Source organism: Methylobacterium sp. UNC300MFChir4.1 (assembly GCF_900110155.1).
In the GTDB taxonomy this organism is placed as follows: domain Bacteria; phylum Pseudomonadota; class Alphaproteobacteria; order Rhizobiales; family Beijerinckiaceae; genus Methylobacterium.
Genome location: NZ_FOCS01000013.1, coordinates 113,679 through 170,241, shown reverse-complemented (window position 1 = coordinate 170,241; position 56,563 = coordinate 113,679). Strand labels below are relative to the sequence as shown.

General features: G+C 72.3%; 50 protein-coding genes (1 of these 50 running past the window's edge). 20 read left to right on the top strand and 30 right to left on the bottom strand.

The annotated features are described in order from the left end of the window. Positions 1 to 67: 67 nt before the first annotated feature. Positions 68 to 1,024, top strand: a complete 957-nt coding sequence (locus BMY19_RS18530; protein WP_026605047.1) for a LysR family transcriptional regulator — start codon at positions 68 to 70, stop codon at positions 1,022 to 1,024. A gap of 176 nt (positions 1,025 to 1,200) precedes the next feature. Then, positions 1,201 to 1,563: a cupredoxin domain-containing protein gene (locus BMY19_RS18525; protein WP_100252532.1), complete on the top strand. Its 363-nt coding sequence runs from the start codon at positions 1,201 to 1,203 to the stop codon at positions 1,561 to 1,563. Between the two features lie 15 nt (positions 1,564 to 1,578). On the opposite strand, the gene BMY19_RS18520 is transcribed toward BMY19_RS18525, so the two are convergent. The 3 genes from BMY19_RS18520 to BMY19_RS18510 form a co-directional block, all read right to left on the bottom strand. Then, on the bottom strand, positions 1,579 to 1,998 hold the full coding sequence (locus BMY19_RS18520; protein WP_244534950.1) for a hypothetical protein: 420 nt from the start codon (positions 1,996 to 1,998) through the stop codon (positions 1,579 to 1,581). A 483-nt stretch (positions 1,999 to 2,481) separates the two neighbouring features. After that, positions 2,482 to 2,688 carry a hypothetical protein gene (locus tag BMY19_RS18515; protein WP_042670101.1) on the bottom strand — a complete coding sequence of 69 codons (207 nt, stop codon included), beginning with the start codon at positions 2,686 to 2,688 and terminating at the stop codon, positions 2,482 to 2,484. A 98-nt stretch (positions 2,689 to 2,786) separates the two neighbouring features. After that, positions 2,787 to 3,572: a spermidine synthase gene (locus BMY19_RS18510; RefSeq protein ID WP_100252530.1), complete on the bottom strand. Its 786-nt coding sequence runs from the start codon at positions 3,570 to 3,572 to the stop codon at positions 2,787 to 2,789. A 152-nt stretch (positions 3,573 to 3,724) separates the two neighbouring features. On the opposite strand from BMY19_RS18510, the gene BMY19_RS18505 reads away from it, so the two are divergent. After that, entirely contained in the window at positions 3,725 to 3,976 is a 252-nt protein-coding gene (locus BMY19_RS18505) for a hypothetical protein (protein WP_020093955.1), read from the top strand. A 50-nt stretch (positions 3,977 to 4,026) separates the two neighbouring features. On the opposite strand, the gene BMY19_RS18500 is transcribed toward BMY19_RS18505, so the two are convergent. The 3 genes from BMY19_RS18500 to BMY19_RS18490 all read right to left on the bottom strand — a co-directional run bounded on the left by BMY19_RS18500 (position 4,027) and on the right by BMY19_RS18490 (position 6,233). Further along, positions 4,027 to 4,482, bottom strand: coding sequence for an SRPBCC domain-containing protein (locus BMY19_RS18500; protein ID WP_020093956.1), 456 nt, complete (start codon positions 4,480 to 4,482; stop codon positions 4,027 to 4,029). Between the two features lie 128 nt (positions 4,483 to 4,610). Further along, positions 4,611 to 4,904: a hypothetical protein gene (locus BMY19_RS18495; protein ID WP_020093957.1), complete on the bottom strand. Its 294-nt coding sequence runs from the start codon at positions 4,902 to 4,904 to the stop codon at positions 4,611 to 4,613. 42 nt (positions 4,905 to 4,946) lie between these two features. Further along, the gene (locus tag BMY19_RS18490; protein ID WP_100252529.1) at positions 4,947 to 6,233 is read right to left on the bottom strand and encodes an allantoate amidohydrolase; all 1,287 of its coding nucleotides are present in this window, start codon (positions 6,231 to 6,233) and stop codon (positions 4,947 to 4,949) included. Positions 6,234 to 6,694: 461 nt separating this feature from the next. Here BMY19_RS18490 and BMY19_RS18485 point away from each other — a divergent pair, with 461 nt between their 5' ends. Then, complete coding sequence (locus BMY19_RS18485; RefSeq protein WP_100252528.1) at positions 6,695 to 7,285, top strand: PAS domain-containing protein; 591 nt, start codon at positions 6,695 to 6,697, stop codon at positions 7,283 to 7,285. A 55-nt stretch (positions 7,286 to 7,340) separates the two neighbouring features. On the opposite strand, the gene BMY19_RS18480 is transcribed toward BMY19_RS18485, so the two are convergent. Then, positions 7,341 to 7,775 (bottom strand): GlcG/HbpS family heme-binding protein, encoded by a 435-nt coding sequence (locus tag BMY19_RS18480; RefSeq protein WP_020093960.1) that lies wholly within the window; start codon positions 7,773 to 7,775, stop codon positions 7,341 to 7,343. A gap of 112 nt (positions 7,776 to 7,887) precedes the next feature. Beyond that, positions 7,888 to 11,193 (bottom strand): DEAD/DEAH box helicase, encoded by a 3,306-nt coding sequence (locus BMY19_RS18475; RefSeq protein WP_100252527.1) that lies wholly within the window; start codon positions 11,191 to 11,193, stop codon positions 7,888 to 7,890. A gap of 321 nt (positions 11,194 to 11,514) precedes the next feature. Between BMY19_RS18475 and BMY19_RS18470 the strand changes: the two genes are divergently transcribed. Together BMY19_RS18470 and BMY19_RS18465 are read left to right on the top strand one after the other, a co-directional pair. Then, positions 11,515 to 14,373, top strand: a complete 2,859-nt coding sequence (locus BMY19_RS18470; RefSeq protein ID WP_100252526.1) for a PAS domain-containing protein — start codon at positions 11,515 to 11,517, stop codon at positions 14,371 to 14,373. Positions 14,374 to 14,473: 100 nt separating this feature from the next. After that, positions 14,474 to 14,779, top strand: coding sequence for a hypothetical protein (locus tag BMY19_RS18465; RefSeq protein ID WP_056533754.1), 306 nt, complete (start codon positions 14,474 to 14,476; stop codon positions 14,777 to 14,779). Between the two features lie 154 nt (positions 14,780 to 14,933). On the opposite strand, the gene BMY19_RS18460 is transcribed toward BMY19_RS18465, so the two are convergent. After that, the gene (locus tag BMY19_RS18460; RefSeq protein WP_244534949.1) at positions 14,934 to 16,019 is read right to left on the bottom strand and encodes a DUF2891 domain-containing protein; all 1,086 of its coding nucleotides are present in this window, start codon (positions 16,017 to 16,019) and stop codon (positions 14,934 to 14,936) included. A 159-nt stretch (positions 16,020 to 16,178) separates the two neighbouring features. On the opposite strand from BMY19_RS18460, the gene BMY19_RS18455 reads away from it, so the two are divergent. Next, positions 16,179 to 16,964: a CDP-diacylglycerol diphosphatase gene (locus BMY19_RS18455; protein ID WP_100252524.1), complete on the top strand. Its 786-nt coding sequence runs from the start codon at positions 16,179 to 16,181 to the stop codon at positions 16,962 to 16,964. A 27-nt stretch (positions 16,965 to 16,991) separates the two neighbouring features. Here BMY19_RS18455 and BMY19_RS18450 read toward each other — a convergent pair whose 3' ends face one another. Further along, positions 16,992 to 17,894 carry a LysR family transcriptional regulator gene (locus tag BMY19_RS18450; protein WP_091927007.1) on the bottom strand — a complete coding sequence of 301 codons (903 nt, stop codon included), beginning with the start codon at positions 17,892 to 17,894 and terminating at the stop codon, positions 16,992 to 16,994. Between the two features lie 170 nt (positions 17,895 to 18,064). Here BMY19_RS18450 and BMY19_RS18445 point away from each other — a divergent pair, with 170 nt between their 5' ends. From BMY19_RS18445 to BMY19_RS18420, 6 genes are all read left to right on the top strand, one after another. Then, entirely contained in the window at positions 18,065 to 19,609 is a 1,545-nt protein-coding gene (locus BMY19_RS18445) for an ABC transporter substrate-binding protein (protein ID WP_100252523.1), read from the top strand. Between the two features lie 224 nt (positions 19,610 to 19,833). Further along, the gene (locus BMY19_RS18440) at positions 19,834 to 20,751 is read left to right on the top strand and encodes an ABC transporter permease (RefSeq protein ID WP_042669601.1); all 918 of its coding nucleotides are present in this window, start codon (positions 19,834 to 19,836) and stop codon (positions 20,749 to 20,751) included. A gap of 10 nt (positions 20,752 to 20,761) precedes the next feature. Next, a complete protein-coding gene (locus BMY19_RS18435; RefSeq protein WP_100252522.1) occupies positions 20,762 to 21,697 on the top strand; it encodes an ABC transporter permease in 936 nt (311 codons plus the stop codon). A gap of 145 nt (positions 21,698 to 21,842) precedes the next feature. Further along, the gene (locus BMY19_RS18430; RefSeq protein ID WP_100252521.1) at positions 21,843 to 23,264 is read left to right on the top strand and encodes a M20 family metallopeptidase; all 1,422 of its coding nucleotides are present in this window, start codon (positions 21,843 to 21,845) and stop codon (positions 23,262 to 23,264) included. Between the two features lie 3 nt (positions 23,265 to 23,267). Further along, complete coding sequence (locus BMY19_RS18425) at positions 23,268 to 24,872, top strand: ABC transporter ATP-binding protein (RefSeq protein ID WP_100252520.1); 1,605 nt, start codon at positions 23,268 to 23,270, stop codon at positions 24,870 to 24,872. A gap of 188 nt (positions 24,873 to 25,060) precedes the next feature. Next, complete coding sequence (locus tag BMY19_RS18420) at positions 25,061 to 25,405, top strand: hypothetical protein (protein ID WP_091927002.1); 345 nt, start codon at positions 25,061 to 25,063, stop codon at positions 25,403 to 25,405. Here BMY19_RS18420 and BMY19_RS18415 read toward each other — a convergent pair. The 11 genes from BMY19_RS18415 to phaZ all read right to left on the bottom strand — a co-directional run bounded on the left by BMY19_RS18415 (position 25,378) and on the right by phaZ (position 37,991). Then, entirely contained in the window at positions 25,378 to 25,830 is a 453-nt protein-coding gene (locus BMY19_RS18415) for a Ros/MucR family transcriptional regulator (protein WP_026605051.1), read from the bottom strand. The two genes, BMY19_RS18420 and BMY19_RS18415, sit on opposite strands and share 28 nt — an antisense overlap. Before the next feature lie 227 nt (positions 25,831 to 26,057). Further along, positions 26,058 to 27,146: a YeiH family protein gene (locus tag BMY19_RS18410; protein WP_100252519.1), complete on the bottom strand. Its 1,089-nt coding sequence runs from the start codon at positions 27,144 to 27,146 to the stop codon at positions 26,058 to 26,060. Between the two features lie 177 nt (positions 27,147 to 27,323). Continuing rightward, entirely contained in the window at positions 27,324 to 28,256 is a 933-nt protein-coding gene (locus tag BMY19_RS18405; RefSeq protein ID WP_100252518.1) for an ABC transporter permease, read from the bottom strand. Next, positions 28,249 to 29,019 (bottom strand): ABC transporter ATP-binding protein, encoded by a 771-nt coding sequence (locus BMY19_RS18400; protein ID WP_056533735.1) that lies wholly within the window; start codon positions 29,017 to 29,019, stop codon positions 28,249 to 28,251. Before BMY19_RS18400 ends, BMY19_RS18405 begins: the two co-directional genes overlap by 8 nt. A gap of 155 nt (positions 29,020 to 29,174) precedes the next feature. Next, positions 29,175 to 30,314 (bottom strand): amidohydrolase/deacetylase family metallohydrolase, encoded by a 1,140-nt coding sequence (locus BMY19_RS18395; protein ID WP_100252517.1) that lies wholly within the window; start codon positions 30,312 to 30,314, stop codon positions 29,175 to 29,177. Between the two features lie 128 nt (positions 30,315 to 30,442). Then, positions 30,443 to 31,459: an ABC transporter ATP-binding protein gene (locus BMY19_RS18390; RefSeq protein WP_091681003.1), complete on the bottom strand. Its 1,017-nt coding sequence runs from the start codon at positions 31,457 to 31,459 to the stop codon at positions 30,443 to 30,445. Further along, on the bottom strand, positions 31,456 to 32,469 hold the full coding sequence (locus tag BMY19_RS18385) for an ABC transporter ATP-binding protein (protein ID WP_100252516.1): 1,014 nt from the start codon (positions 32,467 to 32,469) through the stop codon (positions 31,456 to 31,458). Before BMY19_RS18385 ends, BMY19_RS18390 begins: the two co-directional genes overlap by 4 nt. After that, on the bottom strand, positions 32,469 to 33,380 hold the full coding sequence (locus BMY19_RS18380; RefSeq protein WP_026605053.1) for an ABC transporter permease: 912 nt from the start codon (positions 33,378 to 33,380) through the stop codon (positions 32,469 to 32,471). The genes BMY19_RS18385 and BMY19_RS18380 overlap by 1 nt, the downstream gene beginning before the upstream one ends. 59 nt (positions 33,381 to 33,439) lie before the next feature. Then, positions 33,440 to 34,381, bottom strand: a complete 942-nt coding sequence (locus BMY19_RS18375; protein WP_020093982.1) for an ABC transporter permease — start codon at positions 34,379 to 34,381, stop codon at positions 33,440 to 33,442. Positions 34,382 to 34,647: 266 nt separating this feature from the next. Beyond that, the gene (locus BMY19_RS18370; protein WP_091681066.1) at positions 34,648 to 36,234 is read right to left on the bottom strand and encodes an ABC transporter substrate-binding protein; all 1,587 of its coding nucleotides are present in this window, start codon (positions 36,232 to 36,234) and stop codon (positions 34,648 to 34,650) included. A 479-nt stretch (positions 36,235 to 36,713) separates the two neighbouring features. Next, on the bottom strand, positions 36,714 to 37,991 hold the full coding sequence (gene phaZ / locus BMY19_RS18365; protein WP_020093984.1) for a polyhydroxyalkanoate depolymerase: 1,278 nt from the start codon (positions 37,989 to 37,991) through the stop codon (positions 36,714 to 36,716). Between the two features lie 282 nt (positions 37,992 to 38,273). Between phaZ and BMY19_RS18360 the strand changes: the two genes are divergently transcribed. The 5 genes from BMY19_RS18360 to purQ all read left to right on the top strand — a co-directional run bounded on the left by BMY19_RS18360 (position 38,274) and on the right by purQ (position 41,761). Next, positions 38,274 to 39,665 carry an ActS/PrrB/RegB family redox-sensitive histidine kinase gene (locus tag BMY19_RS18360; RefSeq protein WP_020093985.1) on the top strand — a complete coding sequence of 464 codons (1,392 nt, stop codon included), beginning with the start codon at positions 38,274 to 38,276 and terminating at the stop codon, positions 39,663 to 39,665. 46 nt (positions 39,666 to 39,711) lie between these two features. Beyond that, positions 39,712 to 40,311, top strand: a complete 600-nt coding sequence (locus BMY19_RS18355; protein WP_012321283.1) for an ActR/PrrA/RegA family redox response regulator transcription factor — start codon at positions 39,712 to 39,714, stop codon at positions 40,309 to 40,311. Between the two features lie 114 nt (positions 40,312 to 40,425). After that, positions 40,426 to 40,665: a hypothetical protein gene (locus tag BMY19_RS18350; RefSeq protein WP_012321282.1), complete on the top strand. Its 240-nt coding sequence runs from the start codon at positions 40,426 to 40,428 to the stop codon at positions 40,663 to 40,665. A 176-nt stretch (positions 40,666 to 40,841) separates the two neighbouring features. Then, entirely contained in the window at positions 40,842 to 41,081 is a 240-nt protein-coding gene (gene purS, locus BMY19_RS18345; RefSeq protein WP_020093986.1) for a phosphoribosylformylglycinamidine synthase subunit PurS, read from the top strand. Beyond that, complete coding sequence (gene purQ, locus BMY19_RS18340; protein ID WP_020093987.1) at positions 41,081 to 41,761, top strand: phosphoribosylformylglycinamidine synthase subunit PurQ; 681 nt, start codon at positions 41,081 to 41,083, stop codon at positions 41,759 to 41,761. Before purS ends, purQ begins: the two co-directional genes overlap by 1 nt. Positions 41,762 to 42,186: 425 nt before the next feature. Here the strand turns inward: purQ and BMY19_RS18335 are convergent, their stop codons facing one another. The 5 genes from BMY19_RS18335 to BMY19_RS18315 form a co-directional block, all read right to left on the bottom strand. Continuing rightward, the gene (locus BMY19_RS18335; protein WP_056533724.1) at positions 42,187 to 44,622 is read right to left on the bottom strand and encodes a penicillin-binding protein 1A; all 2,436 of its coding nucleotides are present in this window, start codon (positions 44,620 to 44,622) and stop codon (positions 42,187 to 42,189) included. A gap of 170 nt (positions 44,623 to 44,792) precedes the next feature. Beyond that, complete coding sequence (locus BMY19_RS18330) at positions 44,793 to 46,052, bottom strand: N-acetylmuramoyl-L-alanine amidase (RefSeq protein WP_100252515.1); 1,260 nt, start codon at positions 46,050 to 46,052, stop codon at positions 44,793 to 44,795. Between the two features lie 136 nt (positions 46,053 to 46,188). Beyond that, entirely contained in the window at positions 46,189 to 46,635 is a 447-nt protein-coding gene (locus BMY19_RS18325; protein ID WP_244534948.1) for a hypothetical protein, read from the bottom strand. Positions 46,636 to 47,044: 409 nt separating this feature from the next. Next, on the bottom strand, positions 47,045 to 47,401 hold the full coding sequence (locus BMY19_RS18320; RefSeq protein WP_091681064.1) for a phasin: 357 nt from the start codon (positions 47,399 to 47,401) through the stop codon (positions 47,045 to 47,047). Between the two features lie 330 nt (positions 47,402 to 47,731). Continuing rightward, positions 47,732 to 49,003, bottom strand: coding sequence for a glycosyltransferase (locus BMY19_RS18315; RefSeq protein WP_100252513.1), 1,272 nt, complete (start codon positions 49,001 to 49,003; stop codon positions 47,732 to 47,734). 124 nt (positions 49,004 to 49,127) lie between these two features. On the opposite strand from BMY19_RS18315, the gene BMY19_RS18310 reads away from it, so the two are divergent. Both BMY19_RS18310 and BMY19_RS30940 read left to right on the top strand, forming a co-directional pair. Next, the gene (locus tag BMY19_RS18310; RefSeq protein WP_100252512.1) at positions 49,128 to 50,393 is read left to right on the top strand and encodes a glycosyltransferase family 4 protein; all 1,266 of its coding nucleotides are present in this window, start codon (positions 49,128 to 49,130) and stop codon (positions 50,391 to 50,393) included. 211 nt (positions 50,394 to 50,604) lie between these two features. After that, positions 50,605 to 50,781: a hypothetical protein gene (locus BMY19_RS30940; protein WP_165923182.1), complete on the top strand. Its 177-nt coding sequence runs from the start codon at positions 50,605 to 50,607 to the stop codon at positions 50,779 to 50,781. A gap of 21 nt (positions 50,782 to 50,802) precedes the next feature. Here BMY19_RS30940 and BMY19_RS18305 read toward each other — a convergent pair whose 3' ends face one another. The 4 genes from BMY19_RS18305 to BMY19_RS18290 form a co-directional block, all read right to left on the bottom strand. After that, positions 50,803 to 53,322: a putative bifunctional diguanylate cyclase/phosphodiesterase gene (locus BMY19_RS18305; protein WP_100252511.1), complete on the bottom strand. Its 2,520-nt coding sequence runs from the start codon at positions 53,320 to 53,322 to the stop codon at positions 50,803 to 50,805. A gap of 94 nt (positions 53,323 to 53,416) precedes the next feature. Beyond that, positions 53,417 to 55,099 (bottom strand): acyl-CoA dehydrogenase family protein, encoded by a 1,683-nt coding sequence (locus BMY19_RS18300; protein ID WP_100252510.1) that lies wholly within the window; start codon positions 55,097 to 55,099, stop codon positions 53,417 to 53,419. Positions 55,100 to 55,331: 232 nt separating this feature from the next. Beyond that, positions 55,332 to 55,538: a hypothetical protein gene (locus tag BMY19_RS18295; RefSeq protein ID WP_012321270.1), complete on the bottom strand. Its 207-nt coding sequence runs from the start codon at positions 55,536 to 55,538 to the stop codon at positions 55,332 to 55,334. Between the two features lie 116 nt (positions 55,539 to 55,654). Beyond that, positions 55,655 to 56,563, bottom strand: the 3' portion of a protein-coding gene (locus BMY19_RS18290) for an FAD-dependent oxidoreductase (RefSeq protein WP_100252509.1). It continues 654 nt past the right edge of the window; only the last 909 of its 1,563 coding nucleotides appear in the window; the start codon falls outside the window, past its right edge — the gene reads right to left on this strand; the stop codon is at positions 55,655 to 55,657.

Here is a 56,563-nt window from a genome sequence, read left to right as displayed (position 1 = left end):
TTCGCTGCGCCGCAGCCGCCGTGTAGACCCGTTCACGGCACCGGTTGAGCCTGCTATCCGGAACCCCATGGTTGCGAGAACGGAAACCTTCCGGGGCGGGCTCGACGACGTGCGGGCCTTCTGCGCCGTCGTGGATCTCGGCACGGTGACGGCCGCGGCCGCGACGCTGCAGGAGACCAAGGGCAGCGTCAGCCGTCGGATCTCCCGCTTGGAGCGGGCTCTGGGCGTCCGGCTGATGGCCCGGACCTCCCGGGCGGTCTCGCCGACCGCCGAGGGCCTCGCCTTCTACGCCAAGGCCCAGGAGAGCCTGACGCTCCTCGACGAGGCGACCGAGACCGCTCGCGACGCCCGCACGGTGCCGGCCGGGCACCTGCGGATCACGACCTCGATCGATTTCGGGATCGAGGTGATGCCCGAGATCGTCGCGAGCTTCCGGGCCGCCTACCCGCAGATCACCGTGGAGATGCTCAACACCGACGCGCGCCTCGACCTCGCGGCCAACCGGATCGACCTCGCCCTGCGGCTGGGCGGCGCGGAGGAGACCGGCTACCGCGCGATGGTCCTCGCGACCCTGGCGCTCGCCCTCTACGCCGCCCCCGCCTACCTGGAGCGCCGCCCGGCCCCGACGGACCTCGCGGGCCTGCGCGACCACGACCTGATCCTCGCCCGGGAACGGATCGGCACGGCCGGGCTCACCCTCTCCGACGGGCAGGGCCGCACGGAGCCGCTCTCGCTGAGCCCGGCGATCCGGGTCAGCGACTTCGCGACCGCGCTCCGCCTCACCCTCGCGGGCGCCGGGATCGGCCATCTCCCGAGCCTCGTGGCCGCCCGGGCCGTGGAGGCCGGGCAGATCGTGCGCGTGCTCGGGCCCTGGGCGACCCGCAGCAGCACCTTGCGTGCCGTCACCCTGGCCGGGCGCGAGCTGCCGGCCCGCGTCCAGGTCTTCCGCGAGCATGTCCGGACCGTCCTGGCCTCGCGTGGATGCCCCCGCGACAGCGCGGGATCAGACGGCGAATACAGATAAATAGATTTCTTTATCTGTATATGCGCTCTACAGCGGCCCAACTCGATAAATTTTTACCGGATATCGTAGCGCCCGGTTGAGAGGCTGCGCGCATGCTGCGACGCGGCGGCAAGCTCGGCCGCACGGCCAGGGCCCCGAGGGTCCGGCCCGCAGCGCGTCATGTCTGGATCTCGGTCATGTCCCTCCGCAGCCGGTGCCTGCGCGCCCTCGTGTTCGCCGGGATCCTGGCGCTGATCGGGACAACCATCGGTCTCGGGACGGCCCGGGCCTCGCTGCCGGCCACGACGCGGATCGTGCTGCAGAAGGCGGGCCGGTACATGCCGACCGACCTGTACCTGCGCCGCGGCGACACCATCGCCCTGCGCAACGGCGACGCGCGCCTGACCCACCACGCCTTCATCGAGGCGGACCGGTTCTCGTTCGACGCCGGCACTCAGGAGCCCGGCACCGAGACGCGATTGACCCTGGCCGAGCCGGGCGATTTCGTCATCCAGTGCGGCATTCATCCGAAGATGAAGCTCACCCTCCACATCGAGTAGGCCTTCGGGAGCCCTTCAGCCGTCGCGGCCGAATCCGAGACCGCGGATGATGTCGCCGATGGGATCGATCTTCTGCGACGGTGCGGCCGCCGACGCGGGCTGCGGCGCCGCGGCGGTGACGGTCGGCCGGTCGGATTCGGCGGTGCGGACGAGGGCGGCGTGGCGGAGGCGGGCCGCCCGGTGGACGCCGCGCTCCGTCCCCTTCGCGCGGTGCGCCGCGGTCCTGCGCGGCGGCCCGGCCGGGCGCGCCATCTCGGCGGGGAGCGGGGCAGCCGGCATCGCGGTGTCCGGGACCGTCGCCGCGACCCGCGGCGCCGGGGCGGCTGCCAGGGCGCCCGTGGTCTCCGGCGCGGTGAGCTTGGCCGGCGGGTCGACCCAGGCGCTCCGCGTGACCGGTGCAGCGGCCGGCTTCGAGACCGGCGCGGCGTCCGTCACGGCAGGACGCGCGGGACGCGTCTGCACCTCGTAATTGCCCGGATGCAGAATATGCGCGGCCGCCACCAGCCCGAATACGGCAACGGCAGTCGTCCCAAGTGTGGAGCGATAGTGTTCCATGGCGGAAAAACGTACCGCCAAGCTCCGGGTTCCGCGCGGTCGAGACGTCGGGGCGCGGTCCGCGCGGCGGGTCGGCCGGCGGAAAGAAAAAAGGCCACTCCCGAAGGAGCGGCCCGAAGTCTAGGGAGGAAACGCCCAAGAAGGGCAGCGGGATCGCGACGCCATCGCCATCCCGCAGTGCAAAGATAGGATACCGCATTGCGGCATGCAACGGATCGGGCGCCGCGGAGGCATGCATATGTACCCGGGTCCGACCGCACATCCATGCGAGCTACGCATGGCGCCGCGCCGGCCCACGAGCGGGCCGGGATCACGAGACGCGATGCCCTTCGGGCGGACCTGAAATCGCCCCGCGCGGCGGGTCTAGGCGCCGCCGGACCGGCCGTCCTGGCCGATCAGGCGCTCGACCTCGGCTTCCGCGACGGCGCGCGCCGCGTGCTCGGAGGTGTGCGGGCGGTACGACCCCCGGACCAGCTTGCCGCGGTCGCGGATCGCCCAGGTGAAGTGACCGGGATCATGCCGGCTCGGCCTGACCTCGACCGTGTAGAGATGCCCGCCCGTCGCACCCATGCCGGGAATGTGCGGAGGCGTCCCGCGCCGGGACAGGGGGTGCGACCGTGCGCGGCAGCCCCGTCCTCCGGACCGCCGCAGCCCGCGCTGAAACCGCCCTAGCATCCCGGCCGGCGCCGGCCCTGGGCCGGTCCGCGCGGTCTCGGGCCGCCCGCCGCCCGGTCGTCGCCCGGCCTCCCGTCACTCTGCCCCGGGCCCTCGACCCGCCCCTCGGTCCGGGTCCCGAGCCAGACCACGTGCTTCGGGCCGCTGCCCCGGCCGCTCGCGTGGACGCGCTGCTCGTCGACCGCGAAGCCAGAGCGCTGCAGGCGGCTCTTGAACTTCCGGTCCGGGGCGCCCGACCAGACGCCCAGGATGCCGCCCGGCCGCAGGGCCCAGCGGGCGCGCTTCAGCCCCCAATTGTCGTAGAGCCGGTCGTTCGCCTTGCGCATCAGCCCCTCCGGGCCGTTGTCGACGTCGAGCAGGATCGCGTCGTAGCGCTCCGGTCCGGCCTGGATCAGGCGGTTGACGTCGGCCTCCTGCAGGTCGACCCGCGGATCGTCCAGGCAGCCGGCGAAGACGTGGGCGAGCGGCCCCCGGGCCCAGGCGACCACGGCGGGCACCAGCTCGGCGACCACCACCTGCGCCTGCGGCCCGAGGCCCTCGAGCGCCGCCCGCAGGGTGAAGCCCATGCCGAGGCCGCCGATCAGGACCCGGGCGCGGGGCCGGTCCTGGAGCCGCGCGCAGGTCATCGCCGCGAGCGCCACTTCCGAGCCGCTGCGCCGGTTGTTCATCAGCTCGATCGTGTCGGCCATGATGGCGAACTCGTCGCCGCGCCGCATCAGGCGCAGGTCGGTGCCGCCGCCGGGCACGGATCCGGTATCGAGATGAACCCAGGGTATCACGCGCGCGTCCTCGTTTGCCGGCGCCCTGTCATGCGGGCGGCGGAGGGATCGCGGCGGGAGCGGGGCGGCGCGCGGGCCCGTCCGTGCGCGCCGCGCACCCCCGCCCGGCACCGCGCCTTGCCGCGACCGATTCCGGCGGCGTATCAGCACCTATGGCCAAGCGCATCAAGTCGAGACCGCAGGAGCGGGGCTCCGTTCTGTTCGATATCGTCTTCGCGGACGGGTCCCGGGCCTCGAACCGGCGCGTGCCGGCCGAGATCCTCGGCGGCCTCGACGGCGACGAGCCTGCCCGGCAGCTCATCGCCGAGCAGGAGGAGGAGATCGCCCGCAAGGCCGGGCGGCCGGGGCGCGCGATCGAGAGCCTGACCCGCTCGCCGATCGTCAAGCCGAAGCCGGTCGCCTGACCGGCGGCCCGGTGCAGGCCGGAGCGGTCCGGAACGGCCGAGACCGGCCCTCAGGCGTTCTCGGCCAGCCGGCGCGCGACCTCCTCGCGCAGGGCCTCGTTCATCGCGGCGAACCGGGCCTGCATGCGCGTCCGCAGCCACGGGAACAGGCCGGGGGCGAGCAGGCCCGCGACGGTCTCGGCCTGGACGAGGCGGACGCCGTCGGCGGTCTCGGTGATCCGGATCTCGTGCTCGCCGATGAGCAGGGGCGGCGTCGGGATGCCGCCGCGCCACGTGAGCCGCCGGCCGGGCTCCCAGCAGGTCACCGTCACCTGGCGCGCCCGGTAGGCGCGGCCGTTTAGGGTCCGCTCCAGGCGCCAGCGCGCGCCCTCGCGCAGGCGGCCCTCGGCCTTGCGGATGTACGGGTTCCAGGCCGGGTAGGAATCGAGGTCCGTCAGCACGGACCAGACCAGTCCGGCCCGCGCGGGGATCGCGATCTCCGTGCTGCTGATCCGAGCGCCCGTCATCCGTCCCTCCCGGCGATCCGGCGACCGTTCGCGCCGGCCGCTCCCGCTTTCCGAGAACGCGCACCGCCCGCTCCGCGGTCCAGACCGCGGCGCAGACCGCGGTTCAGCCGGCGAATCCAGCGCGCGGCTCAGACCGCGCCCTCGACCACCTCCAGCGCCCGCAGGATGGCGAAGCCGATCCGCTCGGCCTCGGCCTCCGCGTCGGCGGGGAGCAGCGCCACGGTCTCGACCCCCGGCTCGTCCTCGGGCCCGACCACGATGCGGATGACGTCGCCCTCGACCGCCGACGGGTCGTGGATCAGGCCGACCCGGTGGCCGGCCCCCGTGCCGAAGACGCGCAGGGGCGCCTGGGCCGGATCGGGCTCCGGCGCCGGGTTGCGGGGAACGCCGAAGGCGGGGCGGATGACGTTGTCGTCGGACATGCGGGAACCCGGTCTCCGTTCGTGCGCGGCCGGCGGCGCGGCTCATTCCGGCCCGGTTCGGGGGCCGACGAGGCCCGCCGTCGCCAGCACGGCGTCGGCCAGAACCTCCAGGCCGGCCCCGGCCCAGGCCGGCGTGATGCTCTCGGCCTCGTTGTGGCTGATCCCGCCGTGGCAGGGGCAGAACACCAGGGCCGCCGGCACCGCGCGGGCGCAGTAGACGGCGTCGTGGTAGATCGCGGTCGGCATCCGCGTCCAGGCATGGCCCCGCGCCTCGGCCGCCGCCTGGACGCGGTCCACCAGGACCGGGTCGAACGGGGTCGGGGGCGCGCGCCAGAACTCGGCGACCTGGACGGTGACGCCGCGCGCCGCCGCCAGGGCATCGGCCCGGGCCCGGATCCGCGCCCCCATCGCCTCCAGCTGCGCGGTGTCGCCGTGGCGGGTGTCGAGGCTGAACCAGACCCGGCCGGGCGTGATGTTGCGGCTCGCCGGCTCCGCCCGCAGCACGCCGACGGTGGCGCGGCCGCGCTCCCCGCCGGCGCCGACCGCCGCCTGCGCGATGCCCTCGAGCGACGCGATCAGCGCCGCCGCGGCCATCATCGCGTCGCGCCGGCCCGCCATGGGGCTGCCGGCATGGGCCTCCTCGCCCAGCACGGTGATCTCGTACCAGATCTGGGCGAGGGCTCGGTCGACCACCCCGACGGTGAGCCCGGCCTCCTCCAGACGCTTGCCCTGCTCGATGTGAAGCTCGAAATAGGCGCCGATCTCCCGCAGGGCGGCCGGGTCCGCCGTCCCCTGCCAGCCGATGCGCCGCAGCTCGTCGCCGAAGGCGTGGCCCGCGAGGTCCCGGGTCGCCAGGATGTCGGCCTCCGGGACGATGCCCATGGCGACGCCGCTGCCGCTCATCGGCGGCGCGAAGCGCGCGCCCTCCTCGTTGCACCAGTTGATCAGCAGGAGCGGGGCCTCGGTCTCGATCCCGGCCTCCTGCAGGGCGCGCATGATCTCCAGCCCGGCGAGGACGCCCAGCGGCCCGTCGAACTTGCCCCCGGTGGGCTGGGTGTCGAGGTGGCTGCCGACGGCGACCGGCTTCCGGCCCGGATCGCGCCCGGGCCGGTGGAAGACCATGGTGCCGACCCGGTCCACGGTAAGCGTCAGCCCCGCCGCCTCGCCCCAGCGCTGGAACAGGGCGCGCCCCTCGGCGTCGCGGTCGGTCAGGGCCTGCCGGTCGTTGCCGCCGTTGGGCAGCGCGCCGATCCGGGCGAGCTCCATCAGGCTGTCCCAGAGCCGCTCCCGCGAGAGCGGGAGGTTGGTGCGGTTCACCGTGCGGTCCATGGCGTCTCTGCTGCTGGCCTCCCGGCGGGATGCCTACCGGAAGGTGCAAGTTACGGCGCAGCGGCAACCCGCACCAGGGCGGGCCCGGCGCGAGCCACGGGCTTCGCGGGCCGGCGGCGCCCGATGGCGCCCGACGGTGGAGCGATCCACGGGCCGAAGTGCGGATTTCCGCCGGATCGCGGCGTCTACCGATCATTTGTGATCGAACTGTCCGCGCGGCGGCGCTGTGAATCCGGTCTTTGCGCCGCACCGGAGCGGCCCTGCATTGTCGAGAACGGGATTGTCCGGAACCGAAGTCTTGATCATCCGCAATGCAACCCGGTGGCGGGGGGCCGCGACGCCGTGTCAAAAGCCGTTCGCGCAGCCGATACTGGACTTCGGGCTCGCGGACAGCATGTGTTGCGGATCAGTCTGTCCGCCATCGTACAATCGTCGATTGTAGCCAGTTCGGAGGGGATTCCATGGTGCTGGCTTCCACGACAGCCTCGGCCCTGCAGGCCGCCGGATTCATCGGGATCTGGGACACGGACGTCCGGGCCGGCCGGTCGATGCTGGATTCGGGCGCGGCCTCGCTGATGGCGGGGGATCCGGGGCTCGCCGGGACGCCGCTGCCGCTGGACGCGGCCCTCGGCCGGATCCACCCGGCCGACCGGGACTGGGTGTTCGGCCGGATCCGCCACGTCCGCCAGACCGGCGGCCCGGTCTCCCTCGAGTTCCGCGTCGTGACCGGGGCGGGCGAGATCCGCTGGATCCTCAACCGCGGCTGCCTGACGCCCGATTCGGACGGCCTGCTGCGCGGGCGCGGCGCCTACATCGACGTCACGGACCTCCACCGGCACGGGATCCAGTCCGGGGCCATGAACGGAGCCGTGAACAGCCCTATGAACGGCGTCACGCACGGCACCACCGACGGGGCGGACCTGAACACCGCGGCCGACCACGGCATCCAGATCCACGCGGCGCTGGAGCGCCACGGCGACCCCTATCTCCGCTCGGTCTCGGGGATGCTGCTCCACGGGATCGGCCGCGCGCTGGCGCGGCGCGACCCCTGACGCGCCCCCCCGGGAAGAGGCCCTGGGAAGAGCTCCCGGGAAGAGCCCCGGCGGCTCAGGTCCGCCAGGGATGGGCCGGCAGCTCGGTCCGGCCGATGGCCTTGGCGCCGGCCTCCGCGACGGTGTGGTCGTTCTCGACCGTCGAGCCGCTGACCCCGATGGCGCCCGACATGACGCCGTCGGCGTCGACGATCGGGATCCCGCCCGGGAAGGTGATCAGCCCGTCGTTGGAGTGCTCGATCCCGTAGAGCGGCCCGCCCGGCTGCGACAGCTGGCCGATCTGGCCGGTCATCATGCCGAAGAACACCGAGGTCTTGGCCTTCTTCTGGGCGATGTCGATCGACCCGACCCAGGCATCGTCCATGCGGTGGAACGCCTTGAGGTTCCCGCCGGAATCGACCACCGCGATGCACATCTGGGTGCCGAGCTCCACGGCCTTGGCGCGGGCGGCCGCGATCGCCTTCTCGGCCTGCTCGATCGTCACGTGCATGGGTCACTCCCCTTCGCGTTGTTGGCGCGACAGCCTGTGACGGTTTGAAGCGGTCGATGCAAGATCAACCGCAGATCGGCATCACGCTCGACTGGCGCGCTCAGGCCTTTGCTCAGGCCTCACGTTCCCGGGCGGCGCGGATCCGCTCCAAGAGGTCGGTCGCGAGCGCCGCGCAGGCGGCGGAATCCGGGCAGGGCCGCTTCCACACCACCCGCCCGTCGCGGAGCACGATCCCCGCCTCGGCGGCCATCGCGGTCAGCGGCCGGTCGGGCCGCAGGTCGGCCGCGACGCCCTGCGGCCCGCCCCGGAGCCGGGCGACGCCCAGCGCGCAGCAGGACGCGCGCAGCCGCGCGAGGTCGAACAGGGCGAGCACCGGCGCGGGGGCCGCGCCGAACCGGTCCTCGACCTCGCCGGCGAGTGCCTCGATCGCCTCGGGCTCGCGGAGGCGCAGCAGGCGCGTGTAGAGGCTGAGGCGGATCTCGGGCTCCGGAACGTAGTCCTCGGGGATCCGGCTCGGCAGGCCGAGCTCGATCTCGGGGCTCCAGTCCTCGGCGCGCTCGCCCTTGGCGGCGGTGAGCGCCAGCTGCAGCAGGTGCTGGTAGAGGCCGAGCCCGACGAGCTTGGCGTGCCCCGCCTGATCCTCGCCGACGAGGTCGCCGGCGCCGCGCAGGTCGAGGTCCCGGGCGCTGACCGCGAAGCCGGCGCCGAGGCGGTCGAGGGCCTCCAGGGCGCGCAGGCGCTGCAGCGCCGCCGCTGGCGGGGGCGCGGCCGGGTCGCTGAGCAGGTGGACGGTGCCGCGGCGCTGGCCGCGGCCGACGCGGCCCCGGAGCTGGTGGAGTTGCGCCAGCCCGAACCGGGCGGCCTCCCAGACCAGCATGGTGTTGGCCCGCGGCACGTCGAGGCCGCTCTCCACGATCGCGGTGGCGAGCAGGACGTCGCCGTCGCCCTCCGCGAACCGGACCATGACCTCGTCCATGGCGGAGGGCTTCAGGTCCCCGTGCGCCACCAGGATGTCGAGGCCCGGCACGAGGGCGCGCAGGCGCTCGGCCATGGGGCCGATGTCCTCGATCCGCGGGCAGACCACGAAGCTCTGGCCGCCCCGGCGGTGCTCGCGGACGAGGGCCTCGCGGACCGCCTCGGCGTCGAAGGGTGCCACCACGGTCCGGACCGGCTGGCGCAGAGCCGGCGGCGTGGCGAGCACGCTGAGGCTCTGGAGGCCGACGAGCGCCGCCTGGAGGGTGCGGGGGATCGGCGTCGCGGTGAGCGTGAGCACGTGGCCGCCATCCGCGAGGCGGCGCAGGTCGGCCTTCATCTTCGCGCCGAAGCGCTGCTCCTCGTCGATCACGGTCAGGCCGAGATCCGCGAACGCCACCCCGCTGCCGGCGAGCGCGTGGGTGCCGACCACCAGCCGGATCGAGCCGTCGGCGAGCCCCGCCTTGACGCGCCTGGCCTCGGCCGGCGCGACGAGGCGCGAGAGCTGCGCCACCTCGACGCCGAACCGGCCGAAGCGGCGGCGCAGCGTCTCGGCGTGCTGGCGCGCCAGCACGGTGGTCGGGGCGATCAGCGCCGCCTGACGCCCGGAGAAGATCGCGGCCGCGAGCGCCCGGAGCGCCACCTCGGTCTTGCCGAAGCCGACATCGCCGCAGACCAGACGGTCCATCGGCCGGCCCGAGGCGAGGTCGGCCATCAGCGCGTCGACCGCCGCCCCCTGGTCGGGGGTCGGGGCGAAGCCGAAGCCGGCGGCGAACCGCTCCATCTCGCGGGCCGGCGGCGCCAGAACCGGCGCCTCGGTCTCCCGGCGGGCCCGGGCGGCCTCCAGCATCAGGCGGGCGGTCCGCGCCATGGTGGCCTCGGCCTCCAGGCGGCGCCGGGGCCACGTGCCGCCGTCGAGCTTGTCCAGGGTGACGGCGTCGGGCTCCGACCCGTAGCGCCAGATCCGGTCGGCCTGGGTGACCGGCACCATCAGGATCGCGTCGCCGGCGAAGCGCAGGCGCAGGGCCTCGGAGGGCTCCCCGTCCTGCGCGGCACCCGGCGCGGAGACCGGCTCGAGCCCCTCGAACACGCACAGGCCGTGGTCCCGGTCGACCGCCACGTCGCCGGGGCGCAGGTCGACCTCGCCCATCGGCAGGATCGCACGGGCGGCCCCGGTCACGGCGGCCTCCGGGCCGAACAGGTCGGCGGCCGCGATCACGGTGGCGCCCTGCTCGGGCACCCGGAAACCGGCCGCCAGCGGGGCCTCCAGGGCGAGGACGTCGCCGGGCGCCGCCTCGGCGACGTCGGCCCAGGCATCGATCAGGCGGATCGGGCGCTCGGCGATCTTGCCCGCTTGGCGCACGAGGCGCCGGAGCGGCCGGACCGATCCGCCGAGCACGACGACGTCGCCGGCCTTCAGACGGGCGCGCAGGACCTTGGCGAAGGCCGTGCCGGGCCGGCGCTCCCCGGCGAAGCGCGGCATGGCGCGGGGTTCGCCGGCCGCCTCGGTGGCGGCGAGCCGGCCGCGATCCGCCACGACGGCGCGCCACGCCTCCGGCGTCAGGTAGAGGCCGGTGCCGGGCCCCGCCGGCGCGTCGCGGGTCTTCAGCCGGCCCCGGGCCTCGTCCATCTGCTCGAAGAAGGCGTCGATCCGGGCCTGCGTGCCGTCCTCGACCGCGAGGCGCGCTTCGGGCACGTAGTCGAGGAGCGTGACGAGGCGCGGGTAGTAGCGGTCCAGGCGGTGCTCCTGGCCGGTGAACGGCTCGAAGCTCTGGCCGGAGCCGGGCTCCAGGACGATCTCGGTGGCCGGGTCGATGACGAGCTCGTCGGCCTCCGCCACCGAGCGCTGCGAGATCGGGTCGTAGGAGCGGATCGCGGTGACGCGGCCCGCCGCGTGCTCGATCCGGCAGGGAAGCGGCGCGGCGGCGGGGAACACCTCCACGGTGCGCCCGCGGACGGCGATCTCGCCGGGCTCGTCGACCCGCTCGTCGAGGATGTAGCCGAGGCGCTTGAGGTCTGCGGTCGCGGCCGCGACGTCGAGGGGATCGCCGACCCGCAGGGCCACGCGGGCCGACGCCCAGGTCTCCGGCGGCGGCACGCGCTGCACGAGGGCGGGGGCGGTCGTCAGCACGAAGTCCGGCAGCGCGTCCCGGTCGGTCAGCCAGCGCATCACGGCGGCCCGGGCGCCCATCGTGGCCCGCGACGGCGAGGCGTGGTCGAAGGGCAGGCAGTCCCACTCGGGATAGACCGCGACCCGCGCGTCGGGATCGAGTGCCTGCAGGGTCGCGGCGAGGTCCTCGAGGCGGCGGGCGTCCCGGGCGACGTGCACCACCGGCCCGGGCCCCTCGGCGAAGGCCAGGAGCGCCACCGCCAGGGCGCCGGTGGGCATCAGCGGCGCGTCCTCCAGCCCCTGTCGGGCGCCCGCCTTCGTCCTGCGCTTGGCCATGCCTGATCCGAACCCATCCCTCGTGAGCCGGCAACGCCGCACCGGCCCCGCGGGCTCCCGGCCGCGGCGATCCGATCCACAGCCGCCGCGCGGGGCCCGCCCGAGCTCTTCGCGGGGCCCGCGACGGGCGAGGCAGGAAGAGATCCCGGCGGGCGCCCGAAGCCCGGTCGGCCGGACCAGCAAGACTTGAACGGCGCGCGTGAAATCGCACCCCCACCGACGATCCGGCGGGACTGTCTAGTATTGAACGATCGCGGAATGCTTGCCCTGGTCCCGCCGCCGGACGCGCGATGCAGAGTTTCACTAGGGAGAAGCGAAAGCTTGAGCTATGACGGCTCCGTGTCGCCGAACGAGACAGTATCCCGACCGTCGGGTTTCGAGCCCCAGCATCCCCAGCGGCTCGCCGCCCTGCGCGCCTACGCGATCCTCGACACGCCGCCCGAGCGCGCGTTCGACGAGATCGCCGAGATGGCCGCCCAGGCCTGCGGCACGCCGATGGCCCACATCAACTTCGTCGACGCCGACCGGCAGTGGATCAAGGCCGCGTTCGGCCACGCCGCGCGGGCGATGCCGCTCGCGTTCGGCTTCTGCACCGAGGCCATGCGCGCGGACGGCGCCCTCGTGCTGCCCGACCTGACCGCGGAGCCGGAGAGCGCCGCCAACCCCCTCGTGACCGGCGACCCGCACCTGCGCTTCTACGCCGGCGTGCCCCTGGTGACGCCGGACGGCTGGGCCATCGGGACGCTCTGCGTCCTCGACCGCGTCCCGCGCACGCTGACCGACCAGCAGCTCTTCATCCTGAAGGCGCTCGCCCGGACGGTGATGACGCAGCTGGAATCCCGGAACGCCGAGGCGGCCCTGCGCCGGAACGAGGAGCGCTACCGCTCGCTGTTCACCTTCATCGATGCCGGCTTCTGCCTGATCGAGGTGGAGTTCGCCGACGGCGACCGGCCCGTCGACTACCGCTTCCTGGAGGTCAACCCCGCCTTCGAGCGGCAGACCGGCCTGCGGGCCCCGGTGGGCCGCCGGATGCGGGACCTCGCCCCCGACCTCGAGCAGCACTGGTTCGACCTCTACGGCCGGGTCGCCCTGACCGGCGAGCCGGTCCGATTCGAGCAGGCCGCCGCGGCGCTGGGCCGCTGGTACGACGTGCACGCTTACCGGGTGGACGGGCCGGCGCGGAACCGCGTCGCGATCCTGTTCAACGACATCACCGAGCGCCGCCGGAGCGAGAACGCGCTCCGGGCCCGGGAGGCGGAACTCCGGCTGGTCGCGGACGCGATGCCGGTCCTGATCGCCTTCATCGACCGCGACCTGACCTACCGGTTTGCGAACGCCGCCTACGAGACCTGGACCGGCCAGGCGCCCGACGCCGTCGTCGGGCGGACCGTCGGCGACCTCCTCGGCCCCGGCGCGTTCGAGGCCCGGCGCGCCGGCATCGAGCGGGCGCTCGCCGGTCAGGAGGTCCGCGAGGAATGGGCCTGGACCTTCCCGAACGGCCAGGCCCGGATCGCCGACACCCGCTACCTCCCGCGCCGCGGCCCGGACGGACGCGTCGACGGGTTCTACGTCTTCGCCCACGACGTCTCCGAGCGGAAGCGGAACGAGGTCCTGCTCCAGTCCCGGGCGGAGCATCTGGAGGCGCAGGTCGCCGCCCAGACCCGCGACCGCGACCGGGTCTGGACGCTGTCGCCGGTGCTGAAGCTCGTCTCGGACCGGACCGGGCGGGTCCAGTCGGTGAACCCCTCGTGGAGCCGGGCGCTGGGCTGGTCGGAGGCCGAGACGGTCGGCCGGCCGGCCCTGGACTTCCTCGCCCCCACCGAGCGCGCGGCGGCCGAGGCGGCGCTGCGCCCGCTCTGCGCGGACAGCCGGGTCGAGGATATCGAACTGGCCTGCCTGACCCGCGCCGGCGACCGGCGGCGGGTGCTCTGGACCGTCGTTCCGGAGGACGGGCTGTTCTACGGCTTCGGGCGCGACATCACCGAGCAGCGGCAGGCCGAGGAGGCGCTGCGCCAGTCGCAGAAGCTCGAGGCCATCGGCCAGCTCACCGGCGGGGTGGCGCACGACTTCAACAACCTCCTGACCATCATCCGGTCGTCCGTGGAGTTCCTGCGCCGGCCGGACCTGGCCGAGACGCGCCGGCGCCGCTACCTCGACGCCGTCTCCGACACCGTCGACCGGGCGGCCAGGCTCACCGGCCAACTCCTCGCCTTCGCCCGGCGCCAGGCGCTGAAACCCCAGGTGTTCGACATCGGCGCGCGCCTGCGCAGCATCGCCGACATGCTCGACTCGGTCACCGGCGCGCGCATCCGCGTGGCCATCGACCTGCCGGCGACGCCCCGCTACGTGCGCGCCGACCAGAGCCAGTTCGAGACCGCGCTGATCAACATGGCGGTCAACGCCCGCGACGCCATGGACGGGGAAGGCAACCTGACCCTGCGGCTGGAGGGCGATAGCCCGATGCCGCCGATCCGCGGGCATGCCGGCGCGAAGGGACCGTTCGTGGCCGTGCGGGTCTCCGATACCGGCGCCGGCATCCCGGACGCGGATCTGGGACGGATCTTCGAGCCGTTCTTCACCACCAAGGAGGTCGGCAAGGGCACCGGCCTCGGCCTCAGCCAGGTCATCGGCTTCGCCAAGCAGTCGGGCGGCGACATCGACGTGGCGAGCGCGCTCGGCCACGGCACGACCTTCTCGCTCTACCTGCCGCAGGTCGCCGCGCCCGCCGCCGTGTCCGAGGCCGACCGCGAGGCCCGCCCGGAGGCGGAGCCGCGGCGGGGCCTGTGCATCCTCGTCGTGGAGGACAATCTCGGGGTCGGGCGCTTCTGCACCCAGATCCTGGAGGATCTGGGCCACGCGCCGGTCTGGGCGAAATCCGCCGAGGAGGCGCTGGCCGAACTCGACCGGGCGCCGGACCGGTTCGACGCGGTCTTCTCCGACGTGGTCATGCCGGGGATGGGCGGCTTCGCCCTCGCCCGGCAGCTCCGGACCCGCCGCCCCGACCTGCCGGTGGTGCTGACCTCGGGCTACAGCCACGTCCTGGCCGAGGACGACGCCCACGGTTTCGCCCTCCTGCGCAAGCCCTACTCGGCCGAGCAGCTCGCCCAGGTCCTCTCCGAGGCGGCGCGGCGGGGCGGGCAGCCGGACGCCCGCGCACGGCCGGAACCCGCTTCCGATTAACAGTCTTCGCCAGAATTCATCGGCGCATCATCCGGAAATCTTCCCACAGACGGGATCCGGATGTAGTCTATCCCCATCCACCACCGGGGCCTCGACCGCCATGCCGCTGACCGGACGTTTCTGGTTCCGCCGGACCTGGACCGGCAAGCTGGTCCTGCTCGTCGAGGAGGAGCGCGGGCGCTGGTTCCGGCGCCGCCTCGGCCGCACCTTGCGCTGGCGCGACGCGCGGCTCCTCGATCTGGCCGAAGGGCCCCTGCGGGGGCTCATGACGCTGGAGCGGACCTACCGCGCCGAGTTCGGCCCCGGCGAGCCGCGCCGCCCCGCCGGCCTCACGGCGGTCCCGGGCGGGCTGGCCCTGCCACGCGGCGGGCCGGAGCCAGGAACAAGGCCGTCCCTGTCGGGTTGACGGCAAGCAACACAGCGACGGCGTCGCTGTGTTGCGGCCCCTCGTGGGCGTTTCCTCCCTAGACTTCCGGACCGTTCTCCTGAGGGCGGTCCTTTTTTTGTTGTCGTCCGGCAGCCGTCGACGTGGCCCGCGACGGACAGTTCTCAAGAATCTCTCAGAAGCACTTCCCGCCATCCCGGGCGTCGCCCGCGGCACCGGTCTCTGCCCCGGTCCCTGCCCCGGCCCCGGGACCGGCCTCGAGGGCCAGCAGCGCGAAGGTCGCGAGCCAGTGCTCGCCCATGTAGTCGCCGGTGACGTGCGGGAGCCCGGCCGCGAGGTGCGCCTCCGCGGCCGCGCGGAGCGGCGGCTGGCGGGGATCGTCCGGTCCGAGGGACGCGGCGAGCGCGCGGAAGCACCACGCGCGGCTGAGGTTCAGCCCGTCGAGATGGGCGATCTTCCCGTCGGAGCGGTCGGTCACGCCCGCGGGGCGGAACAGGGTCGCGGGCCGGGACGCCGCGAGACCGGGCAGGAACCGGTCGAACCAGGGCGCGAAGCGGGCGGGCGGCAGCAGCCGGCGCATGCACTCCGCCTCGATCAGCGCCGAGGAGAGGAAGTCGTCGCCGCCGGGTTCGCCCCAGGCCGGGCAATCCGCGTCCTCCCCGTACCAGCCGACGGCGGTGTCGTGCAGCAGAGTGGTCAGCCCGGCATCCCCCGCGCCCTCCGCGTAATCGGCCGCCAGGCGCAGCGCGAAGGCGGTGTTGAAATGGGTCCCGACCCGCACCGGGTAGGACGCCACCGGCAGGAACTCCGCGAAGCGCCGGACGATCACCGCGGCCAGCGGCGCCAGGGCCTCGGACCAGCGGCGCTCGGGGAGCGCGGCGAGCGCGTCGGCGAGCTTCAGCAGCCAGCCCCAGCCGTAGGGGCGCTCGAAGCCCCGGGCGGTCGGGGCGGCGAAGTAGGCGCATTCCCCCGCCACCGTCGCGGGAGTCAGCTGCGCGTCGAGCCGGGCGCGGATCGCCGGGGCCTGCGGGCCGTCCGGGAACAGCCGCAGCACCCGCGCCAGCAGCCACGTGCCGTGGACGCAGGAATGCCAGTCGTAGCTGCCGTGGAAGGCCGGGTGCAGGGCCGCGGGGGTGCGGGCATCCGCCGGCCCGGCCAGGACGTGGCCCGGCTTGTTCGGATATTCGCGGCCGACATGGCCGAGGGCGACGGCGGCGAAGCGCGCAGCGATGTCGGGGGTGAGCGTGGGAGTGAGCGTCATCGCGGCATTCCGGCGGGCGTTTTGCGGGGACTCGGCGACTGCCGGCATAGCGGGTTTCCCGGCACGGCGTCAGGGCTCGCGGATCCTTTGCCGGCACGGCCCCGGATCGGCTATCGCGGTGAGGCCGGGCCGGACGCGCCGGCCTCACCGGGAGCCCCCATGCGCCGCGCGCCGCCCGCCGCCCTCCTCGTCGCGGCCCTCTCGGCCGTCGCGGCCCTGGCGGCCGCCGCGGCACCGGCCGCCGCCGCGCCGGACCCGAGCCGCGACGTGCTGTGGGCCGCCCTGAAGACCTGCGTCCTCGCCAAGCGGCTCGCCAACCGGACCTTCCCGTGCCTGTCGGTCGATCTCGGGGACGGTGACCGTCCCGGCTCGGCGGTCCTGCGCGCGCCCGGCGAGCCGACCCACAGCGTCGTCATGCCCACCGACACCGTGCCGGGCCTGGAGGCGCCGGTCCTGCGGGGACCGCGCGGTGCCGCCTACTGGCGGGCGGCCCTGGCGGCGCGGCCGCTCGTGTCGGACGTGCTGAAGGGGAGGCTCACCCCCGCGGAGGTCGGGCTCGCGGTCAACTCGGCCCGGGGCCGCAGCCAGGACCAGCTCCACATCCACCTCGACTGCCTGAAGCCGAGCGTGCTCAAGGCCGTCCGGGCGCACGGCCGGCAGGTGCGCCACACCTGGAGCCGCTTCCCGGTGCCGCTGGCCGGCGACCGGTACTACGCCCTGCGCGTGCCGGAGGCGGAGGCCGCGCAGTTCAACCCGTTCGCGGCCCTGCACACCCTGCCGGGCGCCCGGCCGGATCTGCACCGGACGAGCTTCGCGGCGCTCGCCACGCCCCCGGGCGATCCCGAGCCGGGCTACATCCTGCTGGCCTACCGGGCGCCGAGCGCCAGCGCCGAGGACGTGATGGACCACAGCTGCACCGTCGCTGCGTCCCGCGGCGGCGCTTGAGCGCCCGCGGGCCGAGCGCGTCGAGGGTCACGGCGAGCGCGGCGGTGGCAGCGCGTCGAGCAGCTGGCGCAGGAATGCCCGCACCGCCTTCGGCAGCCGCCGGTCGCGCATCGCCTGGATCTTCACGCTCCGGGCGAGGCTCGTCCGGGACTGGATCGGCAGGCTGACAAGCTCGTTGAGACGCAGGGGCGTCTGCACCGACAGCGCCGACATCAGGGCGATGCCGCGGGAACGCCGCACGAAGGGCAGCAGCGCCGAGAGCGTGTTGGAGGTCAGCACCGGCTCCACCGCGATGCCCTCGTGCGCGCAGGCGGCGTCGAAGACCTGCCGCAGGGTCGTGTCCCGGGTCGGCAGGGCGACGGGATACTCCAGCAGGTCGACGAGGCGCAGGGCCGGCGCCCGCGCGAGGGGATGGTCGGGCGCGGCCAGCGCTAGCATGTCGACCTGCCCGTCGTAGAGCACCTCGACCTGCGCGGTGGGTGTCAGCGCGAAGGTGATCCCGAGATCGGCATCCCCCACCGACACCGTCTGGGTGACCTGGGCCGGGGGCTGGACCGTGACCTCGAAGCGGATGCCGGGATGGGCCGCGTGGAAGGCCGCGATCGCGTTCGGCACGATGTCGAGGGAGAAGCCCTCCGAGCAGGCGACCCGGATCAGCCCGCGGGCGAGCCCTTCCAGCTCCCGGATCTCGGTGACCACCTGCTCGGAGCGGATCAGCACCTGATGGGCATGCTGCGCCAGCAGCTCACCGGCCGGGCTCGGCACCATGCCGCGCGGGCGGCGCTCGAACAGCACGCAGTCGAGCTCGGCCTCCAGGTTGGCGATCTGCCGGCTGATCGCGGAGGCCGCGACGTTGAGCTGGGACGAGGCGGCCGCGATCGACCCGGTGCGGGCCACGGCCAGGAAGTAGCGCAGGCCCGTACTCTGCATTATCGTGCTCGATGCGCTGTATGGTGCCGTGCACATTGCCGATACGGCAACGCAGCACTCGCTAAATTCTACTTGTTGCGATCCCAGATGCACAACACCATGGCAGGGTGAAAAACGCGGCAGCCGCGGAACCGTCCGCCGGGCCTGTCCGCCGCGCCGTCGGAGCCTGCATGCCGCTACGGACCCTCACCCGAGCCGCCACCTTGGCCGCCACCCTGGCCGCCTCGTTCGCGACCCTGATCGCCGCCCACCCCGCGCTCGCCGGCAAGGCCAACGACACATTGGTCTACGCGTCGGACAGCGAGCCCGAGAACGTCAGCCCGTACCACAACAGCGCCCGCGAGGGCGTGATCCTGGCCCGGAACTGCTGGGACACGCTGCTGTACCGGGATCCCAAGGACGGCACCTACAAGCCGTTCCTGGCGACCGCCTGGAAATGGGCGGACGACACGACCCTCGACCTCACGATCCGCGAGGGCGTGGTCTTCCACAACGGCGACCCGCTCGGGCCGGAGGACGTGGCTTTCACGTTCAACTACGTGCTGACCCCCGAAGCGCGCACGGTCACCCGCCAGAACGTCGACTGGATGAAGTCGGTGGAGGTGACCGGCCCGCACAGCGTGCGCATCCACCTGAAGGCCCCGTTCCCGGCGGCGCTGGAATACCTCGCCGGCCCGACCCCGATCTTCCCGGCCAACTACTTCAAGAAGGTCGGCCTCGACGGTTTCGCCAAGGCGCCGGTCGGCAGCGGCCCGTACCGGATCACCAAGGTCGACAGCGGCCGCGGCGTCTCCATGGAGCGGTTCGACAAGTACTGGGCCGAGAGCCCTCTGGGTAAGCCGAAGATCGGCAAGCTGCAGTTCCGCGTCATCCCGGACGGCGAGAGCCGGATGGCCGAGCTGATGACCGGCGGCGTCGACTGGATCTGGCGGGTGCCGAGCGACCAAGCCGAGCAGTTGCGCGCCGCGCCCAACATCACGGTCCTCAATTCCGAGACGATGCGGGTCGGGTTCCTGCAGTTCGACACGCTGGGCCGGGCGAAGGAGAACTCGCCGCTCAAGGACGTGCGCGTCCGGCAGGCGATCTCCTACGCCATCGACCGCAAGGCGATGGTCGACAACCTCGTGCGCGGCGCCTCGCGGGTGATGAACGCGCTGTGCTTCGTCGACCAGTTCGGCTGCACCGACCAGGGCGTGCCGCGCTACGCCTACGACCCCGCCAAGGCCAAGGCGCTGCTCAAGGAAGCCGGCTACCCGAACGGGTTCGAGATCGACCTCGGCGCCTATCGCGAGCGCGACTACGCCGAGGCGGTGATCGGCTATCTCGGCGCCGTCGGCATCAAGGCGCGGCTCAACTACCTGCGCTACGCGGCGTTCCGCGACGCGCTGCGGGCCGGCAAGACCTCGATCGGCTACCAGACCTGGGGGTCGTTCTCGGTGCTCGACGTCTCGGCCTTCGACGGGGTGTATTTCCGCGGCGGCGAGGAGGACCTGACCAAGGATCCGCAGGTGATCGCCGACCTGCAGGAGGGCGACGGCTCGACCGACCCGGAGAAGCGCAAGGCCGCCTACGCCAAGGCGCTCCAGCGGATCGCCGCGCAGGCCTACGCCCTGCCGATGTTCTCCTACTCGACCAACTACGCCTTCACGTCGGACCTGAACTTCACCGCGCAGCCCGACGAGGTGGCGCGCTTCTACTCGGCGTCGTGGAAGTGATGATGGTGGCCGTGGCGCGACGCTTTTCCCCTCCCCCTTGCGGGGAGGGGTCAGGGGTGGGTGTGGTGCAGACGGCACCGCTCCGCTTGATCCTGAACCACCCCCACCTCCGGCTCCTCCCCGCAAGCTTGAGCGATCCCGGGCAAGCCCGGGATCGCCAGGGGAGGAGAGAACGCTCCGTCATGATCCGACGTGATCGACGGGAAACAGCAGGAGCCTGAGCCATGCTGGCCTTCACGTTCCGGCGCGTGCTGGTCGCCCTGGCGGTGGCCTTCACGGTCTCGGTGGCGAGCTTCCTGCTCCTCCATCTCTCGGGCGACCTCGCCACGGCCATCGCCGGCCCTGAGGCCACCGGGCCGCAGATCGCCCAGATCCGCCAGGATTACGGCCTGGACCAGCCGCTGCTGACCCAGTTCCTCACCTGGGGCTGGCGGGCGCTTCACCTCGACTTCGGCAACTCCTTCTATTTCCGTGAGAGCGTGATCGACCTGCTGGCCGCCCGCCTGCCGATCACCCTCTATCTCGGCATCATCGCGCTGGCCGTGGCGCTGTTCGTGGCCATTCCCCTCGGCGTCGTCGCCGCCGTGAAGCGGGACACGTGGATCGACCGGACGGCGCTCGCCGTCTCGGTGCTGGGCCAGGCGATGCCGAGCTTCTGGTTCGGCCTGACGCTGATCCTGATCTTCTCCGTCAACCTCCGCTGGCTGCCGGTCTCGGGCAACGCCACCTGGAAGAACTTCGTCCTGCCCGCGGTGGCGCTCGGCTACTACGCGATGCCGGCGGTGATGCGGCTCACCCGCAACGGCATGCTGGAGGTGCTGGCGTCCGACTACGTCCGCACCGCCCGCGCCAAGGGGCTGCCGCCCCGGAAGATCCTGGTGCGGCACGCGCTCCGCAACGCCGTGATCCCGGTGATCGCCCTGTCGGCGGTGCAGTTCGGCTTCATGCTCGGCGGCTCGATCGTGATCGAGGCGGTGTTCTCGCTCCAGGGCCTCGGGCAGCTCGCCTGGGAATCCATCGCCCGCAACGACTTCCCCGTCGTCCAGGCGATCGTGCTGGTTCTGGCCATGATCTACATCGGCCTGACGCTGGCGGCCGACCTCCTGAACGCCTTCCTCGACCCGCGCCTGCGCCAGTCGTGAGGATCCGCCGATGAGCCTCCCCCCCGACACGGCGGCACTCGCCGCCCCGGCCCTTCCTTCTGACGCGCCGGTCACGCTCGCGCCGGTCCCCTCCCCCACCCGCCTGATCCTGCGGCGGGGTCTGCGCCATACCGGCTTCCTGATCGGGGCCGGGATCCTCGGGCTGATCGTGCTGGCGGCGCTCGCCGCCCCGCTCATCGCGCCGCACGACCCTTACGCGCAGGACGTGTCCCGCCGCCTGATCCCGCCGGTCTGGCAGGCCAAGGGCACCTGGGAGCACGTGCTCGGTACCGACAAGCTCGGCCGCGACTACCTGAGCCGCCTCCTCTACGGCGGCCAGATCTCCCTCCTGATCGGGATCTCGGCGGCGCTGATCTCCGGGCTGATCGGCACCACGCTCGGCCTGTGCGCCGGCTATTTCGGCGGCTGGGTCGATTCGGTGGTGAGCTACGTGGTGACCACCCGGCTCGCCATGCCGGTGGTGCTGGTGGCGCTCGCCATGGCGGCGCTGGTCGGCGGCTCCCTGAAGGTGGTGGTGCTGGTGCTGGGCTTCCTGCTCTGGGACCGCTTCGCCGTGGTGACCCGGGCCGCGACCCAGCAGATCCGCAACCAGGACTTCATCTCGGCCGCCCGCGCCGCGGGGCTGACCGACCTGCGCATCATCCGCCAGGAGATCCTGCCCAACATCATGAACGCCCTGATCGTCGTGGCGACCCTGGAGATGGCCCACGCGATCCTGCTGGAGGCCGCCCTGTCGTTCCTCGGACTCGGCGTGCAGCCGCCCCTGCCCTCCTGGGGCCTGATGATCGCCGAGGGCAAGCAGTACATGTTCTTCCAGCCCTGGGTGATCACCATCCCGGGCGTGGCGCTTCTCCTCCTCGTGCTGGCGATCAATCTCTTAGGTGATGGCCTGCGCGACATCACCGCCCCCGAGGCGCGCAACTGATGCGCCGCCGTCTTTGCGAGCGGAGCGAAGCAACCCAGCGGCGCCACGCTTGCCGCGGTCGCGCCTCTCTGGGTCGCATCGCTGCGCTCGCGATGACGGGTGGGGCCGCCAATCCCTCTCAGACACCCTCCTCCGGGATCACACCATGACGCGAGACGCCGCCATCGCGCGCGCCACTGACAGCTTCGATTCGGGCGCGTTCCTCGCCCTCCTGCGGGAGGCGGTGGCGATGCCGACCGAGAGCCAGGCCCCCGGCCAGGAGGCGGCGCTCCGCGCCTATCTCGACGCCTTCATCGCGCCGCTGGTCGCCCGCCTCGGCTTCGAGACCCCGAAGATCTTCCCCAACCCCGACGGGGTGCACGGCCCGTTCCTGATCGCCGAGCGGCGCGAGGGCGCGGACCTGCCGACCGTGCTGATCTACGGCCACGGCGACACGGTGCGGGGCTACCCCGAGCAGTGGCGCGAGGGCCTCGGCCCCTGGGAGATCGTGGTCGAGGGCGACCGCTGGTACGGGCGCGGCACCGCCGACAACAAGGGCCAGCACGTCCTCAACCTCGCCGCCCTGGAGCAGGTGATCGCAGCGCGCGACGGCCATCTCGGCTTCAACGTGAAGCTGCTGATCGAGATGGGCGAGGAATCGGGCTCCCCGGGCCTGCGGCCGTTCTGCCGGGAGCAGGCCGAAGCCTTGCGCTCCGACGTGCTGATCGCCTCGGACGGTCCCCGCCTCAACGGCGAGCGCCCGACCCTCTTCCTCGGCTCCCGCGGCGCCTACAATTTCGACCTGAGCCTGAACCTGCGGGAAGGCCCACACCATTCCGGCAACTGGGGCGGGCTGCTGCGCAACCCCGGCACCGTGCTGGCCTCGGCGATCGCCTCGATGGTCGACGCAAGGGGCGCCATCCTGGTCGAGGCCCTGCGGCCGCCGCCGATCCCCGAGGGCGTGCGCGCGGCTTTGGCCGACATCCGCGTCGGCGAGGATCCGACCGCACCTACGATCGATTCCGACTGGGGCGAGCCGGGCCTCACCCCGGCCGAGCGGGTCTTCGCCTGGAACACGCTGGAGGTGCTGGCCTTCAAGACCGGCGATCCGGACGGGCCGCTCAACGCCGTGCCGCCCCACGCCAAGGCGACCCTGCAGCTGCGCTTCGTGGTCGGCACCGACTGGCAGAACCTGATCCGGAACGTGCGCACCCATCTCGACGCCCACGGCTTCCCGATGATCGAGGTCCGGCCGGCCCGCGCGGCGGAAGTCTTCCAGGCGACGCGGCTGCCGGTCGAAGACCCCTGGGTCGAGTGGGCCCTGGAGTCGATCGAGGCGAGCAGCGGAAAAAAGCCGGCACTGCTGCCCAATCTCGGCGGATCGCTGCCGAACGACGCCTTCTCGGAGATTCTGGGCCTGCCGACCCTCTGGGTGCCGCATTCCTACCCGGCCTGCCGCCAGCACGGGCCCGACGAGCACATGCTCGCCTCCGGCACCCGCGAGGGCCTGGCGATCATGGCCGGCTTGTTCTGGGATCTGGGCCGAGACGGACCCGACATCCTCCGCCGCCGCGAAGCGAGGGCCTGAACCATGAGCGAGCCGGTCGTCCGCATCCGCGATCTGACGATCGCGCTCCCCAAGGGCGCCGACCGCCCGCACGCGGTCGAGGGCCTGAACCTCGACCTCGAGGCCGGGAAGATCCTGTGCGTCGTCGGGGAATCGGGCTCGGGCAAGTCGATGAGCGCCTACGCGCTGACCGGCCTCCTGCCCCGGGCCCTGGAGCCGACGGCCGGCACGATCCTGTTCGAGGGCCGGGATCTCCTGACCCTCGACGAGCCCGCGTGGCGGTCGCTGCGGGGCCGGCGCATCGCCATGGTGTTCCAGGAGCCGATGACGGCCCTGAACCCGGTGATGCGGATCGGCGACCAGATCGCCGAGATGTTCGAGGCGCACAACCTGCTCACCCGCAGCGAGCGCTGGGCCCGGGCAGTGGCGCTCGCCACCGAGGTCGGGCTTCCCAACCCCGAGGAGGCGGTGCGGGCCTACCCGCATCAGCTCTCCGGCGGCCAGCGGCAGCGAGCGATGATCGCCATGGCGCTGGCGCTGGAGCCCTCGGTGCTGGTCGCCGACGAGCCGACCACGGCGCTGGACGTCACCACCCAGGCCCAGATCCTCCGGCTGATCCGTGACCTGCAGCGCAAGCGCGGGATGAGCATCCTGTTCATCACCCACGATTTCGGCGTGGTGGCGGAGATCGCCGACCACGTGGCGGTGCTCCAGCGCGGGCGGCTCGTGGAATCCGGCACCGCCGAGGCCGTGCTGCGCAATCCGCAGGCGCCCTATACCAGGGCGTTGCTCGCCGCCGTCCCGAGCCTGACGCCGCCGCCGCGCGCAGCCCTGGAAGCGGCGCCGGTCGCCCTCTCGGTGACCGGGCTGTCCAAGACCTATTCCGGGCGCTCCGGCCTGTTCGGCAAGCCGCGGATCGTGGCGGCCGTCAAGGAGGTGTCCTTCGACGTCCGCCGCGGCGAGACCCTGGGGATCGTGGGTGAATCCGGCTCGGGCAAGTCGACGACCGCGCGGCTGGCGATCCGCCTGATCGAGCCCGATGGCGGAACGGTCCGCCTCGGGGAGCTCGACTACACGGCCCTCGGGAAGGCGGCCTTGCGCGACAAGCGCAGCCGGATCCAGATGATCTTCCAAGACCCGTTCGCGTCCCTGAACCCGCGGCGCACCGTGGAGCAGATCATCACGGCGGGTCCGATCGCCCACGGGGTCCCGGCCGCCGAGGCCCGGGAGCGGGCGCGCAGCCTCCTCGACCTCGTCGGTCTCGATCCGAAGGCCGCCGCCCGCTACCCCAACGCCTTCTCGGGCGGGCAGCGCCAGCGCATCGGCATCGCCCGAGCGCTCGCGATGGAGCCGGACGTGCTGGTGGCCGACGAGGCGGTCTCGGCGCTGGACGTCTCGGTCCAGCGGCAGGTGCTGGACCTGCTGGAGGACCTGAAGCAGAGATTGTCGCTGGCGATGCTGTTCATCACCCACGATCTGCGGGTGGCCGCCACGATCTGCGACCGGATCGCCGTGATGCACCGCGGCGCCATCGTGGAGATGCGGGGCACCGCGGACCTGTTCGCCGCGCCGGAGCACGCCTACACCCGCACCCTGCTCGCCGCGGTGCCGGGCGCGCGCGCCTCCTGAGCCGTTCCGGCCCCGGACGGGCCAATCTGGGACGCAGAGACAAGTTTTTTGGACGGGACCGCCCTGTCCGGATCCTGCAAGTTCAGTAGGATAGCGCCGTTGTCGAGGGTGGAGCACCCCGGCGGATCCACGGCTGCACCCGCTATCCGTCCCCGCCCGCACCTCGCACGGGGACAGGGTTATCGAGCGTGTCGATCTCAGACAAGACCGACGACATCCGGCAGAACCGCAAGCGCAGCGAGACGAATCTGCCGCCGGTGCTCCGCCGCGGGCGCGAGCACCGGATCGTGCGCTGGATCGGCGCCGCGAACCGCAAGGCGCCGCGCCCCGCGGAGGAGCCCGCGGCCGCGGACAACCGGGTGATCAAACTGAGCTGGGCCGACACGTTCGGCCGCCCGGGCCGCGCCGAGCCCGGCCGATCCGAGCCGGCCCCCGCGCAGGTGCTGCCGTTCCTGGGGCGGCGGAGCGAGACCGCGCCGCGCGCGGCCCCGCGCCGCGCCGCCGATCAGCCGCCGGTGCCCGTCCTGCGCTGATCGACGCGCCCGCCGGGCACGCCGAGGCCGATCGCCTTCGCCAGCGCGGAGCGCTGCGCGGCGTAGCCCGGCGCCGTCATCGGGTAATCGTCCGGCAGACCGTAGCGCTCGCGGTACCGCTCCGGCGTCAGGCCGTGGGCGGTGAGGTGGCGCTTCAGGGTCTTGTAAGTCCGGCCGTCGATGAAGCTGACGATCCCGTCCTCCTGGACCGACTTGCGGATCTGGGCCGGCGTCGGCCGCTCCACGGCCGGCTCGACCGCGGCCGCCGGCGCCTGCCCGTCGAGGGATGCCAGGGCCGCGTGCACGCTCGCCATCAGCTCGGGCAGGGCCGTCGGCGGAACGGAATTGTTCGAGACGTAGGCGGCGACGATCTCGCCCACCAGCGTGACCAACCTGAGGCTGTTCTCGGGATTCTTTTCAGGCACTGCGCGAGTCCACACGAAGCTTTCGACGACGATGCCTGCGGTTCCAAAGCAAAAACCGCGTATGTGTCAAGACGGTCTTGACTGAGGGATGATCACCCGAAGCGCTTTTCGGTGCGGATGGGCCGGATCGCCGGCGCGAAAGGCTCCGGTCACCTGCACAAAGGTGCCGATGGAATGCCTGTTACACGGGTCGGGAGCCCGCGCGGCGGGAAAGACCGCGCGCGGCGTCACCCGATCCCGAGGGCGCGGATCAGCGTCAGGCTGAGGGCGATCAGGACCGCCAGGGAGGCGGTGACCGCGAGGGTGACCCGGCCGCCGACCCGGGCCAGGACCCGGACGTCGACCCCGAGGCCGAGGGCGGCCATGGACAGGACCGTGAGCACGCCGGCGAGCTGGGTCAGCGGCTTCACCGCCGGGTCCGGGACGAGGCCCAGGGAGCGCAGGGTGGCCAGCGCCAGGAAGCCGAGGATGAACCAGGGCACCAGCTTGGTGAAGCCCGGACGGGACGGCGGCGGCGGCGCCCCCGCCGCCTGCGGCAGACGCGGGGCGATCAGCGAGAACACCACCACGACCGGGCCGAGCATCAGCACCCGCACCAGCTTGACCAGGGTGCCGACCTGGGTCGACAGCAGGCTCACCGGGACGGTCGCGGCCAGGACCTGCGGCACCGCGTAGACGGTGAGCCCCGCCAGCACCCCATACTGGTTGTCGGTCATGCCCGCGAGGGGCACGAACAGCGGCAGCCCGAGCACCATCAGCACGCCGAGGACGGCGGTGAACGCGATGGCGGCGGCGATGTCCTTCGCCTCCGCGCCGATCACGGGCGCGACCGCCGCGATGGCCGAGTTGCCGCAGATGGCGTTGCCGCAGGCCACCAGGATCGCCATCCGGGCCGGCAGCCCGAGCGCCCGGCAGATCGCCACGCTAGCGGCGATGCCGAGCACCACGGTCCCGACGATGCCGGCCAGCAGCGCCGGGCCGGAGGCGAGGATCGCCCCGAGGCTCAGGGAGGCGCCGAGCAGCACCACGGCGACTTCGAGGAGCTGCTTGGCCGAGAAGGCGATGCCGGTGCGGAACCGCGCCGGGGGCGTCCAGGCGGTCCGCACCGCGATGCCGATCAGGATCGCCAGAACCAGGGCCTCGATGTAGGGGTGACCGGCGACCCGCTCCTCTACCGCCTGCGCGGCCATCGCCACCGCGGTGATCACCGCGCACAGGCCGATGCCGGGCAAGACCGAGGCGGCCGTGTCCGACCGGCCACCCCGGTCGGGGCGGGCCGGCGTCGGGGCCGTCTTGGATGGGGCGTCAGGGCTCACGGGAACGGGCTCCGGGGGTCGTAAGCGGAGCCTATAGGAAGAAAACGTTCGCCGCACCGTCGCAACAGAGAAGTTCGATCTCTATTCGAGCAACATGCGAGAAGACACGTCTCCGCAGAGATCGGGGCCGGCCTCGGGCGGAGCGCGGCCGGAGCGCTCCGCCCGGCCCGCCCCCGCTCAGGCCTGCATGCCCCAGCGCTGGACGGTGCGCCGCTCGATCGTCTGGAAGATCAGGTTCTCGACCACGAGACCGATCAGGATCACGGTGAGCAGCCCGGCGAACACGTTCGGGATGTCGAGCATGTTCTTGTTCTCGAAGATGAACCAGCCGAGGCCGCCCGCCCCGGACGACACCCCGAAGACCAGCTCGGCGGCGATCAGGGTGCGCCACGCGAAGGCCCAGCCGACCTTCAGGCCGGTGAGGATCGACGGAAAGGCCGCCGGGATCAGGATCTTGCCGATCAGCCGCGGGCCCGACAGCCCGTAATTGCGCCCGACCATCTTAAGCGTGCGGCTGACCGACAGGAAGCCCGAATGGGTGTTGAGGGCGATCGCCCAGGTCACCGAGTGGACCAGCACGAAGATCAGGCTGCCGTTGCCCAGGCCGAACCAGATCAGCGCCAGGGGCAGGAGCGCGATCGCCGGCAGCGGGTTGAACATCGACGTCAGCGTCTCGAGCAGGTCGGTCCCGATCCGCGACGCGATGGCGACGCCGGTGAGCAGGGTCGCCAGGGCGACGCCGGCGGCGTAGCCCATGAGCAGCACCTTCAGCGAGCTCCAGGCCCGGGCCGGCAGCGTGCCGTCCGCGATGCCCCGGAAGAAGGCCTCCACGGTCGCCGTGAAGGTCGGGAACAGGAGGTCGTTGTCGAGGTAGCGCCCGTAGGCCTCCCAGATCCCGGCGAGGAGCACGAGGATCACGACCTTGCGCAGCCACGCCTGGTTGTAGAGCCGCTCGGCGACCGACAGCGGCTTCTCCACCACCGCGGCGCCGTGGGCGTGGCCGGTCTCGCGCACGATCTCGGGCCGGCCGGACGGCGGCAGGGCCGCGAGGCGCGGCGCCGGGCCCGTCCCGGCCAGCGGGGCGCCGCTCAGGGCTTGCGCGCTAGACATTCTCCGCCTCCTGGATCTCTTCCGAGAACAGCATGTGCTGGATCCGGCCCTCGAGCTGCAGCGCCGCCTCCGGCGATTCGGCGCTGTTGAGCTCGGCCTTCACCTCCCCGGGATGGGGCGAGAGCAGCAGGATGCGCGAGCCGACCTTGATCGCCTCGGGGATCGAGTGGGTGACGAACAGCACGGTGAAGCGCGTGCCCTCCCACAGGGCCAGCAGCTCGTCCTGCATGCGCCGCCGGGTCAGCGCGTCGAGCGCCGCGAAGGGCTCGTCCATCAGCAGGATGTCGGGCTCCATCGCCATGCCGCGGGCGATGGCGACGCGCTGCTTCATGCCGCCCGACAGGGTGTGGGGGTAGCTGTCGGCGAATTTCGTGAGGTTGACCTTGTCGATGTAGAGGTTGGCCCGGTCCAGGGCCTCGCGACCCTTCAGCCGGCCCGAAGCCTCGAGGGCGAAGACCACGTTCTGCCGGACCGTCTTCCACGGCAGGAGCTGGTCGAATTCCTGGAACACCATCATCCGGTCGGGGCCGGGCTCGGTGACCGGGCGCCCCTTCAGGCGAATCTCGCCCTCGGTCGGCGCCATGTAGCCGCCCACCGCCTTGAGCAGGGTCGACTTCCCGCATCCGGACGGCCCGAGCAGGACGAAGCGGTCCCCGGGCCAGACCCGGAAGCTCACCCGGTAGGTGGCCGTGACGAGGTGCTCGGGCGTCTTGTAGCGGAGCGTGACGCCGTCGACCTCCAGCAGAGGCTGACCCGTGTCCATCCATCCTCCCTGGCGCCGCGGTTTGAACCGCGTTTCGCTGAGGGCCGGAGATGGTCCGCCCCTCACGGGAAAGTGTATCGGCCCGCGGAAGAGGCTGTAAAGGTCGATATTTTGTATGCGATGGGATCTTCGTCCCGATCGTCAGGCCCGACGGGTCAGGCCGGGTGCCACCACCGGCCCTTCAGCACCACGCCCTCGGCGGTGATCCGCCGGTCGCCCGTCATGTGCTCGCCCCGGGTGTCGACGTAGTCGAACGCGCCGTCCCGCACCGCCAGCACCGTGGCGTCGCCGAGCGCTCCGACCTTCAGGGTCCCGTACTCCATCCGCTTCAGCGCCACGGCGGCGTTCACCGTGGAGGCGGCGACGACCTCGGTGAGGCTCATGCCGAGGCAGAGCATCTTCGACATGGTGGTGACCTGGTCGAAGGCCGGCCCCTCGATGCAGAGCTGGTGCACGTCCGACGAGATCGTGTCGGGCAGGAAGCCGCCCGCCAGCATGGCCCGCGCCGTCCTGAAGGCGAACGAGCCCTTGCCGTGGCCGATGTCGAAGATCACGCCCCGCGCCCGCGCCTCGCGGAGCGCCGGCTTCACGGCGCCCTGGGCCGTGATGGGCGAGTTCGGGAAGGGCCGGAACGCGTGGGTCAGCACGTCGCCGGGCCGCAGCATGGCCAGCACCTGCTCGTAGCTCGGCGGCGGCTCGTCGATATGGGCCATCAACGGCAGGCCTGTCTCCTCCGCGACCTGCAGGGCGATGTCGAGGGGCGCGGTGCCCTGGTCGCCCGAGGCGTGGCGCCCGACCCGGACCTTGATGCCGACGATCACGTCCCGGTTGGCGTCGGCGACCTCGACCGCCTCCCGGGGCGCCATGAGCCGCGGGTCCTCGCTCTCGCCGACCATGATGGTCTTCGAGAAGCCGAAGATGCCCGCGAAGGAGACGTGCAGGTAGGCGAGGATCCGCGCCTGCGACCGCTCGATCACGTGGCTGCGGAAGCCGGCGAAATTGCCGGGCCCGGCGCTGCCGGTATCGACCGAGGTGGTCACCCCCGAGGTCCGGCAGAAATCGTCGGCGTCGATGCCGAGCGAGGTGCCGCCCCAGTAGACATGGGTGTGCAGGTCGATCAGGCCCGGCGTGACGATCGCGCCTTCCATGTCGCGCACCTGCGTGCCGGGGCCCGCCGGCAGGTCGCGGCCGAAGCCCGAGACGCGGCCGTCCGCGAAGGCGACGTCGCAGATCCAGTCGTGGTTCTGCGACGGGTCGATGACCCGGGCGCCCTTCAGGATGAGGTCGTGCTGCACGAGAGACTCCGGATGTGGTTCGCGGGAATCCGACCCGTCCTCGCGAGCGAAGCGACCCAGGGATCCGCCACGCTCGGGGATCGCGCGCTGCCCTGGGTCGCTTCGCCGCGCTCGCGAGGACGGCGCCGTCAGGCCGCCCGGGCGGGGGCGGCCGTGTCGTTGAGATGGCAGGCGGCGAGATGGCCGGCGCCGACCGCGTCGAGGCCCGGCACCTCGGTCCGGCATCGGTCGAAGGCGTGCGGGCAGCGGGTGTGGAAGCGGCAGCCGGAGGGCGGGTTGATCGGGCTCGGCACGTCGCCCTTGAGCACGATGCGGGTGCGCCCGGCCCCGGGCTCGGGGATCGGCACCGCCGAGAGCAGCGCCTGCGTGTAGGGGTGCTTGGGCGCGAGAAAGAGATCGCGGCGCGGCCCGATCTCGACGATCTTGCCGAGATACATCACCGCCACCCGGTGGGTCATGTGCTCGACGATGGCGAGGTCGTGCGAGATGAACAGCATCGCGAGGTCGAGCTCGCGCTGCAGGTCGCGCAGCAGGTTGACGATCTGCGCCTTCACCGAGACGTCGAGGGCCGAGACCGCCTCGTCGCAGATGATCAGGTCCGGCTCGGCGGCGAGCGCCCGGGCGATGCCGATGCGCTGGCGCTGCCCGCCGGAGAACTCGTGCGGGAAGCGCCCCAGCGCCTCGCGCGGCAGGCCGACCCGCTCCATCAGGCTGGCGAGGCGGGATTCGAGGTCGGCGGCGTTGCGGGCCAGCCCGAAATTGCGGATCGGCTCGGCCAGGATCGCCCGCACCCGCATCCGCGGGTTGAGCGACGAGAACGGGTCCTGGAACACCATCTGGATGTGGCGCCGCAGGGGCCGGAGCGCTCCGGCCGAGAGGTCGTCGATGCGGCGCCCGTCGAGCACCACCTGGCCGGCGGTGGGCGCGTAGAGGCGCATCAGCGCCTTGGCGACGGTGGACTTGCCGCAGCCGGACTCGCCGACGAGCGAGAGGGTCTCGCCCCGGGCCACCGTGAAGGACAGGCCGTCCACCGCCTTGAGCACGCGCTTGGACTGGCCGAACAGGCCGCCGCCGAGGGCGAAGTGCTTCTTGAGGTCGTTGACCTCCAGCAGGGTGCGGGCGGCGGGTGCGGGCGTGGCGCTCATGCCGCGAGGGCGTCCTTCGGCGCGTAGTGGCAGGCGGCGAGGTGGCCCGGCGCCTTGGGCTCCAGGGCCGGCGCGTAGGCGCGGCACAGGTCGGTCACGTCCGGGCAGCGCCCGGCGAAGACGCAGCCCTCGATCCGACCTTTGAGGCTCGGGACCATGCCGGGGATCTCGGCGAGCCGCGCGTCGGCCCCGTGCTCGACGGCGCCGAGCTTCGGCACCGCCCCCATCAGGCCGCGGGTGTAGGGGTGGCGCGGCGAGCGGAACAGCTCGCGGACCGGTGCCTCCTCGACCTTGCGGCCGGCATACATCACCACCACCCGGTCGGCGACCTCGGCCACGACGCCGAGATCGTGGGTGATCAGCATGATCGCGGCCCCGACCCGGGCCTTCAGGTCGCGCATCAGGTCGAGGATCTGGGCCTGGATGGTCACGTCGAGCGCCGTGGTCGGCTCGTCGGCGATCAGGAGCTTCGGCGAGCAGGCGAGCGCGATGGCGATCATCACCCGCTGGCGCATGCCGCCGGAGAGCTGGTGCGGGTATTCCCGCACCCGGCGCCGCGGCTCGGGGATGCCGACCAGCGTCAGCATCTCCACAGCCCGCTCCTCGGCCTCCCGGCGGCCGAGCCCCTGGTGCAACCGCAGGGTCTCGCCGATCTGGCGGCCGACCGTCAGCACCGGGTTCAGCGAGGTCATCGGCTCCTGGAAGATCACGCTGATGTCGTTGCCGCGGATCTTGCGCATGGCGCTGTTCGGCAGGTCGAGGAGGTTCCTGCCCTCGAACTTGATCGCGCCGGCGATGCGGGCCGGCGGCTCGGGCAGGAGCCGCAGGATCGACATCGAGGTCACCGACTTGCCGCAGCCGGACTCGCCCACGATCGCCAGGGTCTCGCCCGACTGGATCGCGAACGAGACCCCGTCCACCGCCCGGTTCACCCCGTCGGGGGTGCGGAAATGGACCTGCAGGTTCTCGATCGACAGGAGGGGGGTGCCGCTCATGCTGCCGGTCCTCATCAGACGTCTTTCGCCATGCGGGGGTCGAGGGCGTCGCGCAGGCCGTCGCCGACGAGGTTCACGGCGAGCACCGTCATCGAGAGGAAGATGGCCGGGAACAGGATGATGTAGAACTTCACCTGCCAGAGGGCCCGGCCCTCGGCCATGATGTTGCCCCAGGAGGGCGTCGAGGGCGGCACGCCCGCGCCGATGAACGACAGGATCGCCTCGGTGATCATCGCGGAGGCGCAGATGTAGGTCGCCTGCACGGTCATGGGCGCCAGCGTGTTGGGCAGGATGTGGCGCCAGATGATCGCCGGCATCCGGGTGCCGGTGGTGACCGCCGCCTCGACGTAGGGCTGCTCGCGCAGCGACAGCACCACGCCGCGCACGAGGCGGGCGACGCGCGGGATCTCCGCGATGGTGATCGCGATGATCACGTTCTGGACCGAGCCGCGGGTGAGCGCCATCAGCGCGACCGCGAGCAGGATCGGCGGGATCGACATCATGCCGTCGACGACCCGCATGACGATCCCGTCGAGCCAGCGCACCATGCCGGAGACGAGGCCGACCGCGAGCCCGGCGACCGAGGCGAGGAACGCCACCGAGAAGCCGACCAGCAGCGAGACCCGGGCGCCGTAGACCACCCGCGAGTAGACGTCGCGGCCGAGCATGTCGGTGCCGAACCAGTACTGCGCCGACGGGGCCCGGGTGCGCTTGGCCGGCGCCAGGGCGGTCGGGTCGACGGTGCCGAGATAGGGGGCCAGCACCGCCATCAGGAAGACGATGAGGAGCAGCACGCCGCCGACCACGATGGTCGGGTTGCGGCGCACATAGGTCCAGACCCGGCCCCGGCGCTTGCGGGCCGGGATGACGTCGGGCAGCGGCGCCGCGACGGCGAGGCCCGGCGGCGGGGGCGCCTTGGGGGTGATCCCCTCGGGCGGGGCGCCCGCCTGCGGGGCGCTGCTGGGGAAGGGCGCGACGGTCGCGGTCAATAGCGGATCCTCGGGTCGAGCACGGTGTAGAAGAGGTCGATGGCGAGGTTCACGAGCACGTAGACGAAGCTGAACAGCAGCACGACGCCCTGGATGACCGGGTAGTCGCGCCGCAGGATCGCGTCGACGGTGAGGCGCCCGAGGCCGGGGATCGCGAAGACCGTCTCGGTCACCACCGCACCGCCGATCAGCAACGCGATGCCGATGCCGATCACGGTGACGATCGGCACCGCGGCGTTCTTGAGGGCGTGGACGAACAGGACCGGCCCCTGCGACAGCCCCTTGGCCCGGGCCGTGCGCACGTAATCCTGCTGGAGCACGTCGAGCATGGTCGCGCGGGTCACCCGGGCGATCAGCGCGATGTAGACGAGGCCGAGCGTCACCGCCGGCAGGATCAGGTTGGACAGCCAGGGCCACACGCCCTGCTCGATCGGCGTGTAGCCCTGCACGGGCAGCCAGCCGAGCTCGAGGGCGAAGACGTAGGCCAGGATGTAGCCGACCACGAAGACCGGCACCGAGAAGCCCGTCACGGCGAGCCCCATCACGAGGCGGTCGATCAGGCTGCCGGCCTTCCAGGCGGCGACGACGCCCAGCGGCACCGCCACCACGATGGCGAAGACCAGGGTGACGAGCATCAGCGAGACGGTGGGCTGCACCCGCTGGCCGATCATGGTGGTGACCGGCAGGTTGGTGAAGATCGAGGTGCCGAGATCCCCGTGGAGGATCTGCCAGGACCATTCCCAGAACCGCACCAGGAACGGCCGGTCGAGGCCGAGCGTGGCGCGGATGCGGGCGACGTCGTCGGGGGTCGCCTGGTCGCCCGCGATGATCGCCGCCGGGTCGCCCGGGGCGAAGTAGAGGAGGCTGAAGACGAACAGCCCGACCACCGCCATGACCGGGATGGTGGCGAGGATGCGCCTGCCGATATAGCCGAGCATGGGGCCTCGCTAGGCTGTGGGCGGGAGGGCGCGGCGGGTGCGGCCGCCCCTGCCCCCCTCGCGGGTGCCGACCTTCACGCGTCCGGGTCGGGCGCGAACGCCGGCGGCGGAGCGCGACGCGCCCCCGCTCCCGTGCGGGAGAGGGACAGGAGAGGGGACCCGCGCCCCGTCCCGCGGCCGCGTTGCCGAGCGCGGTATCCGAAGCCGGGAGCCCGCCCGAGAGACCGGGCGGGTCGGGCGACCCGACGTGGCGAGAGCGGGCGCCATCACGCCTTCGACACGCCCCAGGTGAAGGGGATCGGCCCCTTCACGATGCCCGAGACGTTCTTGCGCCACGCCTGGTACCCGAGGAAGAACCCGGTGGGCACGTAGACCACGCCCTCGCAGGCGGCGGCGTTGACCTTGTCGATGGCGGCCTTCTCGGCGGCCGGGTCGGCGGCGTCGAACCACTCGGCGATGGCGGTCTCCACCGGCGGGATGTTCGGCCAGCCGAACCACGCCTTGTCGCCGCTCGCCCGCACCGCCGGGTAGCCCGCCGGATTGATGCAGTCGGCGCCCGCGTGCCAGGTGTGGAACATGTTCCAGCCGCCCTGAGACGGCGGCGCCTTGGAGGCCCGGCGGGTGCCGGTGGTGCCCCAATCGGTGGCGACGAAGTCGACGTTGAAGCCCATCTTCTTCAGGAGGTCGGCGGTGATGTCGCCCTGCGCCTTGGTGATCCCCTGGTCCTGGGCCACGATGCAGACCACCGGCTCGCCCTTGTAGCCGGCTTCCTTGAGCAGCTTCTGGCCGAGCTTGATGTCGCCCTTGCCGACATTGCCGCCGCCCGCCTCGCTGTAGAGGGGCGTCCCCGGCGTGAAGAAGCCCGGCAGCGTCTTCCACAGGCTGTCGTCGTCGCCGACGATCGCCCGCATGTAATCCTCCTGGCTCATCGCGGTCATGACCGCCTGGCGGATCTTCGGATTGTCGAAGGGCGGGTGCAGGTGGTTCATCCGGAACGACCCGACATTGCCGAGCGGGTCGGCGATGTCGACGTTGAGGTTGCTGTTCTTGCGCAGCAGCGGCACGAGGTCGGAGATCGGGTTCTCCCACCAGTCGACCTCACCGTTCTGCAGGGCCGCCGACGCGGTGGCGGCGTCCGGCATGATCACCCACTCGACACGGTCGACCAGCATGCGCTTGCCGCCCGCGAGCCAGGAATTCGGCTCGTCGCGGGGCTTGTAGTCGGTGAAGGTCTCGAACACCGCCCGGGCACCCGGCACCCACTCGTTGCGGACGAACTTCATCGGGCCCGAGCCGACATACTCGGTGATCTGCGTGAACGGGTCGGTCTTGGCGATCCGCTCCGGCATCATCAGCGCCATCGGCGCGTTGGTCTTGCCGAGCGCGTAGAGCAGCTTCGGGAACGGCTTCTTCAGGCGCCACTGGAAGGTCCTGTCGTCGGTCGCCGCGAGGTCGTCCTGGATGCCGCGGATCATCAGGCCGATCGGGTCCCGGGCCATCCAGCGGGTGAGGCTCGCCACCACGTCCTTGGCGAGAACCGGCTCGCCGTCGTGCCACTTCAGGCCGGGGCGCAGCCGGAAGGTCCAGGTGAGCTTGTCGCCCGAGACCTCCTCGGACTCGACCATCTGGCGCTGCGGCTTCAGCTGCGCGTCGACGCCGTAGAGCATGTCCCAGACGAGGGTGCCGGCGTTGCGCACCACGTACTGGGTCCCCCAGATCGGGTCGAAATTCGCGAGGTTCGCTTGCGGCACGAAGCGCAGGACCTTGCCCCCCTGCGCCAGGGCCGGCCGCGCGAGCTGCGGCGCAGCCAAACCGAGCGCAGCCGAACCCTTGAGAAAGGTCCTGCGGTCCATCGTCTTCTCCCTGGCGGTGCGGATCTCAAGCATCGGTCGCCGGCCCGCACCTTGCGGGCGAGTTTGAACGGTTCTGATGCGCGGGCGCAATGGCCCGTGGTGACAACGACGTCCGGGCGCGCGTCCGCATCGCCGCCGGCCTCGGGGCGACGGCGGCATGGAGAGGGGCTGTGTCGGTGCGGCTCGAACTCACGGGCCGCGTCTCGCAAGGCCCGCGCCAGCCCGGCCGTCACTGCGTTATGTATTCATGATCGCGGAGCGCGCGGCGTCTCGGTCGACATGTCCCGCACCGTCATCGCGAGCGCAGCGATGACGGCTATGCCGACTTCATCGATCGGAAACGGGATCGCACAGCGTTTCGCAGCTCGGGATCGAGCGTGAGGCCGGAGATCCCCTCGCCCTTCGGCCTGCGCTGTGTGAGTCCGCGAGCCCGCCGCGGAGGAGGGCCAGCCGGGGCGGCGGGCACCGGAATGGACGCCTCAGCCCACCTGCCGCAGGTGGCCGCCCCGCGCGCCCGGAACCGCCTGCATGGCGCGGATGAAGGCCGCGATGCGGGGGGCGATCACCGACCGGTAGCGCGAGCCGTTGAACACCCCGTAATGGCCGACGCCGGCCTGGAGGTGGTAGGCCTTGCGCGCTTCCGGAAGGTTCGGCGTCAGGTCGAGGGCCGCCTTGGTCTGGCCGACGCCGGAGATGTCGTCGTTCTCGCCCTCGACCGCCAGGATCGCGCAGCGGCGGATGGCGCCGAGATCGACCGGCGTGCCGCGGTGCGTCATCTGTCCCGTCGGCAGGGCGTGGTCGACGAACACGGTCTGCACGGTCTGGAGGTAGTACTCGGCCGTCAGGTCCATCACGGCGAGGTACTCGTCGTAGAACTCGCGGTGCTTCTCGGCCGAGTCGCCGTCGCCCGTCACCAGATGGTCGAACATATCCGAATGGGCGGTGACGTGGCGGTCGAGGTTCATCGCCATGAAGCCCGACAGCTGCAGGAAGCCCGGATAGACCCGGCGCCAGGCGCCCGGGTAGATCGGCGGCACGAGGCTGATCGTGTTCTGCTCGAACCACTTCTGGCCGCGCTCCTGCGCGAGGCAGTTGACCGCGGTGGGCGAGCGGCGGGTGTCGATCGGGCCGCCCATCAGGGTCATGGAAGTCGGCACCGCCGGCTCGTCGGCCGCCTCCATCAGCGCCACCGCGGCGAAGACCGGCACCGCCGGCTGGCACACCGCCATGACGTGCAGGTCCGGCCCGAGGACCGCGAACATCTCCTGCAGGTAGTCGATGTAGTCGTCGAGATCGAACTGGCCCGCGAAGAGCGGCACCATCCGGGCGTCGGTCCAGTCGGTGATGAACACGCGATGGTTCGGCAGCATCGCCTCGACGGTGCCGCGCAGCAGCGTGGCGTAGTGCCCCGACATCGGCGCGACGATCAGCAGCTTGGGCTGCGGCTCCGCGGGGGCCGCCGGGAACGCGCGGTCGAAGGCGATCAGGCGGCAGAACGGCCGCTCCCAGACCACCCGCTCGGTGACCGGGACCGCCGCGCCGTCCACCACCGTCTCGGTGAAGCCGAAGGCGGGCTTGCCGTACTGGCGGGTGACGCGCTCGAACATCTCGCAGCCGGCGCTGACCGCGCGGGCATAGGGTCCGTAGGCCAGGGGATTGCCCGGCATCTGCAGCCCGTAGCGGGTGAGGTCGGCGGCGACGCGGGCGGGTGCCATCAGGGCGCGCGCGCCCTCGTACAGGGAATAGGCCAGCAGCATCGTCACCTCGCGGTCTCGCTCCGGCCGCGGGCATCGAGCCGCGCGGCCCATACCCCCTGCAACCCGAGTCGGTAGGATAATGCTCCACCCTGAACGCGGGCGGAACATCCCGGAGCTGCGGCGACTTGCCTGTGACCACGTCCGCGGGCGATCGTCCGCCAGCGACGACGTGTCCGGGGCGGTGAGCCGGGATTCCCATCGCCGCGTCATGCGAAGGGAGTCCACGGGACGCCGCGCCGGCGGGTCCGTCCGGCGACGCACCGATACAGCCCATTACAGCCCATGCCCGATACCGATCTCAGCGGCCTCGGTCGCGACGCGCGACACCTGCGGCTCGACACCTTCGTCCGCCTGCGCTGGCTCGCCATCACGGGCCAGAGCGCGGCGGTCGTCGGGGCGCAGTTCGGCCTCGGCCTGCCGCTGCCGTTCGGCTGGTGCTTCCTGGTGATCGCCACCTCGTCCTGGCTGAACCTCGCCCTGCGGATCCGCTTCCCGGCGAGCTACCGGCTCAGCGACGATTCCGCGGCCCTGCTCCTCGCCTTCGACATCGTGCAGCTCGCGGCCCTGCTGTTCCTCACGGGCGGGCTCCAGAACCCGTTCTCGCTGCTGTTCCTCGCCCCCGTGCTGATCTCCGCCACCGCCCTGCCCCCCGAGCGGACCCTGGCGCTGGGCCTCCTGGCGGTGGGCCTCGCGACGCTGCTCGCCCTGGTGCACCGGCCCCTGCCCTGGTTCGCGGACGGGCGGATCGAGCTGCCGTTCCTGTACGTCTCCGGCGTCTGGACCGCGATCCTGCTCGGCACCGCCTTCACGGGCGTCTACGCGTGGCGGGTCGCCGAGGAGACCCGGCTCCTCGCCCAGGCGCTCGCCGCCACCGAGCTGGTGCTCGCCCGCGAGCAGCACCTGTCGCAGCTCGACGGGCTCGCGGCCGCGGCTGCCCACGAATTGGGCACGCCGCTGGGCACGATCATGGTGGTGACCAAGGAGCTGATCCGCCAGCTCGGCCCCACCGCCTCGCCGGCGGTGGCGGAGGATCTCAACCTGCTGCGCGAGCAGGTCGACCGCTGCCGCGGCATCCTCGGCAAGCTGACCTCCCTCGACGGGGACGGGGCCGGGGCCGGCTTCCTGGAGACGGTGACGTTCAGCCACCTCGTGGAGGAGCTGGTGGCGCCGCAGCGGGCACTCGGCGCTGCCCTCGCCGTCACCAGCGCCGGCGAGGGGCCGGAGCCGGCCTGCCGGCGCAACCCGGGCGTCATGTTCGGGCTCGCCAACATCCTCGACAACGCCGTCGACTTCGCCGAGGCCGGCGTCACCGTCGAGGGGCGCTGGACGCCCGACCGGGTCTGGATCGAGATCCGCGACGACGGCCCGGGCTTCTCCAGCGAGGTGCTGCTGCGGGCGGGCGAGCCCTACGTGACCACCCGCAGCCACGACCGGCCGCAATCCGGCGGCACCGTGGGGGCCGGCCTCGGCCTCGGGCTGTTCATCGCCAAGACCCTGATCGAGCGCTCGGGAGCGCAGCTCGCCCTGATGAACGTCGCGGCGCCGGACGCCCACGGGGCGATCGTGCGCGTCTCCTGGGCCCGCCACATCTTCGAGCGCGGCGCCGCGCCGCGACATTCTCCGGAACTCAGTATCCGCGCCCCCCTGCCACCGGGCGATGCCGTACCTATATGAGGGACAGACCAAGAACCCGACGACGAAAACCCGAAAGGAGTGCCGGATGCTCACGCAGCCCGGGACCTCGGCGGCGACCGACCCCGCCGTGATCAACGATGCCGATCCGCTGGCCGCCTTCTCCGACCGCAGCCTGCTGATCGTCGACGACGACAAGCCCTTCCAGACCCGCCTCGCGCGCGCCATGGAGAGCCGCGGCTACCACGTGCAGGTGGCCGACAGCGTCGCGGACGGCGTCTCCGCCGTCGAGGCGCGCGCGCCCGCCTTCGCGGTGATCGACATGCGCCTCGGCGACGGCAATGGCCTCGACGTGATCGCCCGCCTCAAGGAGCGCCGGCCCGAGGCCCGCGGCGTGATCCTCACCGGCTACGGCAACATCGCCACCGCGGTCACCGCGGTGAAGCTCGGCGCCTTCGACTACCTCGCCAAGCCCGCCGACGCCGACGAGATCCACGGCACGCTGATGGCGCAGCCGGGCGAGCGGGCCGACCCGCCCGAGAACCCGATGTCGGCCGACCGGGTCCGCTGGGAGCACATCCAGCGCGTCTACGAGCTGTGCAGCCGCAACGTCAGCGAGACCGCCCGGCGCCTCAACATGCATCGGCGGACCCTGCAGCGGATCTTGGCCAAGCGCGCGCCGCGCTGAGGCCGGACCGCTCCGGCGCCGTCCGGTCGGTTGCATCGCCCCGCCTCTGTGGGCTAGCTGCGCGGGTCCCGGACGGTTCGTCCGGGGCCCGAAATCTTTTCGAGGGCGGATCTCGTGAACGGGCGCAACGCCATCACCATCATCAGCATGATGGTCCTCGTCGGCACCGAGGTCTTCGCCGTGGCCATCGCGGCGGGCTGGGCCATCGCGGGCATCTTCGATCTCGGCGACCGGGTCGGGCACGTCCTGATGGGGCTGTTCAGCCTGTTCGCGGCCTGGATCATGCTCCAGCTCTGGCGCCGGGCGACCAGCATCGAGCCCCTGCGGGGCCCGGCTCCGGCGGCGCATCGCTGAACGAGCGCGCACGGGCGACTTTTCCGTTCAAGTTGCATCCAGCAGCGGAATGATCCCTATGCGTGCGGCGTGTTCGACAGTGCGCCGGCCTTCCTGTTAGAAGCGACCGGCGACGGTCTGTGTGACGTTGTCGCAGGTCACACCCCCGTCCCGACACGCGTGAGACCCGTAGATCCATGAAAGCCCGTATCATCGTCACCCTGAAGACCGGTGTGCTGGACCCGCAGGGCAAGGCGATCGAGGCCGCCCTCAGGTCCCTCGGCATCGAGGGCGTCGACGGCGTCCGTCAGGGCAAGGTCTTCGACATCGAGGTGTCGGCAGCCGACGGCGCCGCCGCCGAGGCGACGCTGCGCACGGCCTGCGAGAAGCTCCTAGCCAACACCGTCGTCGAGAACTACGCGATCGAGATCCTCTGATGCACGCCGCGGTCGTCGTCTTCCCGGGTTCCAACCGCGAGTCGGACGTCGTCCGGGCCCTGCGGCGCTCCGGCGCGCAGGTGAGCCTCGTCTGGCACGCGGACCACGCGCTCCCCGCCGGCACCGACCTCGCCGTCCTGCCCGGCGGCTTCTCGTACGGCGACTACCTGCGCTGCGGCGCCATCGCCGGCCGGGCCGCCGCCATGGACGCGGTCCGGGCCCACGCGGCCCGCGGCGGCCTCGTGCTCGGTATCTGCAACGGCTTCCAGATCCTGTGCGAATCGGGCCTGCTGCCCGGCGTGCTGATGCGCAACATCGACCGGCGCTTCATCTGCCACCGGCAGACGCTCCGGGTGGAGCGCACCGACACCCGCTTCACCAGCGCCTACACTCAGGGTCAGGTGATCGACGTCTGCGTCGCCCACGGCGAAGGCAACTACTTCGCCGATCCCGAGGCGCTGGCGCGGATCGAGGGCGAGGGCCGGGTCGCCTTCCGCTACTGCGACGCGACCGGCGCGATCACCGTCGAGGCGAACCGCAACGGCTCCCTCAACGCCATCGCGGGCGTCCTGTCGGAGACCGGGAACGTCCTCGGGATGATGCCGCACCCGGAGAACTTCGTCGAGGATCTGGTCGGCGGGACCGACGGGCGCGGGCTTTTCGACAGTCTGGCGGCCTGAGATCGACGCGCGAAAACGCGTCTTAACTTCGCATTAAGGTTTTCGAGGCATAAACAGGCATCCAGTGATCTGGATGTCGAGTTGGACATGTTGGTCCGCTCTGTTTTGATGCCTCCCTGATGACTCCTCGAGCCGCTCCCTCCGGGGCGGCTTTTTTCTGTGCGCCTGCGGAGCGCAACGCGGGTCGGTGCCGAGGGGCGGGTCTCGCCCGAGAACGGCCCGCGCGGACTTGGCCGCCCCGCCATCCGGCCCTTCGGACAAAGCTGCGCGCTCCCGGACGGCGTCGGTCACGGTCGCGGGCCGCTCGACCCGGCGATGCCCCGTCCGTCGCACCGGATCCGTAACGCGAAAGCCCAGGCCGGGCGGACCCGACCTGGGCTCAGAGCGATCTCGGCGGAGTGCGAACTGAGCGGGGGCGAGCAGCCTCAGTACAATCCGCCGGCCTGAGCGGCCCGGTCGGGATCGGGCGCGACCGCCGCCGGGGCGGCCGCCTGGCCGCCACCGCCGCCGGAGGACGGTGCCGAGTAGGAATCCGGCGGCGCGGTGCCCGGCTTGAACGCCTCCAGGATCGTCCCGGCGCCCTCCCCCGAGCCGGCGCGGGTGCCGCTCGCGAGGTTGATGCGGATCAGCTTGATGCCCGGGGGCACGCGGAACGGCGTCGGCGGCTTGTCCTTGAGGGCCGTCTTCAGGAACTCCAGGGCGATCGGCGCCGCCAGGCCGCCGCCGGTGGCGCGGTCGCCGAGCGAGCGGGGCTTGTCGAAGCCGATATAGATGCCGACCGCCAGGTCCGGCGAGAAGCCCACGAACCACGCGTCCTTGGCGTCGTTCGTCGTGCCGGTCTTGCCGGCGAGCGGCTTGCCGATCTGCTTCAGGATCGTGGCGGTGCCGCGCTGGACCACGCCCTCCATGATCGAGACCATCTGGTAGGCGGTCAGCGGGTCGAGCACCTGCTCGGAATCGTCCACCAGCTTCGGCTCGTCCTGGCCCGACCACTTCTCGGCGTCGCAGCCGATGCACTTGCGGTTGTCGTGCCGGTAGATCGTCTCGCCGATGCGGTCCTGGATCCGGTCGATCAGGGTCGGCCGGATGCGCCGGCCGCCGTTGGCCAGCATCGAGTAGGCGGTGACCATGCGCATGACCGTGGTCTCGCCCGCGCCGAGCGACATGGGCAGCACCGGCAGCATGTCGTCGTAGACGCCGAAGCGGCGGGCGTACTCGGCGATGAGCGGCATGCCGACATCCTTGGCGAGCCGGACCGTCATCAGGTTCTTCGAGTGCTCGATGCCGTAGCGCAGGGTGTGCGGGCCGCCCGACTTGCCGTCGTAGTTCGAGGGCGTCCAGGCCTCCTGGCCGGGGCCGGCCTCGATGGTGATCGGGGTGTCCTGGATGATCGAGGCGGGGGTGTAGCCGTTGTCCAGCGCCGCCGAGTAGACGATCGGCTTGAACGAGGAGCCGGGCTGGCGCATCGCCTGGGTGGCGCGGTTGAACTCGGACTCGTCGTACGAGAAGCCGCCGACCATCGCGTGCACGCGGCCCGTGTTCGGGTCCATGGCCACGATGGCGCCCGAGACCTCGGGCTTCTGGCGCAGGCGGAACTGGCCGCGGCCGCCGTCCATCGCCTCGACATAGACCATGTCGCCGGGCTGGAGATTGGCGCGGCCGGCCCAGCGCATGCCCTCGGGGACGATCACGCCGGTCTCGCGGTCCTTGCCGACCTGGCCGGAGGCCTCGCGCCGGGGCTGCAGGCCGATCTGCACGCCGCCGCCGCCGTTGCCCAGCACCACGGCGAGCCGCCAGGGCGCCACGTCGCCGAGCGCCGGAACCTCGGCCGCCGCCATGCCCCAGTCGCGCCCGGTCAGGTCGACCTTGGTGACCGGACCGCGCCAGCCATGGGCCTGGTCGTAGCGCACGAGGCCGTCGACCAGCGCCTTGCGGGCCCAGGCCTGCATCTTCGGGTCGAGGGTCGTGCGCACCGAGAGGCCGCCCTCGTAGAGCTTCTTCTCGCCGTAGCGCTCGGAGATCTCGCGGCGGACCTCCTCGGTGAAGTAGTTGGCGTTGGCGGCGTTCGGGAAGGCGACGCGCGGGTTGACGCCGAGCGGCATCTTCTTGGCGGACTCCGCCTCCTCCCGGGTGATGTAGCCGTTCTCCGCCATCAGGCGGATGATCTCGTTGCGGCGGTCGAGGGCCGCCTGGGTCTTGCGGTAGGGGTGGTAGTTGTTCGGCCCCTTCGGCAGGGCGGCGAGGTAGGCCGCCTCGTTGATGGTCAGCTCGTGGACCGACTTGCCGAAATAGTCGAGCGCGGCCGCCGCGACGCCGTGCAGGTTGCGGCCGGGCACGATCGTGCCGAGGAAGATCTCGTTGAGGTAGAGCTCGAGGATCTTGTCCTTCGAGTAGGCCGCCTCGATCCGGAGCGCGAGCAGCGCCTCCTTGATCTTCCGGTCGTAGGTCTGCTCAGAGGAGAGCAGGAAGTTCTTGGCGACCTGCTGGGTGATGGTCGAGGCGCCCTGCCGCTTGCCCGACTTGGCGTTGGTCAGGAAGGCGCGCACGATCCCCTCGGGGTCGATGCCGCCGTGCTTGTAGAAGTTCTTGTCCTCGGCCGACAGGAAGGCCGCGACGACGATCTTCGGCATCGCCTGGATCGGCAGGTACAGCCGGCGCTCGCGGGCGTACTCGGCCAGCAGCGAGCCGTCCGCCGCGTGGACGCGGGTCATCACCGGCGGCTCGTAATTGGAGAGCGCGGCGTGGTCGGGCAGGTCCTGGCTGTACTTCCAGTAGAAGTAACCGCCCACCGCCGCGCCGACCACGAACAGCACCGCGGCGGCGCTGAACAGGATCCCAAAGAAACGGAGGATCAGACGCATCCGGTGTTCCGCTCGTCGCTGGCCCGGCCGAATGCCGGAATCGGCTCATCCGGCGCGTGCACCCCGCGCGCTGCGCGGCCGGCCCCCGGACGGTCCCGTGAGACCCCCTCGGAATGCCGGTTTCGGCGGCCGTGCGACGGGGCGTCGGACGTCCCGTATCGACACTCTATCTATGGTGAAACTGGGGCGGCGGCCGCCGCGCGGCGCGTCGGGGCCGGCCGGCCGAGCGTGGCGCGGTTGGTGAAGAACTGGTCGATCGCCTTGGCCATGGAGCCGGTGACGTCGGCCCGCCACTCCGGCGATTGCAGCATCTCCAGGTCGCGCTTGCTGGAGAGATAGCCGAGTTCCACGAGCACGCTCGGCACGTCGGGGGAGCGCAGCACCACGAAGCGCGCCTCGCGGTGGGGCTTGGCGCTCATCTTCATCACGGGGGCGAGCTGGCCCATCAGCGTGCGGGCGAAGCCCGACGAGAAGCCCCGCGTCTCGCGCAGGGTCAGCTCCTGCAGGATGTCGGCGATGTCCGGCGGCGCCTCGGCGGCGTCGACGCCCGCGGCGGAATCCGCCCGGTTCTCGCGCTCGGCGAGCTTGGCGGATTCGGCGTCCGTGGCCTTCTCGGAATTGGTGTAGATCGTGGCGCCGCTCACCTGGGGCGCCGCCGAGATCGAGTCCGCGTGGATCGACACGAACAGGTCGGCCCTGGCGTCGCGGGCGAGGCGCACCCGCTCGGCCAGCGGCACGAAAACGTCGCGGTCGCGGGTCATCCGGACCCGGTAGCGGCCGCCCGCCTCCAGCTTCGCCACGAGGGCCTGGGCGAAGCCGAACACGATGTCCTTCTCGAACACGCCGCCCACCGCGATGGCGCCGGGATCGGTGCCGCCGTGGCCGGCATCGACCATGATCAGCGGCCGCTGGTCGGCGGGCTCCGGCGCAGCGGCGCGGGCCTGGGCGGGGGCGGGATCGGCGGTGGCGGCGGCCTTGCGGAACGCGTCGCGGTCGGCGCGCTGCAGCGGGATCGTGAGCAGCACCGCGCCGTCGCGCGGCCGCGTCGCGGTCTCGATCTTCCCGACGATGGCGGGCGCGGTGAGGTCGATCACGATGCGGGACCGCCCGGGCGCGAACAGGCCGTAGCGGAAGCTCTGCACGAGGCCGTCGCGGCGGCTGCCGGTCCCGGAATCGAGCTGGAAGTTGACCTCGGGCAGGTCGATCACCGCCCGGTCGGGCCGCTCCATCACGAAGCCGCGGGCCTCGACGGCCCGGGACAGCGTCAGGGTGAGGCGCGTGGTGCCGGCCTGGCTCGCGAGGTCGGCCCCGATGGCGACGGCCGGCTTCTCGCCGTTCTGCGCGGCAGCCGGCGCCCCCGCCAGCGCCGGCAGCAGCGCGACGGCGAGGCGGAGCCATGCGGAACGGATCAGGCGCGCGCAGTTCGGCATCGGTCCGGTGTCGTCTCCCGTGCCCTCCGTTAAGGCATGGGACCGGCTTGGTTAACGGGCCGTTGCCGTCGCGGGTTCGATCGGGCCGGCCTTGTGGCCGGGATGCGACAAGTCCCGGCCGCCCGCGCGCCGCGCCTCAGCGGTACGCGACGACCCGGCTCGCCTGCCCGAGCACCGTGACCCAGCAGGTCAGGGACGCGTCGGCGGCCCGCTGGACCTCGCCGACCTGCAGGCGGATGACGTCGGCCGGCGAGCGGGCGCCCGAGAGCGCCCGCAGGTGCGCGACGGCCGCCTCGCCCTCGCCGCGCACGTAGCGGGCGATGATCGAGCCGATCTCGACGACGTCGAGGCGGTCGGGGGTGAAGCTGATTCGGTTCGCGGCCGCGGCGCGTCTCGGACCCGCGCCCGGCACCGGCGGGGGGGCGATGTCGATCACCGCCTCGTCTCCGGATTCGGCTTCGAACTCGGCTTCGGACGTCGTCGCGGCGGCTGTGGCCCCCTGGTCGGACGGGACGTCCACCGCGCTGTCGGGCGCGGTCTCGGCCGCGGCTTCGGACGCCCCACCGGGTGCCGCGGCGGTCATGACGGCGTCCACCGTCTCGGCGCCGGTCCGGACGGCCTCGGCGGAGTGGTCAGGCGATTGGTCAGGCTCCGGAGCGGGCGCTGTTGCGGGCGCTTGAGCGGGTTCATCCGCCGCGATCGGGGCGGCTGCGGCCTGGATCTCGGGGGGGGCCGACGCGTCCTGCAACGGCTGGGGCGTCCCGGCGGGACGGCTCCTCGGTCGACGCGGTTTTCCCATCGCGCGATCTCCTCCTGTCGGCGTCGGCCCGTCTCGACGGAGCGGCGGCCGGAGGTCGTGCGCGGCCGGCTCGCCGGCGGTGTCGGCGCCGGGCCCGTGACGCCCGGGCGTCAGAGCGGGGGATCCGGCGGGCCTGGACGGCCCTGCCGGATCCCGGTCTTCGTGCCCCGATCGCGGACCGGGGCGGCCGGCCTCAGCGGGCGGCGGCGTTCTGCGCCAGGGTGCCGTAATCCTTGGCCTGGGCCTGGAGCGCGGCGAACTGGCTGCGGACGAACTCGGACTGGAGCTCGAACACCTCGCGGAGATCCTTCGTGCGCACCAGCTTCTGGGCGAAGTCGAAGGTCGCGTTGGCGTTGGCCTGCGCGTGATCGAACCCCTTCGCGACCGCGGCGCTGAGGGTCGACTGGAAGGTCTGGCCCGAGGCCTGGACCTGCTCGGCGGCCTTCACGGCGTTCGCCATCATGGTGCCGACGGCGGTCCGGGCCTGGTCGACGCTCTTGTCGGCGAAGTCGCGCATCTCGGTCGGGATCTCGAAGTTCGGGGTCTGCATCGATGTCTCCAGCATCATCCTTGGAGCGGGACGCCGCATGCGTCCGCGTTGACGCCCCTCTATATGTTGCACCGCAACAAGAAGTCAAGTGCAGGTTCGGGGCGCACTCACGGATCTGGAGGCCCGATAAAGTTCCGATCCGATGATGTCACGAAGTCATCGACACGGTGCCACGGCCCGATAGCAGGTTGCGAGCAAGCTACACCATTGACTCAATCGGCTAAGATTGCTGATCCCGGCGGAAAACCGATTGGCAAAAAACTATCTCCCTGTCCAGAGGGGCGCGAACGGATCGTGAATTCTTCTGGTATACCAAGCGCATCGGAGGAGTCAGGACCGTTGCTCCAGGGCGAGCGCGGGGGGATGCTGCATCGCACCGGCCGCCGATTCGGCCAGGCCGGCGTAGAGCGCGCGGAGCGCCGCCGTGTGCGCCGCCAGACCCATCGGGGCCACCCGGAAGAGGCGGCGCGCCTCGGCCCCGAGGGCGGCCGCCAGGGCGTCGTCCCGGAGCGCCGCGAACGCCTCGGCAAGGGGCGCGATCTCCGGCGCGACCACGAAGCCGGTCCGGCCGTGCCGGACCTTCTCAGCGGCGCCGGAGCGGTCGGAAGCCACGACCGGAATGCCGGCCGCCAGCGCCTCGTAGACCGTGAGCGGCCCGGTCTCGTACCAGCGGGAGGGCGCGGCGAGCGCCCGGGCGCGGGCGCGGAGCGTCGCCCAGACCGCCTCGGGCCGCTGCCAGCCGATCACCTCGACGCCGTCCCGGGCACGCAGCTCCGCCTCCAGGGGCCCGGCGCCGATGAACAGGGCCGGGAGCCCGGCGGCACGGGCGGCGTCGGCCACGAGGTCGGCGCCCTTCTCCCGGGTGAGGCGCCCCACATAGGCGACGGCGTCGCCGCGGGCGGGCTCGGCCGCCGGCCCCTCCGGGAGCCGGACGGGGTTGTCGATCCGGTGATGCGTCAGGGCGTAGCCGCCGAGGAGGGCGCCGAGCCGCTGGCGGCTGGCGTCGCAGACATGGACGACGTGGAGCGGGCGGCGCCGGCTCGCCCGGCCGACGACCTGCCGCAGCGCCGCGGCGCGGGCGACGCGCACGGCCTTGTGCACCCGGCTGCGCGGGTCGCAACGCGCCGCCAGGCAGGCGGCCGACAGGGGCGTGAGCCCGCAGGGCTCGGCCCGGTCGAAACGGTAGTAGACGCCGTTCGGGCAGGCCAGGGCGTAGTCGTGCAGCGTGACGACCAGCGGCACCCCGGTCTCCGACAGGACCGGGACGATCGCCGGCGACAGGGTCCGGGTCCACTGGTGCAGGTGGATGCAGTCCGGCGGCGCCGCGAGGCCGGCGAGGGCGGCGGCGAGCCGGCGGGCGGCGGCCGCGTGCCAGATCCCGGCGGCCGCGGCCCGCGCGGCGCCGAGCGACCAGATGTCGGGCAGGCCGAGGTCGATCCGGCGGATGCCGGCATGGTCGAGGAGCGGGTCGACGGGACCCGGGATCGCCTGGATGTAGGTGACGCCGAGGCCGGCCTCGGCGAGCCCGCGGGCCGATTCGAGCGCGACCTTCTCGGCGCCGCCGCTGGCGGCCGCGAACTCGGCCAGGATCACGACGTGCACGGTGAACCCTCCCGGGGATCGATCGCTCTCGCGCGCCGGGAGGATGGGGCAGACCGGTTTACGGGCGATCAACCGCGGCCGGATACAGCTGTCGGTCCCGGATCGCAGCGGCGGAAGTCCTGACGTGCACGTCGTCCTCGTCGCAGACCACGCCGCGATCAACGGCGGCCAGGCCAAGGTCGCCATCGAATCCGCCCTGGGGCTCGCCGCTCGGGGGGTCCGCGTCAGCCTGTTCGCCGCGGTCGGCCCGGTGGACCCGCGGCTCGAGCCGGCCGGCGTCCGGGTGGTCTGCCTGGACCAGGACGACGTCACCACGGCGCGCAGCAAGCTCGCCTTCGCGGCCCAGGCGATCTGGAACGGGCCGGCCTGCCGCGCCCTGGCGGCGGAACTCGCCGCCTGCGATCCCCGCGACACGCTGGTCCACGTCCACGCTTTCGCCAAGGCGCTGTCGCCGTCGATCGGCACCGCGCTCCGGGCGTCCGGCCTGCCCTGCCTCTACACGATGCACGAGTTCTTCCTCGTCTGCCCGACCGGCGGCTTCTACGCCTACCCGGCGCAGCGGATCTGCCACCGCACCCCGATGTCGCCCGCCTGCATCGTGGCGAACTGCGACGCGCGCAGCTACCCGCGCAAGGTGGCCCGGATGGTCCGCCACGCCGGCCTCGCCCACGTGGCCCGGCTGCCGGAGCTGTTCGCCCACGTCATCACGATCAGCGACCTGCAGGAGAGCGTCGTGCGGCCGCTCCTGCCCCGCGGCACCGCCTTCCACCGGGTCGACAACCCCATCGCGGTGGGGCCGGCGCCGGTCCACGACGGGCCGCCGGGCGACTTCCTGTTCGTCGGGCGGATCTCCACCGAGAAGGGCGCGCCGATCTTCGCCGAGGCGGCCCGCCGGGCGGGCGTGCGGGCGGCCTTCGTGGGCGACGGCCCCGAGCGGGCCGACCTCGCCGCGCGCTATCCCGAGGCGGTGATGCTCGGCTGGCGCGACGCCGCGGCCGTGCAGGCGCTGATGCGGCGGGCCCGGGCGCTGGTCTTCCCGAGCGTCTGGTACGAGGGCCAGCCGCTCACCGTCTACGAGGCGCTGGCCTGCGGCGCGCCGGTGATCGTGAGCGACGCCTGCGCGGGCCGCGAGGCCGTGGCCGACGGCGAGACCGGATTCTGGTTCCGCTCGGGCGACCCGGACGACCTCGCCGCGCACCTGCGCCGCCTGACCGACGACGGCCTCGCCGCCCGGATGGGCCGGGCAGCGCACGAGCGCTACTGGGCCGCGCCCCTGACCCTGGACACCCATCTCGACCGTCTCGAGGCCGTCTACGGGACGGTCCTGCGCGAGGCCGCGGCCCGCGTGCCGGCCCGCGGCCCGCTCGGGCGGCCGTTCGCGACCGCCTGAGGACGATTCCGGTGCGCACGTCCTCGCGAGCGCGGCGGAGCAATCCAGGGCAGCGGGTCGCCTCGGCACGCGGCGCGGTTCTGCGTCGCTCCGCTGCGCGCGCGATGACGGGGCGCACCGATCAGGCCCGAAGGATCGGAAACACCCGCCCTCCCTCGCGTTGATGCCCACCGGCACCCTTGCGTGCCTCCGTCACGGACGAGCGAGCGACATGGCCGAGACCCACAAGCCGAACGAGACCAAGCCGGGCTTCCAGCAGGGCAGCGCCAAGCCGGGCGACGCCAAGAACCCCGACAACAAGCAGGAGAAGCTGAACGAGCGCCTGGACGACGCCCTGGAGGAAACCTTCCCGTCGAGCGACCCGGTCTCGGTGAAGGTCACCAAGTAGGTCCCGCGCGGGCCGGGCGGATCAGGCCGCCCGGTCGTCCGGGACCGCCTCCCGCGCGCGCTCGATCAGGCGGCGGGCCTCGGGGCCCGGGACCGCGCGGCTGAACAGGAAGCCCTGCACCTCGTCGTAGCCCTCGGCGCGGAGCATCGCGAGCTGCTCGGCGGTCTCGACGCCCTCGGCCGTGGTGGCGATGCCGAGGCTGGTGCCCAGGCTCGCCACCGCGCGCACGATCGCCGTGCAGTGGGTGTTCTCGCCGACCTGGCTCACGAAGGAGCGGTCGAGCTTGATCTTGTCGAACGGGAAGCTGCGCAGGTAGCCGAGGCTGGAATAGCCGGTGCCGAAATCGTCCATCGCGATCCGGATGCCCATGGCCCGCAGCGCGTGCAGCGTCGCGAGGTTGGCGGCGCTGTCGGCGAGCAGGACCGATTCGGTGATCTCCAGCTCGAGGCGCCGCGGGTCGAGCCCCGCGGCGTCGAGCGCCCCGCGCACGGTCTCGACCAGGTCGCGGTTGCGGAACTGGATCGGGGAGAGGTTCACGGCGAGCCGGATCGCCTCCGGCCAGGTCGCCGCCTCGGCGAAGGCGGTCTGCATCACCCAGGCGCCGATCGGCACGATCAGGCCGGTCTCCTCGGCGAGCGGCACGAACTCGGCCGGAGAGACCGGGCCGTGCTCCGGGTGGTGCCAGCGCAGCAGCGCCTCGAAGGCGAGAATCCGACCGGCGCGGGCATCCATCAGCGGCTGGTAGACCAGCGAGAACTGGCCGCGGGCGAAAGCCTCGCGCAGCTCGTTCTCGCGCCGCCGCCGCGCCTGCACCCAGGCATCCATCTCCGGCTCGAAGCACCGGAAGGTGCCGCCGCCCTCGGCCTTCGCCCGGTAGAGGGCGAGGTCGGCGTTCTTCATCAGCGTCTCGGGATCGGTGCCGTCCCGGGGCAGGCAGGCGACACCGATGCTGGTGCCGATGTGGCAATCCTGGCCGTCCAGCCGGAAGGGGCGACCGAGTTCGGCGATCACCCGCGCGATCAGCCCGTCGGCCAGCGCCGGGAGGTCCGGCCCGCGCACCAGGATGGCGAACTCGTCGCCGCCGAGCCGGGCCACGAGGTCGTCCTCGCGCAGGCAGCCGGCGATCCGCTCGGCCGCCTCGCGCAGCAGCGTGTCGCCGACCGGGTGGCCCAGCGTGTCGTTCACGATCTTGAACTTGTCGAGGTCGAGGCAGAGCAGCACCGCCGCCTCGCCGTCCCGGGCGTGGCGGGCGATCGCCTCGGCGAGGCGGTCCCGGAACAGCACGCGGTTCGGCAGACCGGTGAGCGGGTCGTGGTGGGCCATGTGGGCTATGCGGGCCTCGGCCCGGCGCCGCTCGGTCATGTCGATGGCGGCCTCGAGCACCGCCTGCCGCCCCTCGAACGGCATCGCCCGCTGGAACAGGGACACCTCGATCGCGGAGCCGTCGGCGCGGCGGTGGAGGGTGCCGGTGGGCGGCAGGCCGGGTGCCGGCGCCGCGTCGGCGGCCATGGCGAGATCGGCCGGCGCCCGCTCCAGGAACTGCTCGCGGCTGTAGCCGTAATGGGCGATGGCCGCGTCGTTGACCGCCAGGAACCGGTCGCGCGCGTCGGCCACGACCCACATCGGCACCGGGTTGTTCTCGAACAGGAGCCGGAACGAGGCCTCTCGGGCCTTGATGTCGCCGACATCCGTCATCGTGACCGAGACGAGATCGCCGACGCAGCCCGCCTCGACCTTGAGGTAGAGCGTGCCGCCGTCGGAGCGGGGACGGCTCAGCTCGAAGGCCGCGCGCCCGCCCCGCTCGACCATGGCGGCGAGCGTCGCGATCGTCCGCGCGGTGACGGCCCCCGGGAAGAGCTGGCCCACGCGCTGCCACTGCAGGGCGGCGGCGGGGCGCTCCAGCAGGCGCTCGGCCCCGCGGTTGAGGGCGACGATCTTGAAATCGACCGGCCGGCCGGCCGCGTCCCGGACCGTGCTGAGGGCCAGGATGCCCTGGTCGGTGGCGGTGAACATCGCCTGGACCAGCTCGGTCCGGACGCTCGCCCCGTCGAACCCGACCAGCACGAACGGCTCGCCCCAGCGGTTGCCCAGGGGCACGCCGACGAGGCGGGTCGACGTCACCACCCCAACGGCGAGGCGATCGCACCGGGCGTAGGCGGGCTGGCCGGACGTGAGGGCGGCCGCGACCATCTCGTCGACGGGCTCGCGCAGCTCGATCGGGAGCGCGTCGACTGGGAGGGTCTCCGTCGGGATGATCTCGGCCGGGACGATCCCGGACAACGCTCCCTCCGCGCCTTCGGCACCCTGCGCGAGCCAGGCGCCGAAGACCTGGCCCGCCCAGAGGATCCGGGCGGCCCGCCCGTCGCGGGTCGTCACCAGGGCGGCCCGGTCGGCGAGGCGGCCAAGACTCCCGAGCACGACGGCCTCGTAGGACGGGATCGGCGCCCCCGGCGTCCGGCAATCCTGCCAGTGCCGGAGGAGGTTCTTGCCCGTCTGTCCGTCGTCGTGCTGCGCGCTCACCGAGCCGCCCCAGTTGTTCACCGGGTGCCAGGAAGCAGGGACTTCGTTTAAGCCGGGTTCATATGCCGACTTATAATCCCATGATACGTACTATTCCCCAGCTCTAGCCAGGATTTCAGGCAGACTCGAGCAGCCGGCGGGCGATCACCTGCGCCTGGATCTCCGCAGCGCCCTCGAAGATCGAGAGGATGCGCGCGTCGCACAGGATCCGGCTCACCGGGTACTCGAGCGCGAAGCCGTTGCCGCCGTGGATCTGGAGGGCGTTGTCGGCCGCCGCCCAGGCGACGCGGGCGCCGAGCAGCTTCGCCATCCCGGCCTCCAGGTCGCAGCGCTTGCCCTCGTCTTTCTCGCGGGCCGAGAAGTAGGTGAGCTGGCGGGCGATGTTGATCTCCACCGCCATCATGGCGAGCTTGTCGGCCACCCGCGGGAAGTTCACCAGCGCCTTACCGAACTGGACCCGCTCCTCGGCGTAGCGCAGGCCGACGTCGAGGGCCGACTGGGCGACGCCGATGGCGCGGGCCGCGGTCTGGATGCGGGCCGACTCGAAGGTCTGCATCAGCTGGGCGAAGCCCTTGCCCTCGACCTCGCCGAGCAGGTTGCCGCCCGGCACCTCGAAGCCCTCGAAGGCGAGCTCGTACTCCTTCATGCCGCGGTAGCCGAGCACCTCGATCTCGCCGCCCGACAGGCCCTGGACCGGGAAGGGATCCTCATCCGTGCCGCGTGGCTTCTCGGCGATCAGCATGGAGAGGCCCTTGTGGCCCTTCTCCTCGGGCTTGGTGCGCACCAGCACCGTCATGATGTCGGCGCGGACCGGGTGGGTGATCCAGGTCTTGTTGCCGGTGATCTTCCAGACGTCGCCCTCCTTCACCGCGCGGGTGCGCAGGCTCGCGAGGTCGGAACCGGTGTTCGGCTCGGTGAAGACAGCGGTGGGCAGGATGTCGCCGGAGGCGATCTTCGGCAGGAAGCGCTGCTTCTGCTCCTCGGTGCCGCCGCACAGGATCAGCTCCGCGGCGATCTCCGAGCGGGTGCCCAGCGAGCCGACGCCGATATAGGCGCGGGACAGCTCCTCCGAGACCACGCACATGGCGGTCTTCGGCAGGCCCATGCCGCCGTACTCCTCGGGGATCGTCAGGCCAAAGACGCCGAGTTCGGCCATCTTCTGCACGATCTCCATCGGGATGTAGGCGTTCTTCAGGTGCCACTCGTGCGCCTGATCGACCACCTCAGCCTTGCCGAAGCGGCGCATCTCGGAGCGGATCGCCTCCATGTCCTCGTCGAGGCCCGAGGCGCCGACGGTCGCCGAGCCGCCGCCGTCGCGCATCAGCGCCACCAGGGCGGCGCGGTTCTCGGGGGTGTTGCCCTCGGCGATCAAAGTCTCGACCGCGTCCGTGCGGTACGGGGCCACCTCCTTGGCGGAGAGGCCGAGCGACCCGGTGACGCGGACCATCTCGCCCTGGCTCATCGGGATGCCGGAGAACAGCTGGTCGAGATACTCGCCGGCGCCGATCCGGACGAGGAGCGCCTCGGTCTCGCCGAACCGGCCCTCCCCTTGCAGGCGCTCGGCGTAGCCGCCGAGCTCGTTCACCGCCTCCGCGTAGGTCGCGAGCCACGCGAGCCCGTGGGCGGCGTGCTGCTGGCCCTCGAGCTTGGCCGCGTCGATCCGCCCGTCCGTCCCGAGGATCCGCGTGCGGACCCGGCGCGTGGCCTCGGCGGCCAGCGCCTTCGCGCTCTCACCGGCGGCCTTGGTGAGGGCCACGAGATCCTGCGGCTCGGTCTGGATGGCGGGGGATGCGGACATGGTTCTCTGCTCGCGTGGCGTCTTCTTGGATCGGGTCTTTTAACCTGCCGCGGTCCAGAGCCGAAGCAGATTTCGTTTGTCCCGCCTTGAACTGAAGTTGAATACCGGGGCTGGCGGGCCGGCGCGCAGCCCTGCGAAGTCAAGGCCTGACCGGCGCGGCGACGCGCGACGCTTCGGACACTGATGATCGTGCCTTCAGCCTACCGAAACCTGCTCGCCGGAAGGCCCCGGCTCAGCGCCTCTGCTCGCACCGGGTCTTCAGGTAGGACCCGTCCTCGCCCTTGAAGCCGGCATTGGCCGCCAGGACCGGACCCTGGACGAGGCATTCCTGGAGCGTGTGGGCCGGGCCCGTCACCACGTCGATAGCGGTCTCGCGCGAGCAGTCCGGGGCCTGGACGGAGGCGGCGCAGATGAGGGCGACGACGATGATCTGGTTCATGGGGCCTCCCGTGCGGGCCCGGCTCACGAGACGGCGGGCGGCGTCTACCGAAAGATGGACCGCCCGACCTTGTTCCCTCGGTCCGGCCGCCCCGACGTGGCGCCGATGTCGCGCCGTCACACCAGCCCGGCGAGATCCGCGCCGGCCTCGATCCGGTCGGGGGCGGGCACGCGGCCCTCGCCCAGCAGGTGGAGGAACGCCGTGAAGGCGGGGTTGCGGCCGATGCTGCAGGCGGCCACCGCGCGGTTGTCGCGGACGTAGTAGGCGATGAAGTCGAGCGCCGCCGGGTCGCCCTGCAGGATGATCCGCTCGAAATCCGGCGCGTAGCCGCCGTAATCCAGGCGCTTGTCGCCCTGGTTGCTCCAGAAGAACGGCGCCCCCGCGAAGGCGCCGGTGGCGCCGAGCATCGCCCGGGCGACGTGCGTGCCGTGCTGCTGCGCCAGCCGCCAGTGCTCGATCCGCGCCGTGACGCCGCTGCCGCGCTCCGGGAAGGCCGCGATGTCGCCCGCGACCCAGACGTGGTCGGCGAGCTTCAGGTCGGCGCCGACCGGGAGGCCGCCGGACTCGTCCGGCTCCACCCCGGCGACGATCCCGGTCTCCGGCGCGGCGCCGGCGCCGATCAGCACGAGGTCGGCCGGAAGCCGCGCGCCGTCCTCGGTCTCGACGGCCTCGACGGAGCCGGTGCCGGCGATCCGCGCGACCGTGCCGGTCACGAAGGTCACGCCGTTGCCGGCGTGGTAGCGCTTCAGCGCCGCGCCCACGGCCTCGCCGAAGCGCTTGGCGAAGGGGACCTCCTCCCGGGACAGGACCGTCACCGACAGGCCGCGCTTGGTCAGGAAGGCCGCGGCCTCCAGGCCGATGAAGCCTGCGCCGATCACCACCACGCGCGTCGCCCGTTCCGCCGCGGCGCTGAGGCGCACCGCGTCGTCGAGGCTGCGCAGGGTCATGACGCCGTCGAGATCCCTTCCCTCGAAGTCCGGCACCACCGCGCGGCTGCCGGTGGCGATCAGCAGCGCGTCGCCGGT

Bases quoted from the DNA above. Each gene is read 5' to 3' on its own strand.
- BMY19_RS18425 (WP_100252520.1), top strand. From the start codon at position 23,268: ATGAGCGAGCCGGTCGTCCGCATCCGCGATCTGACGATCGCGCTCCCC.
- BMY19_RS18400 (WP_056533735.1), bottom strand. From the start codon at position 29,019: ATGGACACGGGTCAGCCTCTGCTGGAGGTCGACGGCGTCACGCTCCGC.
- BMY19_RS18405 (WP_100252518.1), bottom strand. From the start codon at position 28,256: ATGTCTAGCGCGCAAGCCCTGAGCGGCGCCCCGCTGGCCGGGACGGGC.
- BMY19_RS18335 (WP_056533724.1), bottom strand. From the start codon at position 44,622: ATGCGTCTGATCCTCCGTTTCTTTGGGATCCTGTTCAGCGCCGCCGCG.
- BMY19_RS18435 (WP_100252522.1), top strand. From the start codon at position 20,762: ATGAGCCTCCCCCCCGACACGGCGGCACTCGCCGCCCCGGCCCTTCCT.
- purS (WP_020093986.1), top strand. From the start codon at position 40,842: ATGAAAGCCCGTATCATCGTCACCCTGAAGACCGGTGTGCTGGACCCG.
- BMY19_RS18515 (WP_042670101.1), bottom strand. From the start codon at position 2,688: ATGGGTGCGACGGGCGGGCATCTCTACACGGTCGAGGTCAGGCCGAGC.
- BMY19_RS18375 (WP_020093982.1), bottom strand. From the start codon at position 34,381: ATGCTCGGCTATATCGGCAGGCGCATCCTCGCCACCATCCCGGTCATG.
- BMY19_RS18445 (WP_100252523.1), top strand. From the start codon at position 18,065: ATGCCGCTACGGACCCTCACCCGAGCCGCCACCTTGGCCGCCACCCTG.
- BMY19_RS18320 (WP_091681064.1), bottom strand. From the start codon at position 47,401: ATGCAGACCCCGAACTTCGAGATCCCGACCGAGATGCGCGACTTCGCC.
- BMY19_RS18300 (WP_100252510.1), bottom strand. From the start codon at position 55,099: ATGTCCGCATCCCCCGCCATCCAGACCGAGCCGCAGGATCTCGTGGCC.
- BMY19_RS18360 (WP_020093985.1), top strand. From the start codon at position 38,274: ATGCCCGATACCGATCTCAGCGGCCTCGGTCGCGACGCGCGACACCTG.
- BMY19_RS18355 (WP_012321283.1), top strand. From the start codon at position 39,712: ATGCTCACGCAGCCCGGGACCTCGGCGGCGACCGACCCCGCCGTGATC.
- purQ (WP_020093987.1), top strand. From the start codon at position 41,081: ATGCACGCCGCGGTCGTCGTCTTCCCGGGTTCCAACCGCGAGTCGGAC.
- BMY19_RS18530 (WP_026605047.1), top strand. From the start codon at position 68: ATGGTTGCGAGAACGGAAACCTTCCGGGGCGGGCTCGACGACGTGCGG.
- BMY19_RS18495 (WP_020093957.1), bottom strand. From the start codon at position 4,904: ATGTCCGACGACAACGTCATCCGCCCCGCCTTCGGCGTTCCCCGCAAC.
- BMY19_RS18460 (WP_244534949.1), bottom strand. From the start codon at position 16,019: ATGACGCTCACTCCCACGCTCACCCCCGACATCGCTGCGCGCTTCGCC.
- BMY19_RS30940 (WP_165923182.1), top strand. From the start codon at position 50,605: ATGGCCGAGACCCACAAGCCGAACGAGACCAAGCCGGGCTTCCAGCAG.
- BMY19_RS18480 (WP_020093960.1), bottom strand. From the start codon at position 7,775: ATGCACGTGACGATCGAGCAGGCCGAGAAGGCGATCGCGGCCGCCCGC.
- BMY19_RS18465 (WP_056533754.1), top strand. From the start codon at position 14,474: ATGCCGCTGACCGGACGTTTCTGGTTCCGCCGGACCTGGACCGGCAAG.
- BMY19_RS18475 (WP_100252527.1), bottom strand. From the start codon at position 11,193: ATGGCCAAGCGCAGGACGAAGGCGGGCGCCCGACAGGGGCTGGAGGAC.
- BMY19_RS18325 (WP_244534948.1), bottom strand. From the start codon at position 46,635: ATGACCGCCGCGGCACCCGGTGGGGCGTCCGAAGCCGCGGCCGAGACC.
- BMY19_RS18295 (WP_012321270.1), bottom strand. From the start codon at position 55,538: ATGAACCAGATCATCGTCGTCGCCCTCATCTGCGCCGCCTCCGTCCAG.
- phaZ (WP_020093984.1), bottom strand. From the start codon at position 37,991: ATGCTGCTGGCCTATTCCCTGTACGAGGGCGCGCGCGCCCTGATGGCA.
- BMY19_RS18440 (WP_042669601.1), top strand. From the start codon at position 19,834: ATGCTGGCCTTCACGTTCCGGCGCGTGCTGGTCGCCCTGGCGGTGGCC.
- BMY19_RS18390 (WP_091681003.1), bottom strand. From the start codon at position 31,459: ATGAGCGCCACGCCCGCACCCGCCGCCCGCACCCTGCTGGAGGTCAAC.
- BMY19_RS18370 (WP_091681066.1), bottom strand. From the start codon at position 36,234: ATGGACCGCAGGACCTTTCTCAAGGGTTCGGCTGCGCTCGGTTTGGCT.
- BMY19_RS18330 (WP_100252515.1), bottom strand. From the start codon at position 46,052: ATGCCGAACTGCGCGCGCCTGATCCGTTCCGCATGGCTCCGCCTCGCC.
- BMY19_RS18385 (WP_100252516.1), bottom strand. From the start codon at position 32,469: ATGAGGACCGGCAGCATGAGCGGCACCCCCCTCCTGTCGATCGAGAAC.
- BMY19_RS18500 (WP_020093956.1), bottom strand. From the start codon at position 4,482: ATGACGGGCGCTCGGATCAGCAGCACGGAGATCGCGATCCCCGCGCGG.
- BMY19_RS18455 (WP_100252524.1), top strand. From the start codon at position 16,179: ATGCGCCGCGCGCCGCCCGCCGCCCTCCTCGTCGCGGCCCTCTCGGCC.
- BMY19_RS18450 (WP_091927007.1), bottom strand. From the start codon at position 17,894: ATGCAGAGTACGGGCCTGCGCTACTTCCTGGCCGTGGCCCGCACCGGG.
- BMY19_RS18485 (WP_100252528.1), top strand. From the start codon at position 6,695: ATGGTGCTGGCTTCCACGACAGCCTCGGCCCTGCAGGCCGCCGGATTC.
- BMY19_RS18490 (WP_100252529.1), bottom strand. From the start codon at position 6,233: ATGGACCGCACGGTGAACCGCACCAACCTCCCGCTCTCGCGGGAGCGG.
- BMY19_RS18525 (WP_100252532.1), top strand. From the start codon at position 1,201: ATGTCCCTCCGCAGCCGGTGCCTGCGCGCCCTCGTGTTCGCCGGGATC.
- BMY19_RS18505 (WP_020093955.1), top strand. From the start codon at position 3,725: ATGGCCAAGCGCATCAAGTCGAGACCGCAGGAGCGGGGCTCCGTTCTG.
- BMY19_RS18430 (WP_100252521.1), top strand. From the start codon at position 21,843: ATGACGCGAGACGCCGCCATCGCGCGCGCCACTGACAGCTTCGATTCG.